The organism is Alteromonas sp. MmMcT2-5 (genome assembly GCF_022348315.1).
In the GTDB taxonomy this organism is placed as follows: domain Bacteria; phylum Pseudomonadota; class Gammaproteobacteria; order Enterobacterales; family Alteromonadaceae; genus Alteromonas; species Alteromonas macleodii.
Genome location: NZ_JAKRFB010000013.1, coordinates 1 through 57,671, shown reverse-complemented (window position 1 = coordinate 57,671; position 57,671 = coordinate 1). Strand labels below are relative to the sequence as shown.

Annotated in this window: 49 protein-coding genes (1 of these 49 running past the window's edge); 28 read left to right on the top strand and 21 right to left on the bottom strand. The window is 42.6% G+C overall.

The window, feature by feature from the left end; genetic code table 11:
• From MHN09_RS07985 to MHN09_RS07975, 3 genes are all read right to left on the bottom strand, one after another.
• Window positions 1-415, bottom strand: partial view of a DUF3080 family protein gene (locus MHN09_RS07985; RefSeq protein WP_239240079.1) — the 5' end (the start) only. It extends 767 nt beyond the left edge of the window; only the first 415 of its 1,182 coding nucleotides appear in the window; its start codon is at window positions 413-415; its stop codon lies off the left edge, out of view.
• Entirely contained in the window at window positions 412-1,161 is a 750-nt protein-coding gene (locus MHN09_RS07980; protein ID WP_239240077.1) for a pteridine reductase, read from the bottom strand. Before MHN09_RS07980 ends, MHN09_RS07985 begins: the two co-directional genes overlap by 4 nt.
• 122 nt (window positions 1,162-1,283) lie before the next feature.
• The gene (locus tag MHN09_RS07975) at window positions 1,284-2,168 is read right to left on the bottom strand and encodes a fructosamine kinase family protein (protein ID WP_049588848.1); all 885 of its coding nucleotides are present in this window, start codon (window positions 2,166-2,168) and stop codon (window positions 1,284-1,286) included.
• A 447-nt stretch (window positions 2,169-2,615) separates the two neighbouring features.
• Between MHN09_RS07975 and thrS the strand changes: the two genes are divergently transcribed.
• From thrS to rplT, 4 genes are all read left to right on the top strand, one after another.
• Complete coding sequence (gene thrS, locus MHN09_RS07970) at window positions 2,616-4,532, top strand: threonine--tRNA ligase (RefSeq protein WP_239240074.1); 1,917 nt, start codon at window positions 2,616-2,618, stop codon at window positions 4,530-4,532.
• Between the two features lie 111 nt (window positions 4,533-4,643).
• The gene (gene infC, locus MHN09_RS07965; protein WP_071814473.1) at window positions 4,644-5,183 is read left to right on the top strand and encodes a translation initiation factor IF-3; all 540 of its coding nucleotides are present in this window, start codon (window positions 4,644-4,646) and stop codon (window positions 5,181-5,183) included.
• 118 nt (window positions 5,184-5,301) lie between these two features.
• Window positions 5,302-5,499: a 50S ribosomal protein L35 gene (gene rpmI / locus MHN09_RS07960; protein WP_012518091.1), complete on the top strand. Its 198-nt coding sequence runs from the start codon at window positions 5,302-5,304 to the stop codon at window positions 5,497-5,499.
• An 18-nt stretch (window positions 5,500-5,517) separates the two neighbouring features.
• Window positions 5,518-5,874 carry a 50S ribosomal protein L20 gene (rplT, locus tag MHN09_RS07955; protein WP_012518092.1) on the top strand — a complete coding sequence of 119 codons (357 nt, stop codon included), beginning with the start codon at window positions 5,518-5,520 and terminating at the stop codon, window positions 5,872-5,874.
• Window positions 5,875-6,166: 292 nt separating this feature from the next.
• Here the strand turns inward: rplT and MHN09_RS07950 are convergent, their stop codons facing one another.
• Both MHN09_RS07950 and MHN09_RS07945 read right to left on the bottom strand, forming a co-directional pair.
• On the bottom strand, window positions 6,167-7,576 hold the full coding sequence (locus MHN09_RS07950; protein ID WP_239240072.1) for a mannose-1-phosphate guanylyltransferase/mannose-6-phosphate isomerase: 1,410 nt from the start codon (window positions 7,574-7,576) through the stop codon (window positions 6,167-6,169).
• A 33-nt stretch (window positions 7,577-7,609) separates the two neighbouring features.
• A complete protein-coding gene (locus tag MHN09_RS07945) occupies window positions 7,610-9,064 on the bottom strand; it encodes an undecaprenyl-phosphate glucose phosphotransferase (RefSeq protein WP_014949101.1) in 1,455 nt (484 codons plus the stop codon).
• Window positions 9,065-9,747: 683 nt separating this feature from the next.
• Between MHN09_RS07945 and MHN09_RS07940 the strand changes: the two genes are divergently transcribed.
• Genes MHN09_RS07940 through MHN09_RS07920 form a run of 5 tightly spaced genes read left to right on the top strand, consistent with a single transcriptional unit; the run spans window position 9,748 to window position 15,244 of the window.
• Window positions 9,748-10,953 (top strand): outer membrane beta-barrel protein, encoded by a 1,206-nt coding sequence (locus tag MHN09_RS07940; RefSeq protein WP_168533432.1) that lies wholly within the window; start codon window positions 9,748-9,750, stop codon window positions 10,951-10,953.
• A gap of 8 nt (window positions 10,954-10,961) precedes the next feature.
• Entirely contained in the window at window positions 10,962-11,498 is a 537-nt protein-coding gene (locus MHN09_RS07935) for a polysaccharide biosynthesis/export family protein (RefSeq protein ID WP_168533460.1), read from the top strand.
• Window positions 11,499-11,522: 24 nt separating this feature from the next.
• On the top strand, window positions 11,523-13,739 hold the full coding sequence (locus tag MHN09_RS07930) for a polysaccharide biosynthesis tyrosine autokinase (RefSeq protein WP_239240069.1): 2,217 nt from the start codon (window positions 11,523-11,525) through the stop codon (window positions 13,737-13,739).
• A 9-nt stretch (window positions 13,740-13,748) separates the two neighbouring features.
• Entirely contained in the window at window positions 13,749-14,480 is a 732-nt protein-coding gene (locus MHN09_RS07925) for a CpsB/CapC family capsule biosynthesis tyrosine phosphatase (RefSeq protein WP_044583741.1), read from the top strand.
• Window positions 14,480-15,244 (top strand): VpsP family polysaccharide biosynthesis protein, encoded by a 765-nt coding sequence (locus tag MHN09_RS07920; RefSeq protein ID WP_239240066.1) that lies wholly within the window; start codon window positions 14,480-14,482, stop codon window positions 15,242-15,244. Before MHN09_RS07925 ends, MHN09_RS07920 begins: the two co-directional genes overlap by 1 nt.
• Window positions 15,245-15,256: 12 nt before the next feature.
• On the opposite strand, the gene MHN09_RS07915 is transcribed toward MHN09_RS07920, so the two are convergent.
• The 5 genes from MHN09_RS07915 to MHN09_RS07895 all read right to left on the bottom strand — a co-directional run bounded on the left by MHN09_RS07915 (window position 15,257) and on the right by MHN09_RS07895 (window position 20,529).
• Window positions 15,257-15,667: a hypothetical protein gene (locus tag MHN09_RS07915; protein WP_014976227.1), complete on the bottom strand. Its 411-nt coding sequence runs from the start codon at window positions 15,665-15,667 to the stop codon at window positions 15,257-15,259.
• 50 nt (window positions 15,668-15,717) lie between these two features.
• Window positions 15,718-17,127, bottom strand: coding sequence for an O-antigen ligase family protein (locus MHN09_RS07910; protein ID WP_239240063.1), 1,410 nt, complete (start codon window positions 17,125-17,127; stop codon window positions 15,718-15,720).
• Between the two features lie 47 nt (window positions 17,128-17,174).
• Window positions 17,175-17,744, bottom strand: coding sequence for a hypothetical protein (locus MHN09_RS07905; RefSeq protein ID WP_239240061.1), 570 nt, complete (start codon window positions 17,742-17,744; stop codon window positions 17,175-17,177).
• Between the two features lie 119 nt (window positions 17,745-17,863).
• Window positions 17,864-19,801, bottom strand: coding sequence for an EAL domain-containing protein (locus MHN09_RS07900; protein WP_239240059.1), 1,938 nt, complete (start codon window positions 19,799-19,801; stop codon window positions 17,864-17,866).
• Window positions 19,801-20,529 carry a transglutaminase-like cysteine peptidase gene (locus MHN09_RS07895; protein ID WP_239240056.1) on the bottom strand — a complete coding sequence of 243 codons (729 nt, stop codon included), beginning with the start codon at window positions 20,527-20,529 and terminating at the stop codon, window positions 19,801-19,803. Before MHN09_RS07895 ends, MHN09_RS07900 begins: the two co-directional genes overlap by 1 nt.
• A gap of 333 nt (window positions 20,530-20,862) precedes the next feature.
• On the opposite strand from MHN09_RS07895, the gene MHN09_RS07890 reads away from it, so the two are divergent.
• From MHN09_RS07890 to MHN09_RS07845, 10 genes are all read left to right on the top strand, one after another.
• Complete coding sequence (locus MHN09_RS07890) at window positions 20,863-22,002, top strand: glycosyltransferase (protein WP_239240053.1); 1,140 nt, start codon at window positions 20,863-20,865, stop codon at window positions 22,000-22,002.
• Window positions 22,003-22,004: 2 nt separating this feature from the next.
• Window positions 22,005-23,324, top strand: coding sequence for an O-antigen ligase family protein (locus MHN09_RS07885; RefSeq protein ID WP_239240050.1), 1,320 nt, complete (start codon window positions 22,005-22,007; stop codon window positions 23,322-23,324).
• Window positions 23,314-23,883 (top strand): serine acetyltransferase, encoded by a 570-nt coding sequence (locus MHN09_RS07880; RefSeq protein WP_039230052.1) that lies wholly within the window; start codon window positions 23,314-23,316, stop codon window positions 23,881-23,883. Before MHN09_RS07885 ends, MHN09_RS07880 begins: the two co-directional genes overlap by 11 nt.
• Complete coding sequence (locus MHN09_RS07875; RefSeq protein ID WP_239240047.1) at window positions 23,880-25,004, top strand: glycosyltransferase family 4 protein; 1,125 nt, start codon at window positions 23,880-23,882, stop codon at window positions 25,002-25,004. The genes MHN09_RS07880 and MHN09_RS07875 overlap by 4 nt, the downstream gene beginning before the upstream one ends.
• Window positions 25,001-25,888: a sulfotransferase gene (locus MHN09_RS07870; RefSeq protein ID WP_239240044.1), complete on the top strand. Its 888-nt coding sequence runs from the start codon at window positions 25,001-25,003 to the stop codon at window positions 25,886-25,888. The genes MHN09_RS07875 and MHN09_RS07870 overlap by 4 nt, the downstream gene beginning before the upstream one ends.
• The gene (locus MHN09_RS07865) at window positions 25,888-26,733 is read left to right on the top strand and encodes a glycosyltransferase family 2 protein (protein ID WP_239240042.1); all 846 of its coding nucleotides are present in this window, start codon (window positions 25,888-25,890) and stop codon (window positions 26,731-26,733) included. The genes MHN09_RS07870 and MHN09_RS07865 overlap by 1 nt, the downstream gene beginning before the upstream one ends.
• A gap of 161 nt (window positions 26,734-26,894) precedes the next feature.
• On the top strand, window positions 26,895-27,878 hold the full coding sequence (locus MHN09_RS07860; RefSeq protein WP_239240040.1) for a hypothetical protein: 984 nt from the start codon (window positions 26,895-26,897) through the stop codon (window positions 27,876-27,878).
• Between the two features lie 20 nt (window positions 27,879-27,898).
• Complete coding sequence (locus MHN09_RS07855) at window positions 27,899-28,828, top strand: glycosyltransferase family A protein (RefSeq protein WP_239240038.1); 930 nt, start codon at window positions 27,899-27,901, stop codon at window positions 28,826-28,828.
• Window positions 28,829-28,875: 47 nt separating this feature from the next.
• Complete coding sequence (locus MHN09_RS07850; RefSeq protein WP_239240036.1) at window positions 28,876-30,339, top strand: oligosaccharide flippase family protein; 1,464 nt, start codon at window positions 28,876-28,878, stop codon at window positions 30,337-30,339.
• Window positions 30,340-30,510: 171 nt separating this feature from the next.
• Window positions 30,511-31,110 carry a hypothetical protein gene (locus MHN09_RS07845; protein ID WP_239240034.1) on the top strand — a complete coding sequence of 200 codons (600 nt, stop codon included), beginning with the start codon at window positions 30,511-30,513 and terminating at the stop codon, window positions 31,108-31,110.
• A 27-nt stretch (window positions 31,111-31,137) separates the two neighbouring features.
• Here MHN09_RS07845 and MHN09_RS07840 read toward each other — a convergent pair whose 3' ends face one another.
• The 3 genes from MHN09_RS07840 to MHN09_RS07830 all read right to left on the bottom strand — a co-directional run bounded on the left by MHN09_RS07840 (window position 31,138) and on the right by MHN09_RS07830 (window position 35,535).
• On the bottom strand, window positions 31,138-31,962 hold the full coding sequence (locus tag MHN09_RS07840) for a Stf0 family sulfotransferase (protein WP_239240032.1): 825 nt from the start codon (window positions 31,960-31,962) through the stop codon (window positions 31,138-31,140).
• A 44-nt stretch (window positions 31,963-32,006) separates the two neighbouring features.
• The gene (locus MHN09_RS07835) at window positions 32,007-32,840 is read right to left on the bottom strand and encodes a polysaccharide pyruvyl transferase family protein (RefSeq protein ID WP_239240030.1); all 834 of its coding nucleotides are present in this window, start codon (window positions 32,838-32,840) and stop codon (window positions 32,007-32,009) included.
• A gap of 214 nt (window positions 32,841-33,054) precedes the next feature.
• Entirely contained in the window at window positions 33,055-35,535 is a 2,481-nt protein-coding gene (locus MHN09_RS07830; protein ID WP_239240026.1) for a right-handed parallel beta-helix repeat-containing protein, read from the bottom strand.
• A gap of 346 nt (window positions 35,536-35,881) precedes the next feature.
• On the opposite strand from MHN09_RS07830, the gene MHN09_RS07825 reads away from it, so the two are divergent.
• On the top strand, window positions 35,882-36,994 hold the full coding sequence (locus MHN09_RS07825) for a glycosyltransferase family 4 protein (protein ID WP_239240023.1): 1,113 nt from the start codon (window positions 35,882-35,884) through the stop codon (window positions 36,992-36,994).
• Here the strand turns inward: MHN09_RS07825 and MHN09_RS07820 are convergent.
• Entirely contained in the window at window positions 36,986-38,125 is a 1,140-nt protein-coding gene (locus MHN09_RS07820) for a glycosyltransferase (RefSeq protein WP_156078228.1), read from the bottom strand. The genes MHN09_RS07825 and MHN09_RS07820 overlap by 9 nt on opposite strands.
• A gap of 430 nt (window positions 38,126-38,555) precedes the next feature.
• Here MHN09_RS07820 and pheS point away from each other — a divergent pair, with 430 nt between their 5' ends.
• The 5 genes from pheS (at window position 38,556) to MHN09_RS07795 (ending at window position 43,980) form a co-directional block, all read left to right on the top strand.
• Window positions 38,556-39,536 (top strand): phenylalanine--tRNA ligase subunit alpha, encoded by a 981-nt coding sequence (pheS, locus tag MHN09_RS07815; RefSeq protein ID WP_012518127.1) that lies wholly within the window; start codon window positions 38,556-38,558, stop codon window positions 39,534-39,536.
• A gap of 14 nt (window positions 39,537-39,550) precedes the next feature.
• On the top strand, window positions 39,551-41,938 hold the full coding sequence (pheT, locus tag MHN09_RS07810; RefSeq protein ID WP_239240020.1) for a phenylalanine--tRNA ligase subunit beta: 2,388 nt from the start codon (window positions 39,551-39,553) through the stop codon (window positions 41,936-41,938).
• A gap of 3 nt (window positions 41,939-41,941) precedes the next feature.
• The gene (ihfA, locus tag MHN09_RS07805) at window positions 41,942-42,241 is read left to right on the top strand and encodes an integration host factor subunit alpha (RefSeq protein WP_014949129.1); all 300 of its coding nucleotides are present in this window, start codon (window positions 41,942-41,944) and stop codon (window positions 42,239-42,241) included.
• 114 nt (window positions 42,242-42,355) lie between these two features.
• The gene (locus MHN09_RS07800) at window positions 42,356-42,901 is read left to right on the top strand and encodes a hypothetical protein (RefSeq protein ID WP_061485612.1); all 546 of its coding nucleotides are present in this window, start codon (window positions 42,356-42,358) and stop codon (window positions 42,899-42,901) included.
• Window positions 42,902-43,386: 485 nt separating this feature from the next.
• Entirely contained in the window at window positions 43,387-43,980 is a 594-nt protein-coding gene (locus tag MHN09_RS07795; protein ID WP_049586483.1) for a hypothetical protein, read from the top strand.
• 60 nt (window positions 43,981-44,040) lie between these two features.
• Here MHN09_RS07795 and ybaK read toward each other — a convergent pair whose 3' ends face one another.
• Window positions 44,041-44,511: a Cys-tRNA(Pro) deacylase gene (gene ybaK / locus MHN09_RS07790; RefSeq protein ID WP_239240017.1), complete on the bottom strand. Its 471-nt coding sequence runs from the start codon at window positions 44,509-44,511 to the stop codon at window positions 44,041-44,043.
• Window positions 44,508-46,910, bottom strand: coding sequence for a penicillin acylase family protein (locus MHN09_RS07785; RefSeq protein ID WP_239240015.1), 2,403 nt, complete (start codon window positions 46,908-46,910; stop codon window positions 44,508-44,510). Before MHN09_RS07785 ends, ybaK begins: the two co-directional genes overlap by 4 nt.
• 98 nt (window positions 46,911-47,008) lie before the next feature.
• On the opposite strand from MHN09_RS07785, the gene nagZ reads away from it, so the two are divergent.
• Window positions 47,009-48,019 (top strand): beta-N-acetylhexosaminidase, encoded by a 1,011-nt coding sequence (gene nagZ, locus MHN09_RS07780; protein WP_275446470.1) that lies wholly within the window; start codon window positions 47,009-47,011, stop codon window positions 48,017-48,019.
• Window positions 48,020-48,065: 46 nt separating this feature from the next.
• Here nagZ and MHN09_RS07775 read toward each other — a convergent pair whose 3' ends face one another.
• The 4 genes from MHN09_RS07775 to MHN09_RS07760 all read right to left on the bottom strand — a co-directional run bounded on the left by MHN09_RS07775 (window position 48,066) and on the right by MHN09_RS07760 (window position 54,572).
• Complete coding sequence (locus MHN09_RS07775) at window positions 48,066-48,581, bottom strand: cob(I)yrinic acid a,c-diamide adenosyltransferase (RefSeq protein WP_239240011.1); 516 nt, start codon at window positions 48,579-48,581, stop codon at window positions 48,066-48,068.
• An 82-nt stretch (window positions 48,582-48,663) separates the two neighbouring features.
• Window positions 48,664-50,412 (bottom strand): CsiV family protein, encoded by a 1,749-nt coding sequence (locus MHN09_RS07770; protein ID WP_239240009.1) that lies wholly within the window; start codon window positions 50,410-50,412, stop codon window positions 48,664-48,666.
• A 1-nt stretch (window position 50,413) separates the two neighbouring features.
• Window positions 50,414-53,911 (bottom strand): transcription-repair coupling factor, encoded by a 3,498-nt coding sequence (mfd, locus tag MHN09_RS07765; protein WP_239240007.1) that lies wholly within the window; start codon window positions 53,909-53,911, stop codon window positions 50,414-50,416.
• A gap of 58 nt (window positions 53,912-53,969) precedes the next feature.
• Window positions 53,970-54,572 (bottom strand): PilZ domain-containing protein, encoded by a 603-nt coding sequence (locus MHN09_RS07760; protein WP_039227099.1) that lies wholly within the window; start codon window positions 54,570-54,572, stop codon window positions 53,970-53,972.
• Between the two features lie 192 nt (window positions 54,573-54,764).
• Here MHN09_RS07760 and MHN09_RS07755 point away from each other — a divergent pair, with 192 nt between their 5' ends.
• Together MHN09_RS07755 and MHN09_RS07750 are read left to right on the top strand one after the other, a co-directional pair.
• Window positions 54,765-56,075, top strand: coding sequence for a lipoprotein-releasing ABC transporter permease subunit (locus MHN09_RS07755; protein WP_239240005.1), 1,311 nt, complete (start codon window positions 54,765-54,767; stop codon window positions 56,073-56,075).
• A gap of 77 nt (window positions 56,076-56,152) precedes the next feature.
• A complete protein-coding gene (locus MHN09_RS07750; RefSeq protein WP_014949139.1) occupies window positions 56,153-56,716 on the top strand; it encodes a phosphoribosyltransferase family protein in 564 nt (187 codons plus the stop codon).
• 24 nt (window positions 56,717-56,740) lie between these two features.
• Here the strand turns inward: MHN09_RS07750 and MHN09_RS07745 are convergent, their stop codons facing one another.
• Window positions 56,741-57,568: an ATP-binding protein gene (locus tag MHN09_RS07745; protein WP_239240003.1), complete on the bottom strand. Its 828-nt coding sequence runs from the start codon at window positions 57,566-57,568 to the stop codon at window positions 56,741-56,743.
• Window positions 57,569-57,671: the final 103 nt, after the last annotated feature.

The following is a 57,671-nucleotide window of genomic DNA, read 5'->3' as shown; positions in this document are numbered from 1 at the left end:
CTTCACAGCTTTTGAGTACATTAAGCAGCTTGCTCTCATAAACAAGCCGCTGTGATGGAAGCTGACTTTTTCCTAGCGACGTATTGCGTTCGGCAACCACTGTGCCTAACTCACAATCTTGCAGCGCATAAAACTCACGCAGGTTTATATTCACGCCCTCAATAGCGTGTTTAAGCGTGGCGGAGTCTGCAAGTTTGGGAAGCGGGGTGGTAATCTTATCGTTAAACGAATCGGGGAGGGGCGTATCGAGTACACGCGAGAGTCGTGCGGCGTAATCGTCAATGCTTTGCTTTACGGTACTTCCGCCAAAACAGCCTAGCAAAGCAAACAAGGCAACGCTGATGACACCAGCGCGGCAAGCGTTTCTTAGTTGTGAAACTTTTGGGGGCCATGATTTCACTTGGGAAATATTCACGCGGAGGCACCAGTATGAAGTCCGCGCCCGCCATCGACATAAATGATTTGTCCAGTGATGTAAGGGGCCGATGCCAAGAACGACAATGTTTTAGCAATGTCATTTGGTGTACCTAGTTCACCCAGTGGAATACTCGATATCAGTTTATCTTTTTCGTCCTCGTCCATGTCCCGTTCTGGCCACAAAATTGCCCCTGGCGCAATACCATTTACGCGAACGTTGGGGGCTAAGTCTATAGCTAACGATTGGGTTAGTGAGGCAAGACCGGATTTAGCAATGAGGTAAACACTGTGTTTGGGGAGTGGACGGTCGATATGCATGTCGACCATATTGATAATGCAGCCTTTACTTACCGCTAATGCGGGTGCCAATGCTTGTGACAAAAACAATGGTCCCTTCACGTTACTGCCTATCAGAGATACCCAGTCGTCTTCTGAAATTTCGCCCACCGGAGTGGGGTAAAAACTAGAAGCATTATTTACTAAAACGTTTATCTGACCCCAAATGCCTAATGCTCGCTGCCCAAGTGCACTTACTTCGTCTGAATTACAAAGGTTGGCTTGGAGACAGGTAGCAGAGTCCTCCCGCTGACTATTTAGCTTTTCAGCCAGTGCAAGTGCCTCGTCTTTAGAATGCCCATAATGGATAATAACGCGATAGCCTTCGCTATGAAGCTGACACGCCATGGCGGCGCCAATTCGCTTTGCTGCCCCGGTTATGAGTGCTACAGGGCCTGAGTTTGTCATAATAAAAGCTACTCTCTATTTTAAATCGACTTATATCTATTTACAGTTTGCGGTGCTTTCTTTCCTAATCCGCAGGTAAAAAGGCTGATGGGCAACAAATGCAAGCGAATTTGTTTGTTACATTAACGCTTGTAAATGTCGTCTAATATTTGTTTTGCTTGCGCTATGTAGTGCGCGCCAAATAATAACCCGTGATTTAAAATATGGTAAAGCTGGTAAATTGGTTTTCTTAAGCGGTAATTTTTTTCGATTGGGGTGTGTTGATGGTAACCCTCAAAGAATGATTGGGGAAAGCCACCAAACAATTCAGCCATGGCAAGGTCGGTTTCGGCGTCCCCAACGTACACCGCTGGGTCGAATAAGACTGGCCCTTTCTTGTTAAATCCCGCGTTACCCGCCCATAAATCGCCATGAAGTAGTGAAGGATGAGGTTGATGTAAGCTCAAGAGGTGTCTTACTCGAGTAACAATATCGTCTATATTGCCATCTTCGCTTTTCCATGTACCAATTGATGCCAAGCGTTCTAGCATGCTACCAATCCGTTTTTCTGCAAAAAAGTCAGCCCAAGAAGCCATTCTTCCATTTGTTTGTACACTGGCACCAATGTAATTGTCATGCGGCCATCCATAGCTGGTGTAGGCGTTAACCGCATGAAATGCAGCGAGTTGCTGCCCTAAAATGAAATAGTCATTTTCAGAAGGTTCAATAAATCGAACGTGAGAAAGTACCAAATATTCCATATTAGGCGTTTCATTGGCTGTAATTCCATGGCAAATGACTCGCGGGGTAGCAATGGTTTGCGTGTTAGCGATGGCCGCTAGTCCTTCGGCTTCATGAGATAATTGCTGAGTATCATCATATTTGCGGGTTTTAACAAAGTAGCGATGGGTCGTATCTTTTATGATGTAACTTTCGTGTGTATCTCCGCCACTTACTCGTTCGGCTTTATGGCAGCTAAAAAACTGCTGGGTTTCATCTGAAATATGCTCGCTGATAAAATGCCACATATTGCACGCTCTGCTTGTTTTAATGCTTTTTTCAAGGCGATTGGAGTGTTGAGTGACTACTTTCCTATGGCACACTAGAACACCAGCGAAGAGCTAGTCCAGCAACCTTTATCGCCTTACACTAAAGTATGGGATAAAAATGGTGAAATGCATAAATTTCTACTCAAAATCTTCCTAAACGAAATCAAACCTTCACAAATTAGCCAATAAAGGCTTTTCGATATTGAAGTTGAACCAACACTGGTTATAATCCACCACTTGCTTTAATACTGAGAAAACTCAGTAAGTTCGAGGCGTATACAGTTTTGCAGTACCAATGCGCTGTATTTTTATGCTGTACTTTAGTCGCTTCAAATAAAGCAAGTTTCGAGTGCTATAAAGCACGATTAAATTTTCAAAAATATGCATGTGGCGCAGAGTAGGCGTCACCACTGTAAAGGAATTAAAATGCCTGTAATTACCCTTCCTGATGGAAGCCAACGCGCTTTCGATAACGCTGTTTCTGTACTAGATGTTGCAAATGATATTGGCCCTGGTTTAGCCAAAGCAACCATTGCAGGAAAAGTAAACGGTGAGTTAGTCGACGCCGTTGATATGATTGACGCGGACGCACAACTTCAAATAATCACTGCAAAAGACGATGAAGGTTTAGAAATTCTTCGTCACAGTTGCGCGCACTTGTTAGGTCACGCTATCAAACAACTTTGGCCTAACACCAAAATGGCTATCGGCCCTGTTATCGACAACGGTTTCTACTACGATGTTGATATGGAAGAAAGCCTAACCCAGGAAGATTTAGCCAAACTAGAAAAGCGTATGCTTGAACTGGCTAAAACCAATTACGACGTGGTTAAGAACAAAGTTAGCTGGCAAGAAGCACGCGATGCATTTGAAGCGCGCGGTGAAAGCTACAAGATGGAAATTCTTGATGAGAACATCAGCAAGGACGACCGCCCCGCGCTGTATCACCACGAAGAATACACAGATATGTGTCGTGGCCCTCACGTGCCAAATATGAAGTTCTGCCATCACTTCAAACTGATGAAAGTGGCAGGTGCTTACTGGCGTGGCGATAGCGACAACAAAATGCTTCAGCGTATTTACGGTACTGCGTGGGCAGATAAGAAGCAGCTTAAATCTTACCTACAGCGCTTAGAAGAAGCTGAAAAGCGCGACCACCGTAAAATTGGTAAAGCACTTAACCTTTTCCATTGGCAAGAAGAAGCGCCGGGTATGGTGTTTTGGCACAACGACGGTTGGTCAATTTACACCGAGCTAGAAAGCTATGTGCGTAAGAAGCTTCGTGAATACGATTATGACGAAGTTAAAGGCCCATTAATGATGGACCGCTCGCTTTGGGAAAAATCAGGTCACTGGGACAAGTACGCTGAAAACATGTTTACGACTGAATCTGAAAAGCGTGAATATGCCGTTAAGCCAATGAACTGCCCAGGCCACGTACAAATTTTCAACCAAGGTTTGAAATCGTACCGCGACCTGCCTCTTCGTATGGCTGAGTTTGGCTGCTGTCACCGTAATGAACCATCGGGCGCACTACACGGCTTAATGCGAGTTCGTGGCTTTACGCAAGACGATGCTCACATTTTCTGTACTGAAGAACAGATCCTAGAAGAGGTGAGTGGCTGTATTAAGATGGTGTACGAGACATACGCTGCGTTTGGTTTCGAAAATATCAAAGTTAAGCTGTCTACTCGCCCAGAAAAGCGCGTAGGTGCTGAGGAGATTTGGGATAAATCAGAAGCTGCGCTTGCAGATGCACTTAAAGCTAATGACATCGAGTTCGATTATCAGCCTGGAGAAGGTGCGTTCTACGGGCCGAAAATTGAGTTTACACTGCACGATTGCTTAGACCGTGCATGGCAGTGCGGAACCGTACAGCTAGATTTCTCAATGCCAGGTCGCTTGGGCTCTACTTATGTAGCAGAAGATGGCGAACGCAAAGTGCCGGTTATGATTCACCGCGCTATTTTGGGTTCACTAGAACGCTTCATTGGAATATTGACCGAAGAATTTGCAGGTTTCTTCCCACTCTGGTTGGCACCTCAGCAGGTTGTGGTAATGAATATTACCGACAAACAAGCTGAATATGCCTCAGATTGTGTAAAAAAACTGCAAGAATTAGGTTTTAGAGCAAAGTCTGACTTGCGAAATGAGAAGATCGGCTTTAAAATCCGCGAGCACACTTTGAAGCGTATTCCGTATATGCTAGTTGTAGGCGATAAAGAAATGGAAGCGGGCGAAGTAGCAGTACGCTCTCGTCGCGGTGACGACCTAGGCAAAATGCGCCTGGAAGACTTTATTGCCATGGCTCAACAAGAAGTTGTTGAAAAGACGATTAAGTAGTTGAGCAAATTGTGTATAATACACAATTAAGGTGTCTGCTTTTGGTTTTACTTTGGGTCAACCGACCTCCCAAAAGCAGACAAAAGAATTAAATGTTTGGAGGAATAGCACATTAAAGGCGCTAACAACAAGGCTCAGGGCGACAAAGCCCGCATTAACGATGAGATTAAAGCCAGAGAAGTAAGATTAATTGGCAAAGACGGTGAACAGGTTGGTGTGGTTTCTCTAGCAGAAGCTACTCGTAACGCAGAAGAAGCGGGCCTAGATCTAGTAGAAATCAGTCCGAATGCCGAGCCGCCAGTCTGTAAAGTTATGGACTATGGCAAATTCCTCTTCGAAAAAAGTAAAGCTCAAAAAGAGCAGAAGAAAAAACAGAAGCAAATTCAGGTCAAGGAGATTAAATTTCGCCCTGGCACTGATGAAGGCGATTACCAGGTCAAACTGCGCAACCTGCGTCGCTTTCTTGAAGGTGGTGATAAAGCCAAAGTTACGATCCGCTTCCGCGGTCGTGAAATGGCGCACCAAGACATCGGTATCGATCTACTAAACCGCGTTAAAACCGATTTAGAAGATATCGCTACATGCGAGTCTTTCCCACGTCGTGTGGAAGGCCGTCAGATGATCATGGTGCTAGCCCCAAATAAGAAGTAGTAACGGTCTAAAGTTTTAAGGAATCTGCACCCTTAAACACCTTGCTGCTAAACATTAACCGGTATGAAGTGACTGCAACACGAAAAATACCGATATTAAACAATGCGGAGTTTTAGCAATGCCTAAAATGAAAACTGTAAGCGGTGCCGCCAAACGTTTTAAGAAAACGGGTTCTGGCCGCTTTAAAAGCAAACAGTCTCACTTACGTCACATTCTGACTAAGAAGAGCTCTAAGCGTAAACGTCACCTTCGTGGCAAAAAACTGGTTCATGACTCTGATACCAAATTGGTTCAGCGCATGTTGCCTTACGTATAAGACTTAGGAGACTGATTAATGGCTAGAGTAAAACGCGGCACTATCGCACGTGCTCGTCACAAAAAAGTCCTCAAGCAGGCAAAAGGTTATTACGGCGCACGTTCACGTGTATATCGCGTAGCGGTACAAGCTGTAACTAAAGCTGGTCAATATGCTTACCGTGACCGTCGTCAGCGCAAGCGTCAATTCCGTCAACTATGGATTGCACGTATCAACGCTGCTGCTCGTCAAAATGGTATGTCATACAGCCGTTTCATTAACGGTTTGAAGAAAGCGTCTGTTGAAATCGATCGTAAGATCCTTGCCGACATCGCAGTACATGACAAAGCAGCTTTCAGCGCACTAGTCGAAGCGGCTAAAGGCGCATTAGCTTAATTATTAACTAATTAAGTTTAAGTTCTTTCGGAAAAAGGCGAGCAGGATGCTCGCCTTTTTTCGTTTTTGGGGTTCAGACTTTGTTTTAAACTTGTTTAGTCCATTGTTTAACAACGTCCTTCTAATATCCACTTGTTGAGTATCTTTAGAAAAGGCGCGCCTTCTCTAGCTTTACTCTAGTTTTTCATGCTCAAAGAACAAAAGAGAAGAGGGGCTTTTACATGTGGAATTTTAAACACAATAAAGCAGAGCCAAAGCTCTGCTTATATTCGCTAACTTAGTACTAGTGCTATTACTTTTTCTCTACACGCCCATAGCGGTCTGAAAACCTTACGATGTCATCTTCGCCGAGGTATGCACCCGATTGCACCTCTATAAGCTCTAGAGGGATTTTTCCGGGATTTTCCAAGGCATGTACTGCTCCAATCGGGATATAAACAGATTCGTTTTCTGTTACTAATTGAGTGTTGTCATCAATAGTCACATTGGCACTGCCCGATACTACAATCCAATGCTCAGCGCGGTGGTGGTGCATTTGCACAGATAGTTTTTCACCAGGTTTTACCGTAATACGTTTAACTTGAAAGCGTGCACCGCTGTCAATTGAATCGTAGCTACCCCACGGACGGAAAACTTCGCGATGGAATTCGAACTCAGGGCGTTTGTCAGCTTTTAGTCTGTTGACCACGGCCTTAATGCTTTGAGCGTCATCTTTATGTGCGACCATAACGGCATCTTTGGTTTCGACAACAATAACGTCTTCTAAGCCAATGACAGATACTAATCGCTGTTCTGCGTTCACGTAACTATTTTTAGTATTTTCTAAAATCGTATCGCCTACACAAACGTTGCCGTTGTCATCTTTATCGGCAGTTTCCCAAAGCGATGTCCAACTGCCTACATCGCTCCACCCTGCATCTAATGGCACCATTGCAGCGCTGTCAGTTTTTTCCATCACTGCATAGTCAATAGAGTCGTCAGGACACGTAGCAAAAATTTCAGAGTCAACACGAATAAAGTCTAAATCAGGTGCTTCAGTTTCAATTGCGCGACGGCAAATCTCTAGCATCTCGGGGTGATACTTACCTAATTCTTCAATATAACGGCTGGCTTTAAACATAAACATGCCGCTATTCCAGAAAAAATCACCTGACTCAACGTACTGTTTTGCTGTTTCAAGTTCTGGCTTTTCGACAAACTCAGCTACCTCAAATCCAACATTCAGTACATTTCCAGCCTTGATGTAGCCATAGCCGGTGTGGGGCTGGTCTGGAACTATACCAAAAGTTACAAGCTTTCCTTCGTTTGCTAATGCTTCTGCTTTAGTAATGGCACTATGAAATGCGTTTTGGTCTTTAATTAAATGATCCGCAGCGAGGACAAGAAGAACAGGGTCATTCTCATTTTTTGTGGCATGTAATGCCGCAAGCGCTATTGCTGGTGCAGTATTTCGCCCAACGGGCTCTAATAAAATACCATCATGTTCTATATTTTTTTTACGAAGCTGCTCAGCAACTAAAAATCGATGCGCATCGTTACATATAAATACAGGAGGCTCCGCATTGGTTCCTTTAAGTCGAGTAATTGTATCTTGAAGCATCGTGCTGTTGGATGTAAGCGACAAAAACTGTTTTGGAAGAGCGGCGCGAGACTTTGGCCAAAGGCGGCTACCAGTGCCGCCAGCCAATACAACAGGTTTCATATGATGATGTCCTTTTCTTGATTTGGTGTACTTCTAATATGCGTTTTTGTTAATGAATCCATTAAATACAGTCATGAATACAATTTTAATATCGAACCAAATAGACCAGCGGTGTATATAGTCTAAATCGTACTCTACACGCTGTACCATCTTGTTCGTGGTTTCCGTTTCACCGCGCAAACCATTTACTTGTGCCCAACCTGTAATACCAGGCTTAACTTTATGCCGCAGCATGTAACCTGTGATGATCTTACGATATTCCTCATTGTGAGCAACCGCGTGCGGGCGAGGGCCTACAATTGACATGCGACCCTGCAGAACATTGATAAACTGAGGTAGTTCATCTAACGATGTGCGCCTTAAGAAACCACCTATTTTGGTTAAACGCGCGTCGTTTTTCGTTGCTTGCTTAACAACTGCTCCGTTGTCTTGCGTAGTCATAGACCGGAATTTGTAAACCGTAATTTGTTTACCATCTAATCCGTAACGCTTTTGTTTGAAAATGACTGGCCCTTTAGATGTGAGCTTAACTGCGGCCGCAATTGCTAACATGGGAACGGATATCAACATTAAAATCAGACTGCTTAATACAACATCTTCAAACCGCTTCAATACGTCACTGGCGCCTTGGAAAGGGGTGTCATATACACTTAGTGCCTGTACATTACCCACGGTTTGCCAGCGAGCGTTAAGCAAGTTGTACATAAAGAAGTTCGGAATTACATAAACGTTAGCGGTGGTATCGCTGCACTGTTCAAGAATTGCACGAATGCGATTTTCTGCACTCATTGGCAATGCTATGTAGATGTAATCAACTTCGTTGCGCTTGGCCATTTCTATGGCTTCTTCAATGTTGCCGAGCACAGCGCCCTGCATCTCATGAGGGAGACGTTCTGCTTCACGATCATCATAAATACCGTTAAAGCGAATACCTAAATGTTCGTTCTGTTGTATCTGAAGAGCAACATTCGCACCTAAATGAGTAGCGCCAATGATAATTGAACGGCGTGTGTTCAAGCCACTTTTGCGAATGCGGAAGAGGAACTTGCGCATAATAAAGCGCCACAGAATCAAAACGACAAACGAAGATGCAAACCAAAGCAATATTGCAGGTGGGGGCGTTTTTATTTCTTGAACGAAAAAGTACCCCATTGACATGGTACCGAGAACGCTCAATGTCCATGTGATTGCAGCCGCTCTTAGCATTTCAGGCGTTCTGTGCCCACGCCACGACCGATATAACTCAACGCCTTCGGCAGAAATTTGAAAGCAAATAACGTTTACAAAAAGAAGAATTAAGCTGGTGGTATCTATCTGGGTACCGTAATACGCTGCTGCTGAATAATACAAAATCGTTACCAGCGAAAGATCGATGAGTCTGTAAATGGTTGAAAAACCGCTTTGGTTCCTGACTACCAAACCACCATTAGTATTAGACTCAACCGGGTGAGCTTTAAGTGCTTTGTTAGATTCTACTCTATTGTCCATTTAAGTAATCTCTAAGTGAAAAAGTGAAGCCTGTAGCCAAAGCTAACGACAACAAAAACAAGCTAAGCCATGATTTAAGAAGAATAGCGAAGACAACTTATGGAAGTTAGGCAAATACTGTGCCCACTTTTAAGCGCGTAAGATGAATAATCACAACGTGCTGATTATATTCGCGTTGAATTTTTTCACGTCTAACGCTTAAGTGCTCTAGCAACAGCGTATTATATGGATATTGTAATTTTATTACAAAAACAAAGTTCATTCCGTACTAATTTGGTGCAAAATGAGTAGAATACGGCGCTAGCGCTTTTCATGAACAATATAAATAAGATAGCATATACCGCATTTGCAGCCTTGGACATATAGATGCAACAATACCTAGGTATAAGTTGCAGTACTTTGTTAACTGACTGTTGAGTCAAACAATATAGAGCAAATTGACTTTTGCTCTAATGTGTTCGCTAGTAATGTTCACAGCCTAGTAAAGCAAAAGCGGCACGCCTATTGCTCGACATTGATTATCCATGAACTATTAAGGCATTCACCTTGTTTAGTTTGTAAGAATTACACATATTCCGGCTGTTTCGCGGTTTATAGCGTTTACGTAAGGATGTATTTGAAAGCGCTATATCGAAATAATGCACCGTTTTAATACACCCAAGCCATCGTAGGAAGGAAATAACATGTTAAAAAGGACCAAAAGCATAATAGCTCTGTCGGTAATTAGCGCCACACCGACTCTATTTGCCCAAGAGGCTGGTCGAATTCAAGCTGGGCAATTTGATTTGATCCCTTCATTTACGTCTTCGATGGCGTATGTTGACAACGTGGCTTATGCGCGAGATGACGATCCTGAAATTTATAGTTGGCGAGCGACTATTTCTCCAGAGTTAATTGCTGCTACACAGATTGACGGCAATCCGTTCCAAGTAGGCTATCGTTTAGAAAGAGGTGTATTTTTTTCAAGCAGCGCTGATGACTATACAGACCATTTTATTGAAGCATCAGGAGAATATGAGCTAAATAGTAGGCATAGAGTTAATGCTATTGCCCAATACGAAGATGGACATGAAGAGCGTGGTACCGGCTTTTCTTTAGGTCTAGGTACAGCTATCACAACACCTGACCGTTACAAAAGCACTTCTCTTGGCGGTGAGTATTCCTACGGTGCTGTTACATCAGATGGAGTAATAACGCTAAAAGCAAACCGTGAGACGTTAGATTATGAGCGAAGTGAACAAGCCTATTTGATTAGAGATCGGGTAAAAAACAAAGTCGGCGCTGAATTGGGTTATCGTATTGGCTCTGCGACAACAGCACTACTCGATGTAACGCAAACGTTTGTGAGGTATGACAACCAGACGGGTATTACAACTAGAGATAGTGATGAAACTCGGGTTTTACTTGGTGTTAGATGGGAGTCTACAGCAGCGACTACTGGCTTTGCAAAAGTGGGTTATAAAGAAAAAGATTTCGAGGCTGCTTCGCGAAGTACTTTCTATGGTACTGATTGGGAAGTCGGTATAGAGTGGCGGCCTATTTCATATTCTACATTCCGATTTTCTACGAACGCAGACACTAGGGAAACCAACGGAGAAGGTAATTTCATAAGAGGTAGAGATTATACTGCGGCGTGGAATCACGAGTGGCTAAGCCGGTTAAGCTCTTCAATTAGTCTAACGCGTGAAACAAACGAGTACATTCTTGATGAAGATGACATTGAAAATAGGGATGATGAGTTGATGCGTTATATGGCGTCATTAAACTACCAGGCTCGTAGGTACCTCTCATTTTCTCTATTCTATCAACTGGTAGATCGTGATAGTAATCGTGATTCCATTGGTTATGATCGCAATGTTGTAGGAATTTCCGCAGAGGTTACGTTGTGAAGCAACATTTGATGATTAAAACAGTATTTTTATTTTTAATTTTCGTTACTAACTCTGCCTTCGCTCAGGAAGGAAACTTGAGCATGAGTCAGTATCAACTTGGATCTGGTGACAGAATAAAAATCAGTGTTTTTGGCCAAGATGATCTTTCGATGGAAGTACGTCTACCTGACGTCGGTACAATTAATTATCCATTCTTAGGGGAAATTAAATTGGTTGGCTTAACTGCCGATGAAGTCGAAAAGAAAATTTATGATGGCTTGCTAGGGGATTATTTGGTTAACCCTTCTGTCTCAGTAGCTATCGTTGAATACAGGCCCTTCTTTATTGATGGTGAAGTGAAAAGGCCGGGCGGCTATCCATATCAACCAGGCCTTTCTGTTAATAAAGCGGCTGCATTAGCCGGCGGTTACACAGAGCGAGCGGCCCGCGACAAAATTACCATAATTCGTGAAAAGGACGGCAGAACAAACGAATTCACCGTAACCGTGAGCGATATGATTCAGCCTGGTGATATTATCACCATCAATCAGCGTTTCTTCTAAATTACGTAGCGTGCAGGAAATAAAATGGCAGTAAATGGCAGGGAAGAGTTCAATGCTGGTGTGTTTGAAAATGAGACCATCGACGTTGCTCATTATTTGGGAATTATTAAGCGTTACGCATTTCGAATTGTATCATTAGCAATTGCATTTACGATCTTAGTTGCATTGTTAGTCATGCGTATGACGCCCATGTTCACTTCTACTACAACTATTTTGGTAGAGGCAGAAAAGGCGAATGTTGTTTCAATAGAAGAAGTATATGGTCTTGATACAAAGCGAAAGGACTATATGCAAACGCAATTTGAAATACTGCAATCCCGTCAAATTGCAGAACGCACGGTTGAAAGCTTATCGCTTTATAACAACGAAGAGTTTATGCCAGTTGATGAGGGCCCTAGTCTATTCGATGAACTCAAAGCTAGGGTAGTCGAAGCTTTACCGTTTCTTCCACAGGAAGAGCCTAAAGATTTAACTGAAGAGCAAATTTTAGCGGCTAAAAAGCGCAAAGCTACTTCACTCTTAATGAGCGCACTTACCGTTGAAATGGTCGATAATACGCAAGTAATGAGAATAACCATTACTACTGAATCACCCACACTTTCAGCGGAACTGGCTAACGCAGTCGCAGACGTCTACATTGAAAACTATCTGCAGGCTAAGCTTGATATGACTGCGAAAGCAACGTCTTTTCTTACAGATAGCTTGGAAGGCTTAAAGCAAAAGCTTACCGTGGCTGAACGCAATCTTGCTAAGTTTTACGAACAAAATCAAGTTGTTAATATAGATGGTGTAGTAGGCTTAGCGGCCGATGAACTAGAGCAGCTGAGCAAGCAATTACTCGATGCGCAAACTGCACTTAAGCTGAATGCTGTTATCTATAGACAAACGCGTAACGATGTATCGTTAGAAGACATAGCGCGTCTTCCTGAAGTGCTGAATCACCCAACCATCAGAGATGTTCGACGTGACGAAGCAAAGGCGATGACGCGCGTGAGCGAACTGAGTAAAGTTTATGGCCCGAAGCACCCTAGAATGATTGCTGCGAATGCAGAGCTTTCTTCTATCCGGGAAACACTGAGTAGTCAGATTAGAGATTTGATAACGAGTATTACAACGCAATACGAAGTGTCGGAAGACCGCGTTGCACAGCTAGAGCAAGAAGTCGCGCAAGCGAAAGCTGAGTTCCGTTCACTGTCAGCGTTAGATAACCAGCGGCGAGCTCTGCAACGTGAAGTTGATATTAATCAGCAGCTTTACAACTCTTTCTTTACTCGTTTGAAGGAAACCGATGAGCTGGGCGGCTTTGAGTCAGCAAATGCGCGAGTGCTCGACGCGGCGTTACCCAAATATACGCCTTCAGAACCTAACAAAAAGCTGTTAATAGGTGCCGCTTTTGTTTTTAGTATGGGCTTTGGCGTTTTCTTGGCTATTGCCATGGAAACCCTAAACAGTGGAATTCGCTCGGTAGAAGATGTTGAGCGTAAGCTTGGACAGCGTATGTTGGGTCTTATCCCATGGCTTCCACACAAGAAGAAGACTGACTTACCAATTCGTTCTTTCTTTGATGGTAAAAAGCATCAATTTGCAGAGTCGGTTCGTACCCTGCGAACTAGCCTATCTTTATTAAATTTAGATAAAGAGCAGCAGGCCATAATGATCACATCGAGCGTGCCAAAAGAAGGTAAAACTACTGTTTCGATTAATTTAGCGTTTGCCTTGGGGCAGCTGGATAAAACCATACTGATTGATGCCGACTTACGTCGCCCTAGCGTTGGCAAGCAATTTGGCATTCCAAATTACCAGCCCGGTGTTGCGAACTTAATCTTAAAATCACATACTTTTGATGAATGCTTAGTGCAGGATGAAGAATCTAAGATAGATATATTATCCGCAGGAACTATCCCATCAAATCCACAAGAATTGCTAGCTGACAAAGGCTTCGGCGAACTTATCGCCCAGCTCAAGACCCAGTACAAATACGTTGTTGTTGATACTGCACCAACTCAAGCTGTTAGTGACTCTATGGTTATTGCAAACTCATGTGATTCTGTAATATACGTAGTTCGTGCAGACAGTACCAGTGAGAAGTTAATAAATAATGGTTTGTCTCGATTCCTTCAAGTTGGTCATCGTCTTGATGGGGTAGTGCTAAATCAAGTAGACTTACGTAAATCTGGTGCAGCACAAAGGTATGCTGGATTCTACGACCAATACGGTTATACGAGTCATAAAGACAGCTAACAGTAATTATTGATAGATATACATAGCCATATATTGCCTGGCATCGACGACGGTGCCAGGTCTTTAGATATCGCCTTAGAAATGGCACAGCAAGCTGTTGACTGTGGCGTAAGTCACATGGTTTGCACGCCACATATCCATAAAGGCTACTTCGACAATTCTCATAGTACAATAAAGCCTGTATTTGACGAGTTTGTGAAAGCTGTCAAAACAGCGGCGATTCCCCTAACACTTTCTTATGCAGCTGAAGTGAGAGTGAATGAGCTTATTCCCGTTTGGTTCAAACAAGGGGAGCTACCATTCATCGGTGAATTAAGCGATAAAAAAATACTTCTGCTTGAAATGCCTCATAGCCATGTTCCCCAGGGGCTTGAGACCCTAGTTAAATGGTTATTAAGAAATAACGTTCAACCTCTTATAGCGCATCCAGAACGAAATCGGGAGTTGTTAGCAGAGCCAACTAAATTTAGCTGGCTTCAGCGACAAGGGTGTTTGTTTCAAGTTACCGCTGGCGCTTTGACGGGGCGATTTGGAGACAACGTAGCACAATTTGCAATAAGTTTAATGCAGCGAAAAGCATTTCATGTCGTTGCCTCTGATACCCATGATTTAGTACGGCGGCCTAATGACATGAGAGATGCGTTTGACGTTGTCGCCGCCTTCGATAGGGTCTTCGCTCAAGACGTTTTCATTAACAAGCCTGGTGAAATAATAGGTAAAGCACTTAGGCACGGTGTTTAATGAAGGCGTTTAATCTCGCTAGCCACTACAACCAACAAACTTTTAGTACTTCGCTCAAATGGATCGTAGCGCTTATGGCGTTATGGAGTTTAGTGTGGAGTGTGCAGCTTTTTATTGCGGGTAATGCGTACTATAGCGTAAAGAATAACATTGATATGTGGCAGCAAAGGCCTGAGCGTGCAACTACAGAGAAGATAGAGCGAGCTCTAAATAAAATAGAAACAGCGCTTAGTTATTTCCCGAAAAACGCACTCTACTATCAAGTACAAGGGCAATTATATGAATGGAAAGCATATAGTGTGGGTGACGCCGGCGTGTCGAGCGACACTCAAACAGCAGCTTTTGATTCGAAGAGAAATTTATACCAAGCCTTTACCGCCTACGAAAAGAGTCTAGAGCTAAGACCGAATTGGAGCGGCAGTTGGATAGGGCTAGCGTCAGTTAAGTGGAAACAGAGAGAATTAGATAGTGCATTCTATGATTATGTAACGCGTGCCGTTGATGTGGGAGCACAAGATGCCATAGTGCACAAATTTATCGTAGAATATGGGTTAGACATGTTTGCCGCACGCTCAGTGCATTACGTAAAAGTGAAAGATCTATTAAAGCGCCATTTAGATTTGGGAATTCAAAATCCACTTAGCAGAAACTTTGTTTTAGAAGCTATCCAAAAGCATAGCGCAGAGGAAGTAGTGTGTCGTTGGTTGAATACTTCGAGTTACCCTGTCAAAAAGCGTATACCTAATTGCGTGACATACGACTAAAAACGACCGAAATTAACTTTTTCCTTTCAACCAGTCCCAAAGCCCCAGTGAAAATCCTTCGAAAAGGTTTATTCCTAACCAACTTTTGAGGATATAAAGAAGTACCAAACCAAGTATTAACGATACGCAGAAAAAAAGCGCAACAGTTGCTGCCATAGCAATTCTGCCAATTCTACTTTCAGTTCTGGATAAATCTCGTTTATCTGTTCCAGCTAACAGTACGAAATAATAGCGGCTGCGTAGGAGGCTAATGGTGCCCCGAACATCCACTTTATGATTACCCCAACGTCTTCCCGCAAGCGCGGTATTTAAATGAGATAATTGTTCATCAGAGAATGAGTCAGCTACTTTTTTCGGCATACGCTCAAGCATGTGTTGAACGTTGGGCTCTTCTCTAACGGGGCGTTTAATTTTTAAAACCACACTGCGTCCTTTTACGATAAAACGATCGAGAAAAAATTGAGTTAAGCAGTTTATCTATGTGATTGCCTTCCCATAGAAATATCTCTGCTTAGCGCTCCTAATGCTAAAAGAACAATAAATATAGCCGTATTTGCTGGTGCTTGTAGAGGGAAATCCACACTGCTGTGCAAAGCCATGCCGATAGTTGCCATAATACTTGCAAAAGCGGTGCCTCTGGGTAAAGGGTGGCGTCTATTTCGAACGGCGCTAAGAGCATTTTTAGTACACAACAGCACTAGCAGAGCAAGAACAAAGGCACCTACGACACCAAACTCAATGCTAAATTGAAGATATTCGTTGTGTGCGTGATCGTAAAAGTGCTGAATACTTTCACTCTGAAATTGAGGGTAAACGGTGTAAAAAGTTCCACCTCCGGTACCTATTAGTCCGTATTCACCTAATAGGGGGAGTGCGTCTGTTATTACTTCATCTCTGCTTTCTTGTGCGAAGTTCGTTTGCTCTAAGCGCTGTTGCACTTGCTTGAGGCCAAAAAGACTACTGACTAACAAAATATCGATAATCAGCATGCTGATAAACAAAGTGATATAGCTTTTTTGACGGGGCTTAAAGTAAATCAAGCCGAGCGTGGCTGTAATTGTCATGGCTATAAAAAAAGCGCTATTACCCATTCGAGAACGGGACATGACTAACGCAATCACCATTATAATTATGCCTATTCTAAATAGTACTTTGTTACTTAGCCAAAACTTCACCAGCCTTCGCAGCCTTTCTCGTTTAGTGGTGGTGTTGTCTTGATGCAAACTCGCTATCAAATACCCGATTGCGGCACTCAAACAGAGCATTAGAAAATTTGCGTAATGATTCTTGTAAATATAGCTGCCAGTCGCGATGTGCGAAACCGGCTGTTTGAACACCAGGCTGTACTTAATACCTGAAAGTACTTCTAGTGCGCCGTAGATAGCTTGAAATATGCCAGCTGCGCTAATGACTATAAGGGTGTATCGTAAACGCTTAGCTGAATTGATAAGGGTTAATGCGATGAAAAATAGAAAACAATAGGCAAGAGATTTGAAGAACGTTACGTCGCTCTGGCCTACATCAAAACTCAAAGATAGCCACTTTGAAGTGACGTTCTCTTGGTTACCCCATTGCTCACTTAAGAGGTAGCTTACACGTTCAGGTCTTATTGCCTCGACCAGCGCAAAGGGTAGAGGAACAATATTGATAAGCTGCCAAGCAAGAAAAATAACCCAAAGAATAATGAATGTTCGATATTTTGTGTAGAGTTGATGAAGTAGAGAAGTGTTTAGCAGAACCAAGGTGCCGCCAATTGAAAACAGCGACATTTGCATCAGCGCCCACGCCCACGGGCGGTTCGCGCCCAACGACAGAGGAAGCCAGAACAAAGTGAATAAAAGAAAACCGAAAAGAAACTTTTCGGTTTTCAGAACATTAACCATAAACAACTACAACAAAAATAGTTAAAGTTTAAGCAGTTACGTTTTGGTTAGTTGGCAGAAATTGTTGTATCACCACCACCTGCACCCGCTGCCCCAGTACCGACACCAAGCGGAGAAAACGTATTGCCCGTTCCACCTGCTGCAGTAGCTGTTAATGTGCTTGGATCTACACCAGCATTAATAACTGCTAGCAGTGCATCGTCTTCACTAATTACCTGCATTTGAAGAGCGATATTGTAGATCTCGCTGGCACTCTCAGGAAACATTAAAACAGTAATCGTTATGATTTGAGATACTTGATCTGGAAACTGTGTAAATCCAGCGATGGCTAATTCGAACCCTGTGGCATTTTCGTTAAGTAAACCTACTAAAGATTCAAATGAATCTTGGTTGTCAGATAAATACGCAGTGCCTGCAGCATCGAAGTAAAGACCTTCATTGATTACAGTCTGACTAACTTGATTTGCGGCGTCTTGTATATTCGCTCCGTTATCAAGTTCATTAACAAGTAACGTTCTTACTTGAGTGCCCGGTGCGCTATTTTCTTGCGCTGAAGAAACAGGCGTTAGCACAACCAGTGCAATCAAAAGTAGAGATAAAATAACGTTGCTACGCATTGCTTATCCTTTTAAATAAAACGTCGGGTCAGCGTCTTGTCAACACCATTAGTAATCATTGTATAACAAATAAGCGTGCTAGGTCTTCACTTTGTTATACGACTTTTCGGCTAAGTAACTTAATTTTGCCAAAGCGTAGGCTTTGCGAAATAAAAACCTTGCTGATAAGCAACGTCGAGTTGAGTTAATGCCACTGACTCTGCTTCATTCTCAACAAGCTCAGCAATTACGTTGATATTTAATCCTCGAGCTATGCTCAATAAGCTACTTACAAACAACTGATTGTCTTTATCTGTGTGAATATCTTTCGTAAGCTTGCCGGAAATTTTTACAAAATGAGGCTGAATAGCCCTCAACCCTGCAAGAGATGCAAGATTTTCTCCAAAGTGCTCAATTGTTACGCGGCAGCCTAATGTCATTAGAGTCTTGCAAAAAGATATGGTGTCATCTTTATGGTGAATGAGTGCTGAGTCTTCGAATTCGAACACCAACTTAGTGCAAAGTGCCGTGTTTTGGTTCAATTGTGCAACTAGCCAGGTTCTGAAATGGGAATTAGCTAGAGATGCATTTGCAATATTAATGGCCACATCACATTTTGCTTGAGAAAGCTTTTTAAAAACGAGGGTTGCTACCAACTTATCGACCTCTGGAATAAGGTTCAATCGCTCTGAAGCGGGGATTAACTGCGACATTGGTATAACACTGCCGCTTTCTTTGTCTTTGAAGCGTGCGAAAGCCTCAAAATATGAGGGAGTGTTTTCTTCAATACTCATGACAGGTTGTATAAGCATGTCAGCGTACTGTTGCTCCAATATCACATTAAGCCTCTCTCTCCATGCAGTGTTACTGTGTATATGAGAGAGTTCTGAAGCAAATTGCCATCCATTAGCTTGTTTAGTTGCAGCCATAAGCGCGCTGTCAGCATTTTCCATAATTTCGGAAAAAGACTGCTTATCACTAAATTGCGCCACGCCCATCCACACCGAACGATTTCCGTCTTTGAGAGGATTGCAATGTACGAGAGTTTCACTTAAATCTTCGATTTTATTCGAACATTCTCTCTTTGATATTGCTTCAGTGACTAGTGCAAAGTCGGCGCCTGATAGCCTGAATAAGTGTGTAGTCTCAGCCGACTCTCTGGAGAACTGCTTAAGAATGTTGGCAACTGAAGTAACGTAATTGTCGCCCTCTTGGGCTCCGAGAGAAGTATTAATAGCGTTGAGGTGCGCTAATCGTATTATAACTAAATAACCTTCATCTGAATGGGCTGTCGAACTTAATAAAGCGTTCATGTGACGAGTAAAGGCACTTCTGTTTTGAACGCCCGTAAGGCTGTCTTCGTACGCTTGCGCCTTGAAGTGTTCTGCTTTTTGGGAAAGTTCTTTAAACATCCCTTCTACAGATGAAGACAGCTTATTCACCGCTTGAGTGATAAATGTAAGCTCTTGGGTAAATGGCTTATAGTTTATTTGAGAGAACTTTTGGTTTTGAATGTCATTAATCTTGTTAACCACGATTCTAAGCGGTTTTGTAATAGCAGTAATTATGAAAAGCAACGCGATGTAGGCTACAACGAACGCGGCAAAAAACATAAAGGCACTTTGTTTGACACTTTCATAAAGCGTTTCATTTGCAAGCCCTGGGTGGCTTTGAACGGTTAGCTCCCCGGCCAGGGTCCAGCCGTCGTTTAATTCAGTTCGTTGAACGGGTGGTGTGACTTCTACTAAATTAGTGAACCACGCAGGCACTGAATCTTGAGTATTTGGGTTTTTACGCTCAATCAGTAAATTACCTTCCATGTCAGAGACCGTAATATACTGATAGAAACCCCTGTCAAAAATGGCATTTACCATAGTCTCCGCAACAATTATTCCGTTGGGTTCGCCAATGTAAGGCGTGATGGAAAGGCCTAAAGACGTTGCTGTATCTTGAGCGTGAGTCGCTAGTTGTTCGTTTACATATTCTCGAGTTAGCTTTACATTTATAATGAAAGAGCCAGCAAATACTAAAACCAAAAAAATGGCTAAGCTCGTACTTAATTGGGTAGATAGTCTCATTATTTTTCTTTATCTCCGTACATTACGCGGTCTAGTCGCTCTACCATGTCGTCCCACATTTTCATTGGGCCACTACCTCTCAACTTGCGGCCTGTTCCCATCGCTTTCGCAGCCCACAATCCATTACCATTAAAACTGTAAATAGGGGATAAGTCTCTGCGCTTATTCGCCGGTAAAATTCGCCGATTAATATTGTCTAAAACTAAAGGTACTGAGCTAGGCGTTTCATAATAAGCTAGCACCATGTGAGGTTGACGTAATTCTAATGCTGTTACATACATAAGCCTTAATTGACTTTCTGGTACACCTAGCTCAATGAGTGAGAAATATTTCGCAATGGTGTAGTCTTCGCAGTCGCCTGCGCCAGTGGCAATAAACTCTATAGGAGTGGCCCAGTAGTCCTTTTCGTTCCAGTGAACAAGATCGTCAACAAAATCGAAACGGTTAAAGAAGCGGTTGATAGAATAGAGTTTTTCATCAATCGCCTCTTGTTGTAATTCATCGATCAGTTGTCGCCAATCAGCAACATCTTCGGCAGCGTTACTGCCATATACGTCATTAATCCGCTTATAAACCTGCTCTGTAAAGATCGTTTTTTGTTGAGCAATACCGGACGAGACGACAAATACGCAAGACATCATAATAACGCCAGCGCGAAAAGCAGTAATTAAACTGCGGAGTTTGACTGGGTTCTGTGTTCGCGTGACGTAGCGTTCTTTTTGGTGCAAGCCGTGGATACTTTATGCAATAGATTAAGGCGAATGTAAAAAATGTTTCACTACAACGTTGTACGCTGTCTCACCTGTGATTGCGTTATGATGGCAAACTTGGTGATAACTTGAAAGGTTTTTGCTTAACTGAATTATCTTTTACTCAAAAGTGATCATAATTGGCATAATTCGTGTTTCTTATAAGCTAGGTAAATCATGTACCGCCCTCGAAAGCTTCGATAAGCACTTGCCATCATTTAGCATTGAAGGGCGGAAACCATGTACGAATATCAATAACACCTGATATCATTAGAACTGCTTGTAGTTTTATTACAACGAAAAGGAACTTTCATGAAGTACTCAGCGCGTCCAGCGGTGTTTATCATAAATTCACTTGAAGGCGGCGGCGCTGAACGAGTTATGGTTAAACTATTAACCATAATGGAATCTTATTTCGAAGAAAAAACGATTCCCGTCCATCTTATTCTTTTGGATGACCTCCCTGAATCTCATCAATGCCCGGCGTTCGTTGATAAAACTGTACTGGACTCTCAGGGGAGCCTAGCCGAGGGTTATCGACAGCTAAAGCCTGTTTTGGAAAAGATCGCTCCTGAGTATGTATTCAGTTTCTTAACGCGAAGCAATTTTCTAAACGTCGCGCTTTCTAAGCGTTTAGGGTTCAAATCAATTATTAGTGAAAGGGTTAATACTACCAGCCATCTGTCTGGTGGCTTAAAGGATAAGGTAAGCCGGTTACTTGTTAGATTGCTATATAATAAAGCCGATAGCGTAGTGGCTGTTTCTGAAGGTGTAAAAGCCGATTTAATCCAAAATTATGCAGTGCCGAAAGACAAAGTAGCTGTGTTATATAACCCCTACGATATTGAACAATTGAAGGAACAGGCCGCGGAGAGTGTATTAGACCTCCCTGCTAAACCTTACATCATTGGTGTAGGGCGATTAGTAAAGAACAAGAATTTTTCACTTTTAATCAACGCTTACGCTCAAGCAAATATCTCAGAAAACCTTGTTATTCTGGGAGTAGGTGATGAAGAGCTTAAACTGAAAAACCTCGCAATAGAGCAGGGGGTAGATGACAAAGTTCATTTCTTGGGGTTTAAATCTAATCCATACCCTTATGTAAGCAGCGCCGAATTTTTTGTTAGCACATCAAATGCAGAGGGTTTTCCCAATGCCATCGTTGAAGCAATGTGCTTAGGGAAAGCCGTAGTCGCTACTAACTGTGAATCAGGTCCCGCTGAAATTCTTGCTGAGAAATATCCTTATCACGTGTCTGGTGCTAGCGAAGAGAAAAACGGTATTCTATGTGAACTCAATAACGTTCAGGGTGTTTGCGGCGCTTTAAAACTGCTCGAAAACGACAGCGTTCGCACTTCCTATGCAGCCAAGAGTAGAAGCTGTGCACAGCAATTCTCTTACCAAGCCTTCCAGGAGAAGGTGGTTGCAATAATAGATAAGGTTTGTAAATAAGCATGTTCGAAGGGTTAAAAGTTGTCGTTGGCCTGATCAGTTTCATTCTGGTGTATCGTACTGTCACTGGCAATTGTAATAAATACCTAGCGTTTGCGATTTGCGCAATATGGCTAAGGTTTTTCTTGGCAGCATTTCATACGATTACGTATCCACCTTTGATCGCGGGCTTTTCCATCAATGCGCTTGGGAGTATTAGTGTCGCTTGCCTAGGCTTATTAGTGATTCCGACTCCAGTTTTTACACTTAAGAAATTCTTTCCTTTCTTTCTGTTTTTCGTGTGTATCGCTATAAGTGGATTCGTGAATATGAAAATCCCAGGCACTATTAATGTACTTGTGAAATGGTGTTATTTTTTAGTGCTCGCAAGTGCTTTAATTCTATCCGTAAGGGTGCAGGGGCAAAATGCAACCTTCAAGAAGCTTCTCGTCGCCTTTACTATGCCTGTGGCCTTACAGATTCTCTCTGTTGTGTTAGGTCAAGCGAAAGCTACGGAAGCAGATGGTTCGGCGAGTTACATCGGTGGATACAACCATGAGGCCGCTTTCTCAATGATTATCGTCAGCTTCATATTTGTGGTGGGTCTGATAGAAAGAGGTACACTGTCGTTTAGAACGTCTTTGTTTACCCTTTCTGTTTTCTTGCTTGTATTAGTTAACTACAGAACTTCGATTCTCACTATTCTCCCGATTGCAGCTGTGTTTTACTTTACGCTAGTAGAGCAACGGTTAAAGCCTTCGCAGAAAGCTCCTGTGATGATGATAGTTGCGATGGTATTACTTTCTTCCTTTCTTGCTTTGTCTTTTACTATGAAAGAAAGGTTTGCTGACATCGGCCTCTTACTCAGCAATTTAGACCTCATGCTGAAAGCTCCCATTTATTTCTCAGACGCTGAGCGCGATATCATGTCTGCAAGGGTTTACATTTGGAGCCAATATATAGACGCCTTTAGGAATGCTGATTTACTTAACCAGTTGTTAGGTTTTGGTCCAGATTCTTGGAAAGGTCGATTTAATTTATATGCTCACAATACATTTGTTTCATACATTTATGAATATGGTGTCTTAGGAGTAGGGAGTTTTGTATTTGTATGTATAAGCGTATTACTCAACGCTTTAACACTCAAAGACAGAAAGTTGTCTAAAATTCTTGCGCTATCTTTTGTCGGTTTCTTAGCAATGAACATGGCTACAATGCCATTGTGGAATATCGAGGGACTGATTTTCTTTGCCATATTAAATGCCGTACTAATTGGCCATAAAAAGAGTAGTAAGAGCAGGCAAGTTTCTACGGACAATCGGGAATTACTCAATGCGAATTGAAAGCAAATCTGATTACAAAATGTATCTCAGTGCAGACTTAGATGCATTGAATATCAAGCCTTCACTTAAAAACAAGTTGACTCACGATATATGGTCTTTTCAAAAGTCCTTGAGAAAGCTGGAATACTATTTGAACTGTAAACATGGTCTGTTAAGTCGAGTGTATACAGTTCTGCTGAGGCTTCGTGTTCGGAAAAAAGGAAGAAAGTTGGGTTTCTCTATACCTCCGAATGCATTTGGTCCTGGTCTCTCAATTGCACATGCGGGAACAATAGTTGTCAATGCAAATGCGCGAATCGGGCGAAACTGTCGTATCCATGTTTGTGTGAATATTGGTGCAGACATTAGAGATGGAAATAAGGCTCCGAATATAGGTGATGATTGCTACATTGGCCCAGGTGCAAAAATTTATGGCGATATTGTTTTGGGCGACAATATAGGTATTGGCGCTAATGCCGTTGTAAACAAAAGCTTCTCGGGTAATGTAACTATTGCAGGTATGCCTGCAAAGGTTATTAGTGAAAATGGACCCAAAAGCTATAGGGATCACAAGAAATGAAAATTGCAGTAGTTGGATTGAGGGGCATCCCTAACATCATGGGCGGGATAGAGTCTCATTGTCAGCAAATCTATCCTAGGATCGCGAAAGAGGATGTTCAAATAACCGTGATTGGCAGAAGCCCATATTTGGAAAGCCGACGCAGTGAATATGAAGGTATATCTGTCATCGGATTGTGGGCTATTCAAAATAAGTTTTTAGAAACGTTTCTGCATACAGTTGTTGCCATTATTTATGCAGCGATTTTTATACGTCCAAATGTTCTTCATATTCATGCTGTTGGACCCGCACTATTTACACCCCTTGCGCGTCTTTTAGGCTTGAAGGTAGTGGTAACTCACCACGGTGCAGACTACGACCGTCAGAAATGGAACGCGATTGCCAAATTCATCCTCAAGTCGGGTGAGAAAATGGCTTGCTTGTTTGCAAATAAGGTCATTGTTGTGGGGCGCTCATTAACCAGTACGCTTAAAATGAAATACCCCAAACAAAAAGACCGTATTACGTTTATTCCCAATGGAACACTTGCGGCTTTTGGGCAAGGATGTACTGAAAGAGACTTGCCTAAAGACTTAGCGATTACTTCTGGAAACTATATTTTAGCCGTCGCAAGGCTAGTACCTGAAAAAGGGCTACACGATTTAGTTGATGCCTACAATAAGTCTGAAACTACCCACAAACTCGTTATTGTAGGTGATGCAGATCACAATGACGACTATTCGAGAAAGATAAAGTCCAAAGCCAGTGAGAAAGTGGTTATAGCGGGTAGACGCGGTGGCAGTGAGCTACAGAGTTTGTACAAATTTGCAAGAGTATTTGTTCTTCCCAGCTATCATGAAGGGCATCCGATTGTCGCATTGGAAGCGATAAGCGCGGGTACACAGGTGCTTTTATCAGATATTCAACCCAATTTGGACATTGCACTCCAGGTTGATTGCTATTTTAGAGTAGGTGATGTTAATTCGCTAACCAACAAGTTGGATGAGTTAGACAATTTAAATCTCGAAATCGATCAATCAGCGTTTTTGGCGAGGTACGATTGGGATGCGATTGCAGTCAATACGTTACGACAATATATGAAAGCGACAGGCCGTCTGCAGGCAGCAGGTGGCACCCAATGAGGGCAAAGGAAAAACTGAATATTGTTTATATATTGTCTGAAAAATCTTCTGGCTCTAGCTTTCTGTTTCGAAGTTTAGCTGATGCTTTAAATATAAAGGACTACCCTGAGACTCAGCATTTTGAATCGGAGACACTTTACTGGACGAAAGCTGCGTCAATTTTAGAAATGCCACAGCTAAAAATGTTGGCTAGTTCGGTACCTTACAGCAAGGAAAGAGCAAATTCTGATCTAATTAAGTTTCTAGAAAGAAACTTGGGGTCTCTACCACCCTACACTAATGACAAAGAGCTAATTTTTAGAGGATGGTATGAAATCATTCAAAAATTTGGTCCAGTATTTATAGAAAAGTCACCGCATCACCTAATGCAGCAAAGTGCGCTGCAATTGATGAAAGAATTTGAGCACGAGTATGCTGATTTACTCAACTGTCACTATGTTTGTATTGTTCGAAATCCAAAAGATGTTTTCCTATCTCAATTCAGACGCTGGAACGTGGCACTAGACACACTTGAGAATCAGTGGTTGGTTAACTACATGAATTGGTTTAACTTTTCTAAAGATCAGGTTGAACGTTGTAGACTAATAAAATATGAAGACCTTGTTTCTGATCAAGCTGAGATCGTTAAAGCAATTTGTGAAGATTTGGGAGTCGAATCCAAATTTGTGCAAAAAGAAAAATCGAGAAAAAGTAAAGCATCAAAACAATCTTCATTTTTCGGACACACATTCTCTGATTCCATTTTTCAATTAGCGAGCATGCTGGGCTATTCAAAACATGAGATAGAAGGGCAAGCAAATCTCAAATGGACGGCATACCATCTTTATACTCGCTACATTTATTCGCCAGCGAAGCGAATATACAACAATATAAGAGGGATCTAATGATGGACTTCAGTGTTGTTATAACCACATACAACAGACCTGATTACTTAGAGCAGTCGCTAAAAAGCGTATTAGCCCAACATGTACAACCCAAAGAAATCATCGTGATAGACGACAATTCAACGGCGAGTTATACCGATGTATTGTCAAAATTTGATGACGTTAGAATTAAGTATTTAAAACAGCTGGTTTCAGGTGGGGCAAATGTAGCGAGAAATAGAGGTGTAAAAGAATCAAGTGGGGATGTTGTTGCTTTTCTTGATGATGATGACGTTTGGTTACCGGTTTACTTGGATCACCATCAAGAGAAGTATCTTGATGGTGCAGATGCTGTGGTGTCAGGTTTTAGACACCTAGGTCACGAATCTAAAATTAGAGTAAATTCAGACACAGTAGTGTCTAAAACCTCACTCATTCGAGGTAATCACTATTGTGGTATGAGCGGCTTTAGCGCAAAACGTGATTTGCTGGTCGATATGCCATTTGATGAGTCGCTCAATAATGGACAAGACTGGGACATGTATGTTCGTTTATTTGAGCGTGGTGTGTCTTTCATCAATATCAACATTCCGATATTCCTATATCGCTTTCAAAACGAGGATGGCATTGGGGCGAAAGTTCGCAAAATGAAACCAAGTGATATCGAGAAGCGTCTAGGATCAGCGAGGAAGCATAGACAATTTCTAGGTGAATATTGGTTCAAAAAACGAATTTGTGAGCAGGTACTATTTTCTCTTAAACACAAAAAGGCAAAATTGGCGTGGATCAGAAAGGCCATTGCGATTGCAGGGTTTAGAGCGACGGTAATGTTCTTTTTAAGCGCCGTGAGAAGAAAGTTTTCATAAACTCTGTTTCAAACAATACTTTGCGTAACAAATAAGCCGAGCTTCTCAATTTTCCTTTTTTGAGTCATCAACAAAGTTAAATTCGTCAATTTGAAACGAAGCGCTGTCTCTAGATAAAGCCTTTAAATGAAAGGAAAGTTCCAGATTTGGAAAGTTTTTAAATGAGCGATAAGAATGTAAAACAGGTATTCATGTACCCACATAGAAGCCAAAATGATTTCTTAGACTTGAACAAGAAAGCGTTAAATAAACTTGGCTACAACGTGCAGCCGACGGACGTTAACTTTGTCAGGTACTTAGCTACTAAGCCCAAACAGGGAATTGTCATTTTGAATTGGGTTGAAGATAGAGTTTATGGCAGGTCCTACAAGAGAGTAGTTCAGTATTTTATCAAAATGATCGCTCTGGTCATATTTTCAAAGCTTTTTGCTAAACACGTTGTGTGGATTAAGCACAATTACAGACCTCATAATAGTTCAGGTAGTATTAAACGCTTTAAGTTTATTTGTGGTTTGTATTCTCTATTAAAAATAAAGCCTGTTTCTTTGGAGAAATACTTTAGCTCTCCCTCCCTTGTTCACCCGTTGTATAAACCTGATACTGAACTTCAGAAAGACTTGGAAATTGGTGACCAAAAGTATACCAACGATATTTTGTTCTTTGGGGGGATTAAACCTTATAAGAATCTAGACTTGGTTTTGCTAAATTGGCCAGTTTCACTTTCCTTAACAATAGCAGGAAAGTGTTCAGATCCAGTTTACACGCAAAAACTGAACTCAATTATCAGAGAACGTGAACTCAGTATAACATGGGATAACCGCTTCCTGTCTGATAGCGAGTTAAATGAGCTTTTACAATCATCTAGGTTTGTTCTTCTTCCCCATTCTGATGGCACGATGATTAGTTCAGGTTCGTTTTATCACGCAATAGGAGAAGGATGTAATATTCTGATTAACGAAAGTGAATTTGGCAGAGTTAAAAGTGAGCAACATGCTTTTGTCCATCTAACTGATGTGAAAAGTTTATCCACGGAGAAGCTTGAAAGCATATTTATGCCGAAGAGAAAAGTACTTAAAGAAGTAATAGCTTGTTATGGCGAAGACAAAGTAATTGATGCTTGGAAAATTATTCTTGCAAATGCGTAGAGTTTATAAAGAGAAATGGAATGAATTCAGACAATAGTTTTTCGTCACCCGCACCTAAAATCAGTATCTTGGTTCCTGTATACAACGATATCGACAGAGTAGGGCTGTGTATTGACAAGCTTCTACAAATTAAATATCCAAAAAACCAATATGAAGTAATTATCATTGATAATGGTTCTACAGATGGTACTTATGAATACCTTCTTGAGCGTGTAAGCGAAACGCAAGGTAATTTTCTTCGCTTGATTCAATGTTTAACTCCCGGGTCATACGCAGCGCGAAACGAAGGAATTAAGATTGCTTCTGGAGAGTTTACGGCCTTTACAGATTCAGATTGCTTGGTATCCGATTACTGGTTAAGTAATTTATTAGCGTGCTGGAATCAATATGAGGGTGATATTGTTGTTGCAGGAAATGTTTCATTTTTCTCAGATACATCCAAGCAGACCGAGCAAAGTGCGCTGGATTTTGAGAATATGTTTTCAATGAAACAAGAGCAAAATGCAAAGAATGGGAAATGCATAACTGCGAACCTTTTTTGCCCAACTGACTTACTCAAAAAGCACAATGGATTTAACGAGAAGCTTAAATCGGGGGGAGATGTAGAGTTTAGTCAACGAGTCGTTAATACTGGTGGAAGAATTGTTTACTCAGAAGAAGCGGAAGTACTGCATCCATCTCGTAACAAAGAGGAACTTATAATTAAGCGCAAGCGTGTAGTGGGAGGAACTTGGGATGCTGAACTTTCTTCTGCGGGTATTGGAAGGAAACTAAGGTTTTTTGCAAGCCTATTAAAAATGTTCATAGCTCGCTCAAAATGCACATTAATGAATTCTTCACTTTCGTATAGACGAAAAGCAAATTTGATTTGGCTGCTTTTGCTTATTTATTTCACAAGTATGTCTGAATTCATCCAGCTTCAGTTGGGAAAAGAAGCTAATCGGGTGTAATGGACCCTGAATACGTCACCTCTTCATCAGTTTTATTGAGAATTTAAATGTCGATTAAGAAAAAGGCTACTAAAGGTGGTATATGGACATCTTTAACTAGGACAGGGATCAATGTTGTTGATTTCTTCGTTTATGCGTATTTGGCTCGCATTTTAACATTGGAGGAGTTCGGTTTAGCTGGCTTCTGTTTTCTATTTATTGAGTTTGCAAATACACTGGTAAATGCGGGAGTTAATCAAAATTTAGTGCAGCGAGAAAAATGGGAAGACCGTTACGCTGCAAGTACGATGACATTTGTTTCAGGCATAGGGTTGATCGTAGTGTTTGGAATGCTCGGCATCGGCGCTCCCATAGCCTATTATTCCTATTCAGAACTGGCCGCGTGGGTGGTTGCCAGTCTTGCTCCCATAACGCTTGTCACTAGCTTACAAGTAGTTGTAAGTGGAAAGCTAATGCGTGAATTTAAGAACAAGCAAATGGGCTTGGCTAAATTCTGTGCAACGATTTTTTCAGCACTGGTGATTGTCATTCTTGCGGAGTCTGGGTTTGGACTATGGGCGCTTATAATAGGTAAACTAGTCAACTCCGTTGCCCAATATCTTCTTCTTGTTTACGTAGCAAAATTCAAACCTTACTTTCACTTTAATAAAGATGATAATAAAGAACTCATAAGTTTCTGTCTGCCTTTGTTCGGCATGACAATCATGAGCTTTATTCATAGAAAAGCGAGTAATCTACTTACAGGTATTGTTCTGGGTCCTGCTAGTTTTGCCCTTTTGGGAGCAGCTCAAAAAGGGGCGACGGTTATCAATCAAGTCACCATGAGTTCAATTAATACAATGGTCGTCCCTAGTTTTTCTAGGGTAAAAGAGCGAGATAAGTTAGGTGATCTTTACATAAAAATGGTGTCGGTAACGGGATTTCTGGTAATGCCAATTTTTATGGGGTTGGCGGCAGTGGCTGATCCTTTTGTTGTGGTGGCATTTGGCGATAAGTTCGCACCAAGTGCTACATTTATGACTATTTCTGCATTTTCAATTTTTCCGAGTGTAATAGCGTGGTTTTTACCAAATCTATTAATTTCGAATGCTAAAACTAAAGACGCGTTCAAATTGACACTTCTAAACTTAATTACAAACATTGGTGTTGCAGGTTCAACTATTTGGTTTGGAATAGAAGTTATGTTGACTTGTTTGGTTGTAGGTGCGTTCTTAGGTTTGCCATTTCGTTTATGGCTAGTAAACAAGCACATTAGCCTAAATTTTTCATTGTTGTTCAAATCACTCATACCGCCCGTAGTAGCATCGTTACTAATGTTTTTTTCACTGATAGAACTTAAGGACTACCTTAAACTGGCTAGCGAAAACAACGTGGTTGTATTAGTTGCTTTGGTTGTTTCCGGCGGATTTCTTTACCCACTATTTATATATGGAATATTCTTTAAAGCAGGCAAAACGTACTTTAGAGAGTTAAAGTCTATGCTTTTAAAAGGAAAACCTAAGAAGGTCTAAAGGAATTGACATGATGTTTACAGAGCGAACAGCGTCAATAAATTTTACAAAAATAAAAGCTTGTCTATTTTAGAAATATATTTGAGTTTTATGTTTTTGATTTTTAATGTCTTTTTTAAATGGCATAATGTTTGCTTAAAGGAGGGTATAGTACATGAGGAGTAGTAGGCTATGAAGTTTTTGGTTGGATTTGCTTTGTTAATTGCATCACTAGGTGCCAATGCCACTTTTATCACTTTCGATGAGAGTGACTTGACAGGTCACGGTATGCAAGCATCGAATGGTTGGGGCGGTTACAGTGTCACAAATGGTGGACTCGGTCTTGCAATTAGTGGTAATTACTGGGTAAGTCTGTCATCAATTGATATTGCTACATTGAATAACAGTGTATTGTCGTTTGAGTTTATGACAACAAACGTTGGTGAGGTAAACGGCATAGGCTTTGATAACGACAGCGAAATTAAAACAGGAGGTCTAGTTTTTGATTTCGGAGGAACGCAAGGCTACGGCAATCAAGATTTCGCACAAACTTTAGTTTCGGGGGTTTGGTATACAATCACAATTGATTTCACGAACTACGATATAAGCTCTTACGACAGAATGCTTTTTGTTGCGGACCAAGACGTTCAAGGTAGGAACACCGACTCTAATTTCAGAAACTTGTTTGTTTCAACACCGAGCTCACTTGTTGAAGTATCTGCACCATCCTCACTAGCGATGTTTGTACTTGCGCTAACTGGATTAGGCTTCAGAGCAAGAAGAAACAAATAACTCCAAAGAATGTTTAAAAAAGCCACGCTAGGCGTGGTTTTTTTTATTGAAAAGAAGTTCTTTTAGTTGTGTCTTCTTGCTTTTTTGTCCTAATGCTAAGTTTATGTCCAATAATATTTCTTGATGCTTGCTTTCTAAAAAACGTTCACGCCATTCATTGTTAATGGCGGTTGACTGCTTTTTAGTTGCTGGTTCAATATTGAATTGTTCAACAGGAACATCTAAGCCCATAAACTCAGCTATTCTATCAACTGCTTGTGGTAGATTATCTCTAGCTTTTTCAAATGTCAGTTCCATGTATTTCACATTGTGAGTACTTAATAGATATTTCCACGATGCATTGTGCAATATTGTTCGTTTCAAACAAAAAGCTATGTCCTTCTCATCGTATTTTACATCGCTAGATTTTGCCTCTTGACCTGAAATCCAAACGCCAGTTTGTCGTGCGATTGAAAGTGAAATGGCTTGCTTTAGCAAATCTTCCCGAGTAAGAAGAATAAAATAAGGGTTTTCCACATGTGATAGAAATCCTTTGAATCCACCGAACTGCGGTAAGTGAGAATAATGTGCTTTAATTGAAAAAACACCGTTTGGTGACGTGCGTTTCTTTTTCAAACAACTCAAAATGTTTTCTATTCCCCTAACATCGAAAATCTCTTCCCATTTGCTTTTATTTCGAGGATTAGAATATTCTAGAGGAAACCCAAAATGTTGTGTTCGATGAAGGGTGTGTCCTAGAAAATGACTTCCAGAACGGGGGGTTGAAGCAATAACCAATGTTTTCTCAACATGAGTTTCGAGAGGAAAGTCGTGTGTACGGCTAAACTGATCTTGGTAAAGCTGCTGTTCCATGTTTTCACCCTTTGAAATGAAGTCTTTGAGGCGGTCGATTGCAATTAATACTTATCGAATGGGAAGTTTTCTACGAGAGCTCGCTGACGTTCAGCGATGTTGGGTATAGGAAGTGTTTCTAACTTCATACACTCTTCTATCGTTTTTCCCACGGCAAACTCCATCCGACCTGTCCCTTGGTAATAGTCTTGATATTTAAAAATGTTTTCGCCACTTCCAGAGTCAAAAAATACAGCTGGAATTCCGTATGCTTCGGCGAGAATAATACCGTGTAAACTGCTAGCGATAACCTTTTTTGCTTTTGTTAAACGTCCGAGAAAATTTCCGGGTAATTGACGAGGTGAAACTAGCTGATTTTCATAACCTGCATAAATCTCGTTATTATCATTCAATTGCGGTACTATTAATAAATCTTCTGAAGGTCCAGAATAAATGATATTTAGCTGTTCAATAGGATAGAAAAGGGGGGCCAAAATACCAGGATCGCCAAACACTTCTGGCACACTGATACCTTTTGACTCTAAATATTCTTTTGTTTTAGGGCCTCGCACAGCTCGTACATCTAAAGCAGAAAAAATATGTTTGTCTTCGGCGATTTTTCCATTTCTGCCTGTTCCCCATACAGTATCTCCATTTTCAGCAAAATGAAGAACAGAGCCTATGGAAAGAATCTTACCCGTCTTTATGTCTAGTGGATGTTTATCTTTCAAATTTAGTAGGAAATTGACTGTCTCAAAGGCGAGGTAGTCACCTATATTAGGTTGACCGTCCTTTGGATTCCAGAAATAACTCTTGTGTTGAAGTTGCAATGCTGCTGCAACTTTCGGTTCCAATAGTTTGAGGGATTCTTCTTTGCTTTTGAATAATTTATTGAACACGTATTGTTCTCTTCTTAAAGGAAATGGAACTAGTTTACTAAACAAGTATGACACTCACTTGTTACTGTCATTACAAACCAACAAGCGACTAGACTTTTGGTTGTAGCAATAATTGTGCTCACATGGCGGATTGACTCAAGTTGTCGACGGATTTTTGTAATGAAGTAACTCTCGAGTTTTTCACGCAGGTTAATCAATAGAATTGATACCTCTATTAATTAAGAGGTATCAATTGGATATTTGAAAATGTCACTTTGGCATCATTTCGAGACTTTCTTACATCATAGTCCAATACAAAAACAATATAGTTAACATGGCCTTGAATGTATTTTCCGATGGGAAATGTTATGTCTGCTGTTGGCTCGTTGAAAGAGTCTTTCGCGTCCACTCCCCATTTCTGAGTGCCGAAAAATTGAATAACTCGATTGCTTGAAACCTCGTTATCTGTTTCAAAACCAATACCGACTATTTCAGGGTTGCCTTCAACTTCCAATGTTAGGCTAAGCTCTGTGTCAGGCGTAATGTCGACATCAATTTCGGATTTCATCCAATTATTTCCCGTTAACGTTAAAGCTTGACCGCTTTCTATTTGTGTTTCGCCATACTTGAATTGACGAGAAAACGGAGTGAGTTCTATTTCTTCTGTGTTCAACTGCCAAACTGGACTTACTAAGTCTCTGGAAGACATCGAAAATTCTAAAGAGACTATCTGATTCTGTTTCGAAAAGTTTGGAATAATTGAAGTTGGAGTTAATGCCAATAGAGTGGGGCTATTATTCTTGAGCATTTCTATATAGTTCATGTCATCAGAATTTGGATTTTCTTGAACATCGTCCAAGTTGAACTCGTATCTGGCATCCATGGTACTTTCGTTGTAGCAAAGATCGTTTATGCTTTTGCTTTTAAAATATTTTTGTCTATCCAAAATACAGTAACCAACCGTATTTCCACTCTTTCGCGTGATGATCACATTATTTTGCATATACACCCAAAACGTATTATCGCCATTGAAGTTTGAAGCGGCAAGGCCATTTCGGTTTGTATAAATGTAATTTTCAAGAATTAAGTTCTGGCCAGCAGGTTGAGACATTAGCCCTCCTGCTTTTATCGCGGTCCATTCAGAGCCTCGCTCGTCACCTAAATCATGAATATAGTTATGAAAAACATAGTTTGGGCCCAACCGATTGGGCACTATGCTTACTCCGGTGTAGCCTTGTGTTAGCTCATTATTGTAAAAGAGCACATTTCGCTGACCACCGTCTAATTCTATTAGGTCATCATTAGCGTAAGCTAAATAGTTACCATAAATAGCTGAATCTCTTACAAAGCCGCCGTTGCGCCATGAGTTTTGTCTACCTTCTATTACATCGTTAAATCGATTTGTGTCAGAGCCATATAATCGATTATTTCTAATAATCATTTGCCCCCGCAATGCTTCGTTGGGATGATACGCCCACACCAAAATGGCATTTGGACCATTAGGGTGCCCGTTTCCCCAATGATTAGCGCTAAGGTTTTGATCATGTATTTCGCAATCTTCAATTACAGAAACGCCTGTTTTTTCTAGGTAGATACCTGAGTCATAGTTAATGGGGGAGTTGCTGTTGATGCCTTCGTACGCTTTTCCGTTTTTGTATAAGCCTGCTTTTCGGCCATATTCAGAAATGTCACATCCCTGTATCCAAATATGGTGCGTTCTATCTGAATATATGCCGTACCGCTTGCCGCCTTTTATTGTAAGATTTTCAAGCATTACGTAAGACTGGCGACCAATATGTACAGCAGAAAGAAACTCATCACCTGCGTCAATGATGGTCCCGTCGCCAATTATTTTGGCATAACCGTCTTCACTACCATAAATATCTAGCTCTTCTAAGTTAAGTTGACCGCCATTGTAGATTTCTGAGAGGTAGTACACCTTATTTGGATCGATTGGAGGGCTGTTTGCACGAGTCTTAAATGTAAATGAATAACGCTGTTCATCGGATTCACTCTTGACCATTATTTCAACTTCATATTCAGTATCCTCATCCAAATATACTAAGCTGCCCGAAAGCGCACCGTAAACAGGCTCCCAAACTAAGCTCAATCCATCGCGCCATTGAAGTTCATTTAACTTTTTAAATCTGACGGTGTTGGTGCTGTCTTCGTTTTGATTGTATAAAACGATCCCGGCTGAGTTGATCAGAGGTGTGACAGAATTTTCTAGACCACTAGCGCTTTCATCAAAAACGAGGGTAGGGTCAAGATTCATTGACACGATGGCAGTCAGTATTAAATCCTGATCTAGGTTTTCCACGCTTTGCACCTTGCGCAGCAATGCATAACTGTCGATTGGGAAAAGTTGAATCAATAATTCCAACAAATCAGGTTTTGATTTAAATACTTTATCAGCATTGACATAGTCGTTGGTTTTGTAATTTTCTAAAAGCCCTGCTTCGTAAAGCTCAACAATGGAATTTGCATGCTTCGCTACCAAATTACTTGTTTTCACTCTGCCAAACGAGTGATTTTTTAATGCAGCAACTTTAGCCTCAGTGGCTTGATTGTCTAATGGAACTAATATTCGATGGAATAACGTACCTGGTTGATTGTAGAGTTGTTTAGAAGGTGAGGTTTTATTCGATATGCTACATGATACAAGCGCAGACGAAATGAATATAATAAGAAGAGGAACGACACAGTAGTTTTTCATGAGATAACCCTGGCAGCTAAAAAAGAAAGTGCGCTAAGATTTGTTCGCAAACTCTATAATTGCAAAGTTCCACGCGCAAGTTAATACTGCAACGATTTTTGTACGGTTAAGTCGCAAAAATCGTTTAGCTGATTTTTCATAAAAACAATAACTTCTATCTTTTTGATTTGTAGAAATTTAAATCGATTCGATCAACATGTAGCATGGCAGTTATGCCGACTAGGCTTACCAGCAATATTCATTCTTTATGAGCTTCTATGTTTAGCGAGACAGATAAGAAGAAACAAGAGCTTTAAGTGTTGCCTTAAATACTAAGGCGTAATTTGGTTTGTGAAAAGGAATCAACATGGCTCATGTATGCGTGATTGGGACAAGAGGCGTGCCTTCTTTCGTTGGTGGAATTGAGACTATCTGTGAAAACCTCTACCCAACAATTGTAGGTCAACATCAAGATCATAGAGTGACAATTCTCGGCAGGCTTCCCTTTGAAGGACAAACAACCTACTCATTTAAAGGCGTCGAGGTGCGCGTTTTAAAAGCGCCAAGCATTAAAGGGTTAGAAACCTTTATTCACACATTTATCGCGTTGATTTACGCTAGACTAAAACTCCATCCCAAAATAGTGCATTTACACGGTATTGGGCCGGGCTTTTTCAGCTTCTTATCTCGATTATTTGGATTCAAGACCGTAGTTACTCATCACTCTCCAGACTACAAGAGACCTAAATGGCGCTGGTACGGAAAGTGGATTTTAATGGCAGGGGAGCTAAACACGGTTATTTTTGCCAACAAAGTGATCTGTGTAAGTAATTCTTTAAAAAACGATCTTGATAAGCGGTTTAGCTTCTTAAAAGGAAAAAGAACCACCATCAGAAACGCAGGTTCATTGATTGCTCACGAAAACTGGCCTGATGACAAGCAATTGTTAGCATCGCTTAATTTGAAACCAAATCAATACATTCTTGCTGTAGGGAGGTTAGATAAAACCAAGGGGTTTGATGATCTAATTCACGCATATGAGGCTAGCGATTTGACTAACACGAAATTGGTAATTGTTGGGTCCAATTATGAGCAGGATGACTATGTACTGGCGCTTATGCAGAATGAAAGTGAGCGAATAATTTTTGCCGGTACCAGAACCGGAGGTGAATTAGTCACCCTTTATAAAAATGCTTCAATTTTAGTAAACCCATCGTATATGGAAGGTTTTTGCTTAGTTGTTGCAGAAGCCCTGTCTGTATGTCTTCCTATTATTGCCAGCGACATAGGTGCGCACAGAGAGTTTGAACTTGAAGACGCATGTTACTTTACTAAGGGTGATGTAGATGCCTTAACGAAAAAGCTTAATACAAAGGATTACAGTTTATTTCGTTGTCGCAATGCAGAGGAACTGCAATCGAGCAATACATGGCAACTGAATGTCGACAGACATGTGTCACTTTACAACAGCTTACTCTAGTTGGGTGCGAATGAAAGACCAGTATTGTTCGGCCACCTTGTCTATATGAAAGTCTTTCGCGCGCTTTAGGCTCATCGCTTTGTATTCTTTTCGTAATGCCTCATTCTGGAACAAATTAATTGCATGAGTCAGTTCAACCCTGTTGTCGAGTGGGGCAAGAATGCCGTATTTTGCTATATGTACCTTGTCTGAATGGAAATTAACATCTGCTGCAAGAATTTCCGCAGGTCCAGAAGGGCAATTAGTCATAATAGCAGGTAGGCCGATAGCCATGGCTTCCACCAACGCATTGGGAAAGCCCTCATTGTTTGACGCGGAAATATAGTATTTTGCCCTGACTAAAATGGAAAACGGATTTTCTGCGTAGCCCAGTAACGTTACTTTGTTAGATGCGTTTTGCTGGTATATGTAATCCAGTAACTCTTGTTTTTGTTCGCCATCGCCTAAAATACAAAGATGAGCAGACTCATCGGATTTCAAATAAGCATCAATAAGAAGCTTAAAATTTTTTGCTGGAGTAAGCCTACCAGTACTGATGATAAACGAATCGGGTAGTTCAAATTCAGGTTCAATTGCACATTTTTTCGAAATGAACTCAAGATCATAAGGATTAAAAATGGTGTATGCTTTATCGGTTGTCACAGAATAGTTTTCGACTAGATCAATGGTAACGCCATTTGAAACACCCACAATAGCATCAGCAAAGCGATAGAAAGCTTTCGGTAAAAGGCCCGCAACATGTCTTTTTAGCCCTTTAAATTGGTTGTCTAAGTGACTTGTTAAATGCATTCGCTCAAACAGCAATGCTTTATGTTTCTTTAAAAACATTCTGACAATGGCATTTGAAAGATTGGCTCTCACGAGAAAACTCGCCACAACACTAGGATTCGTTTTCTTAATATATTCGTTTATACCCTTGATGCTTTTTAAGGTAGAGCCTTTGCAATCCAATATGGTAAGTCGGACATGAGAAGGTAGTTCTCTCGCCATTGGTTCATTATCTAACAGCAAAACATGTACATCTAATCCTTCTTGTAAATGTGTTTGCCCTAATATATTGACGAGTGCTCTTTCCGCTCCACCTAAACGAATGGAATTGATAACAAAGACTACGCAACTTTTATTCGTCAATTCGATTTACCTCGAAATATGAACTCCCTGTGCTTTTCTTACTCCTAAAACTAACCACTCGCTTCATCTACTTTCTCCATTTTTGCACATCTAAATTTTATTTCATCTTGCAAAATTCTGCCATTTATCATTTGTTTATTTGTATCGGTTAAACATAAAAAGTGCTTCATTTTAGGAGTGAAGATATTGAGAAAGTTCTAGCTCACTATTCAAATCCAAATCATTTCTTTAAATGTTTACCTACCCACTTAGTTTATTTACGACATATTGCCTAGTTAACAACCAAAATTTCGCCATTATCAGCTATATAGGGTAGCGGTAATGTCAGTCACTCGTGTAAACTACCGCTTTTATTTCAGGCAAGCCTTAGCGCACAGAATAATTCTTCCTATGCTTTGGCCATGCAGTCATCATGTAAATTGAGGAAAACATGGAGCTTGACGCTATTATCAATCAGGCACAAAGCCAGATTGACGCTGCACAAGATGCAGCCACATTAGACCAAGTTAGGGTCGAATTCATGGGTAAGAAAGGTAAACTTACCGACTTACTTAAAGGGCTTGGAAAGTTATCTAACGAAGAACGTCCTGCCGCAGGCCAAAAGATTAACCAAGCTAAACAGGTTATTCAGCAAGCTATTTCTGCTAAAGGTGAGTTTTTACGCACTGAAGAGCTTAACAAGAAGCTAGCAGAAGAGGCAGTAGATGTAACTTTGCCTGGCCGCACAGAAAAGCCAGGAAATTTACACCCGGTTAGCCGCACGATTGCACGTATCGAATCTTTCTTTGGCGAGCTTGGCTTTTCGGTTAAAACTGGCCCTGAAATTGAAGATGGTTTTCACAACTTCGACGCGCTGAACATTCCTGCGAATCACCCAGCGCGTGCCGACCACGATACGTTTTACTTCAACCCAGACATGATGCTTCGTACGCAAACCTCTGGTGTTCAAATTCGTACTATGGAAGCAGAAAAGCCACCATTGCGTATTATCTCGCCAGGCCGTGTGTATCGTAATGACTACGATCAAACCCACACCCCGATGTTCCACCAAGTGGAAGGTTTGATGGTTGATAAGAATGTCAGCTTTACCGATCTTAAAGGTATTTTGCACGACTTCTTACATCACTTCTTTGAAGAGTCACTAGAAATTCGCTTCCGTCCGTCTTACTTCCCGTTTACTGAGCCTTCAGCTGAAGTAGACGTTATGGGTAAAAACGGTCAGTGGCTTGAAGTATTGGGTTGCGGCATGGTGCACCCAAATGTACTTAAAGCTGTGGGTATTGACCCAGAAGAGTACACAGGTTTTGCCTTTGGTATGGGCGTAGAGCGCTTAACTATGCTTCGTTACGGTGTTAACGACTTGCGCGCGTTCTTTGAAAACGATCTTCGTTTCCTTAAGCAGTTCAACTAAGGCAGAGAGTACACATGAAATTCAGTGAAAAATGGTTAAGAGAGTGGGTTAACCCGTCGCTGTCGGCACATGAGCTGTCTGAACAGTTGAGCATGGCTGGCCTTGAAGTAGACGGTGTTGAGCCAGTAGCAGGCGATTTTAAAGGCGTGCTAGTGGGTGAAGTGGTTGAGTGCGGTCAGCACCCGAACGCAGACAAACTGCGCGTAACTAAAATAAACGTAGGTGGCGATGAGCTACTTGATATCGTTTGCGGTGCGCCTAACTGCCGTCAGGGCATTAAAGTAGCAGTTGCTGTTGTTGGTGCTGTATTGCCAGGCGACTTTAAAATTAAGAAAGCAAAGCTTCGCGGCGAGCCGTCATTCGGTATGCTATGTAGCTTCTCTGAGCTAGGTATTAGCGACGACCACGATGGTATTATCGAGCTTCCAGCCGATGCACCTATTGGCACAGACATTCGCGATTATCTTGGTCTTGATGACAACGCAATCGAAGTAGACCTGACACCAAACCGTGCAGACTGCTTGGGTATTCGCGGCATTGCCCGTGAAGTTGGCGTACTTAATAACCTTGACGTGTGCGAGCCTGAAGTAGCTGCGGTAAACGCAACTATTGAAGATAAATTATCAATTACGCTAAGCGCTGACGACGCATGCCCACGTTATTTGGGCCGTGTGGTTAAGGGCGTTAACGTTAAAGCTGCATCGCCACTATGGTTAGTTGAAAAGCTACGTCGCTGCGGTATTCGCAGCATCGACCCCATTGTAGATGTGACTAACTTTGTATTGTTAGAGCTTGGCCAGCCAATGCACGCGTTTAATCTTGCCAGCATTGAAGGCAACATTAACGTGCGTATGGCTAATGAAGGCGAAACGCTTACACTACTTGATGAAACCGAAGCTAAGTTACAAAGCAATACTTTAGTTATCGCTGATGACAACAAAGCGTTAGCTATGGCAGGTATTTTCGGCGGCTTACATTCTGGTGTTACCACCGAAACCCAAGATATTTTACTTGAAAGTGCGTTCTTTAGCCGTGATGCGATTATGGGCCGTGCCCGTCAGTACGGTTTGCATACCGATGCGTCGCACCGTTACGAGCGTGGTGTAGACCCACAGCTTCAGCGTAAAGCCATGGAGCGCGCTACTGCACTGGTACTAGAAATTTGCGGTGGTGAAGCTGGCCCTGTTGTTGAAGCAGTGGCTGAAGACAAGCTACCCAAGCAGGCTACGGTTACGCTTCGTCGCGAACGTTTGTCTCGCGTACTAGGTATTAGCATTGACGATGCAAAAGTAACCGAAATGCTAAACCGCCTTGGTTTAGACGTAACGCAAACCGAAGCTGGCTGGGAAGCGGTTGCGCCAAGCTATCGTTTCGATATTTCAATTGAAGAAGATTTGATTGAAGAAATTGCGCGTGTATACGGCTACAACAACATTCCAAACGTGGCACCAAAAGCGACGTTGGCAATGCTGCCTTCGCAAGAAGCCAAGCTGCCGTTAAACACAATGAAGTCATTGCTTCTAAGCCGTGGCTACAACGAAGCAATCACGTATTCGTTTGTAGACCCTAAAATTCAAAACGCATTATTCCCAGACGTAAAGGGTATGGTGTTACCACACCCAATTTCATCTGATATGTCGGTAATGCGTGTAAGTTTATGGCCGGGATTAGTTGGTGCTACTGCTTATAACCAGAAGCGTCAGCAACAACGTGTTCGCATGTTTGAAACCGGATTACGCTTTATTCCTCAACAAGATGCGCCAAATGGTGTATTGCAACAGCAAGTAATTGGTGGTGTAGTAGCAGGGCGTCGTAATGAAGAACATTGGGACTTGGGCGACAACCCGGTTGATTTCTTCGATGCAAAAGCCGACGTTGAGGCGTTATTGGCACTTACAGGCAGAACCGGTGAGTTCCAGTTCGTTACAGGGCAACACAGTGCGTTACACCCTGGCATGACGGCAAAAATTTTGCTTAATGATGAAGAAGTTGGCTATATTGGTGCTATACACCCGCAGTTCACTAAATTGCTTGGTGTTAACGGCCGTGTATTTGTGTTCGAACTAGTGGTAGATGCCATTACTGATCGCAAGTTACCGTCAGCCGTACCAGTATCGCGCTTCCCATCGAATCGCCGTGATATTGCTATTACGGTTAAAGATGAAGTGCGTGTAGGGAATGTTCTTTCTTACATAGAAAATATTGGCGTAAATCAACTAGTTGCTCTAAACTTGTTCGATGAGTACAAAGGCAAGGGAATTGAGCCTGGCTATAAGAGCCTTGCTTTGTCACTTCATTTACAAGATCCGGATAAAACCTTGGAAGAAGCTGAGATTCAGCAAGCTGTAGATACTGTGGTTAAAGGTCTGGAATCTGAGTTTGGGGCCGCGTTAAGAGAGTAAACTATGGCATTGACCAAAGCCGAGATGGCTGAACACCTATTCGAGAAACTAGGCATTAACAAGCGTGATGCGAAGGATCTGGTAGAGCTTTTTTTCGAAGAGATTAAAGGCGCTCTGGAATCTGGTGAGCAAGTAAAACTGTCAGGTTTTGGCAACTTTGACCTGCGTGATAAAAATGAACGTCCTGGCCGCAATCCAAAAACCGGTGAAGACATTCCAATTAAAGCACGTCGTGTGGTTACATTCCGCCCGGGTCAAAAATTGAAAAGCCGAGTTGAAAACTCTGCACCTGTCGACCAATAATCTTTAGGTCGTTACAATACTGAAAAAGAGCGGGGTCTCTCGCTCTTTTTGTATTGCTTCTTTTATACAGTGCCGTCGCACTGGTTTTCATATGCAATTTCTTTGGAGGAAAGTGTGAAGAAAGCACTTGTCGTTCTTGCTATTATTGTTGCTGCTACGTTTTCATGGTTTGCTTATCTGTCGCTAGATGCAGACAAACGAGACCAAGACGCAGCGCAAGTTCCGCTAATCACAGTCATGGAAATTCTTCACGCTAGCGATTTGCAGGAAGGCGTTAAGCAGGCTGTGAAAGATGGGAATATCGAAATAGTAGATTCTTGGATGGTACAAGCCCGTGAAGTAGGGCAGGCTGCCAACCTGTCATCTGAAGATATGGATTATCTTAATTCAGAAACTGCGAAAGACTACGTCGTATTCAATGCTAAGCGCCAGCTGTACAACGAAGCGTTTGAAGCACGCTATTACGCGCTAAAAGATGTCGGTGTACTTAAAGAGCAATTTCCTGAAGCCAAAGACTTGTTTGCTCGCACTGACGCGTTGATTGAAAAACGCGACGCAATTATTCAACAAATAGCGGTAGCTATCTCGGGCAACGAACAGCCTGACGAAGCAGCGCTGGAGGAAGCGCGCAAACAGTGGTTAGCGCAGGCGGCCAATTAGATTATGATTTAAGTTATAACTTAGGCTATTGCTCGCGCTGCACTCAAACACTCACCAGAAACCTATACCACAGACCAGCTTCATACCCCTTCCTACTTTTCGTACTATAAATTCGTTGAAATCTTGATTTGAAAATGTACGCAATTTGGCGTACATTTGTCGTTCGTGTGGAGTGCTGGGTGCGTTACAAGGAAATAAAGCGACAGGTCATTGACTGTCTAAATAAAGGATACGTTTCCCATGAGCAGAGAAACGATATTGACGTTAAAAATTTATTGGCAATTGGGCAAGTGTCGCTTGAGGAAGTTGCCGAAATTATAGGTCGAAGTCGAGGAAACGATTATTCTTCCAGCCTTCATCATTTTGATAGCAGCATTACAGTACACGTAATTAAGACAAGGCTAGCCGGTCACAATTGGTATGTTAAATGGTATTACGTAGAACCGAATAGCGTTTTTATTAGCGTCCATCATTAGGGAAAAGATATGAAAATTTTCAAAGTCGGCGAGTCGCAGAAAGCGGCATGCAGCACGTGCCAGTCATTTGAAAATGTGACATTTCAACTTAGAGATGTTCCTTTCAGTGATGGTACGGGAGTGGTTAAAAAGGTTTTGGTGGGGGTATGCGATAAGTGTGAAAGCGTAACCGTGTTACCTCATCAATCCACACCTGCGGTTAAACGTCAATATGAAGCAAAGCGAAAGCCAGTGGAGGGGCGTTTACCTGCGCATTTAATCGATATTCTGAATTTAGCGACAATGGAAATCGGTGCAACTACAGACTTTGTTCCAAGCATGATGAAGTACTACATTCACTCATTGTCTGAAGATGAAAAGTCAGCAAAAAAGATAGCGAGTTACCTTCAAAGTGACTTGGCAAAAGGTAGATCAGAAAAGCGCCTATCGCTAAAAGGGCGTAAGATTTTTGAAGACATAGAGCACCTTAAATCACTCTCGCACATAGAAAACACCACTGATTTACTGAAAGGTATAATCCTTAAGATAAACGAAGATGTGCTTATTAAAAAAAGGCTCAAACCAATCGAAAACCTTAAGAATATAATGGCGGCAGTCGCATAACAAAAAGCTGCATTGTGAGTTTTCGCTAACGCAGCTAACGATATATTGGGTTGTGCTAAGTTAACTTACCGAAATATCTGCAAACTTGGCACCAGTGAGCGTAGCTAGATCAGAAGGGGCGAGTGCCACTTCCAATCCTCGTTTTCCAGCGCTTACGTGAATAGTTTGCAGATTTTCAGCGCTTTTATGAATGACGCTCGCTAACCGCTTTTTCTGTCCTAATGGGCTTACACCACCAAGTACGTAGCCTGTTGCAACCATTACTGCATTTGCTTGCGCCATTTCTACCTTTTTAACACCTAACGCTTTGGCCATTTTCTTTTCGCTAAGTTTGGTGTTTACAGGGACCACGGCCACGGCAAGCTTGTTGTTATCTGTACTCACTACCAAAGTTTTAAAAACGGTATCCGCGTCAAGGTTTAGCTTCTCAACCGCTTCTAGCCCGTAAGATGCCGCATTTGCGTCGTGGTCATACTTTAATACCGTGTGCGCGATACGTTTTTTGGTAAGTAGTGTGATTGCAGGTGTCATTCAACCTCTTTTCTATAAAATGTTCGGCTGTATATGGGCTCATTGGGGAGTAACGGTGTAGCAGCGTGCGTTGCGTAGTCGTTAAATCCAGACGCGTAAAATTCTGAAAGCGGGTGTCCAGATTGTCCGCCAGGTAGCGTTAAAATGGCATCTTCTAAATGGCCAGGGCTGATAAAAAATCGCTCAGAGGCACCAAAACTAGGTGCTTGTACAGCAGGCATGTATGTATCACCAAAGCCTTCTACTTGTTGCATGTTTAACATATCTCCAACTAGAGGAATTTGATCAGCAAATGGATGTTTAACAGAAAGTGCGTTCACCTTGCCCCAGGCTAATGTTTCCATATTAGCTTCTACTGGTGAATACTTGTCTAACAGCTTGTGTTTGGCGCGCCTGTAAGCGTCTACAAGTAGCTCGTCGAAGCTTTCAGTATCGTTAGGTAGCCAAGAGTCAGGCTGACTATGAATAAGTTGCCACACAGCAGGTTCAATGCCACGTAAGAGTGTACGGCTGTTTACACCTTGTTGGTCTAACGTTGAAAGTACGCCTCCAAAAAGGGTTTGTACCACTTCCTGCCTAAAGTGCTTAACTAACGTGTAGCCAACCGAATCTTCACATGCGCATTCGTCCCATGTGTTTAGGTAAGCGAGGTCGGGTTTAAATTCAATGTCTTGCATGTTGAGCAGCCCATACAAAAGGTGCTGCCAAGGAATAATAAAGCGGGCATGATTATCTAACTGAATGGCGTAAAAGTCAGTCTCAGTAAAGGTGTCTTTTTCAAATAAACGGTCTCTTATTTGTTGTCCGCGAGCACCTAGCGCGTAACCACCGTCGCCCCAGACTTTGAAGTCATCAGCCGAAATTACTCTAGCATTTGCAGTCCATATTCTTCCCATATCGGGGTTTAAAACCATGGGAAGCTTTAGTGCACGCTTTGGTGGTGTGTTTACTGCTTCTTGTTCTTTTATAGCAGTGAATGAAGCCTGCTGCCTTTCCATAACTGCGCCGCCAGGAAGCCAAGCCGCATTGCCGCTTTCATCAACAATCACGAGGTTTTGCGTGGGAATAGCAATGCGTTGGCCCATCTTTATCGCTGCTTGGACATTTTTTGCATTGCCGAAGTTTATTATTCCCAAGTTCGCAGCAAACGGATGATGCGCTACCCAATTAAGTGCATAGCGCTTGCCATTGAGTTCTTTCACTGGCCCATACGAACTTACTTCAAACTCAAATGTGTGCTCACCATCAGGTAGAGGAATACGCTCTGTTACCGTACTTGTGGCCGTCGATTCGCCTAGCTCAATCCAATCTACATTGTCTAAATTTGCATTCGTAAAACCCCAAGCGATATGCCCGTTGGTGCCTACAACAATGCCAGGAATACCCGGCAGGGAAACCCCGGTTACTTGCACATCGCCGCCCGATTCTTGATAGTTAAGCTGGGCGCGATACCAGATGATGGGAACCCGCAAGCCCAAATGCATGTCGTTTGCTAAAAGGCCTGCGCTTGTCGTGGTGTGACTCCCGGTCACTGCCCAGTTATTGCTACCAATATCAGGAAGCTCAGTACCGTTATATTGTGCACGGGCAATAGCAGTATTGTCGTTATCGTTTGAGTACTGGGTAGTCGCGTCTTCAGGCTCTTGCTTAATGCTCTCGCCATTACTATCTTCTGGTGAGTGAGTAATTGGGCGTAGCGATGCAGGGTACTCTGGAATAGGTGCTTCAAGCAATGGTATCTCGCTGGCATCAAGCGCTGCCTGATAATTACTCGGCTGAGTGATGAAGCTGTATACATCATCCCCAAATGTTGAAAGCAGTGCCTCTCTCGCTAAATCAAGTTCTACTTGGCTACCTTGTAAATCCAAATACATACTGTAAATCACAAGAATACTGTCGGTGGGGCGCCATTGTTTTATATCAACGCCTGCAGCTAGGTATTCAAAAGGTGGCAACGTATACTCAGACAATGCGTCATTTACGCCGTGGGCGTAACGTACAAGTAGTTCTTGTTGTTTTGAGGGAAGGTTATCGAATACGGCTTTTGCTCGTTTCTCAAATTGATGAAAGCGGGCTTTTTTATCGATATCTAGGGCAATGTCGCCCACCCATTGTGACAAACTGCCCGATGCGGCGCGGCGCTGTAAATCCATTTGAAAAAAGCGATCTTGAGCATGCGCAAAACCCAGTGCATAGGCTGCGTCGTAAATATCGTTAGCTTTAATAACAGCTTGGCCTAGTTCGTCACGGCTTAGCTCAGTAGGTGCGTTTACGTGATAGGTGGCGCTATTTCCGTCAAGTGCGGGCAAACTCATACGAAGCGAGATGTACAATCCCAGTACCGTTAAAAAAAGCAGTGCTAAAACACTTAAAACCAACCACTTGAACCAATTTATCACGTGTAAAACTCCCTATTTTTCTCTATCCTAACCACAGAACTTGCAAAATTGAAGTGATGTTTTATGACACATACTAAGGCGGTGCCGTGGGGCCATTAATGTTGGATTGTCAGGCCGAAGAACTTCTGCCTGAAGAAAAGGAAAAGTTAACACATCCAGTAGTGGGTGGAGTTATTTTATTTAGCCGCAACTATCATGATAAACGTCAGCTCTCTGCGCTGGTTCAAGATATAAGACGCTTTGCAAAGCGTCCAGTACTGATCGCCGTCGATCATGAAGGAGGCCGCGTTCAGCGTTTTCGTGAAGGCTTTACTGCCATACCTGCAATGGGCGATATTTTAAGGCAGTCAGAGCATCAAGATGAAAGTGCTGCATACGCAAAAGCGTGTGGATTAGTATTGGCTTATGAACTTAAAACCTTAGACATCGATTTTAGCTTTGCACCGGTGCTTGATATAAATGGTGTATCGCAAGTTATTGGTGACAGGGCATTTTCAGACAATGCAGACGACGTTATTCGCCTTGCCGCTCATTTAATCCAAGGTTTAAAAGCTGTAAATATGCCAGCTATTGGAAAGCACTTTCCTGGGCATGGCAGTGTAGCGCCAGATTCTCATGTAGCGTTACCCGTCGATGAACGCGAATTTGATGAGATACGCAGTACCGATATGGTGGTCTTTGAACGCTTAATTGAGCGTGCGTTGCTTGATGGCGTTATGCCTGCCCATGTTATTTATAATCAGGTGTGCGATAAGCCTGCGGGTTTCTCAACTAAATGGCTGCAGGATATCCTTAAACAGGATCTAGGCTATGGCGGCGCAGTATTCTCTGATGACTTGTCTATGCACGGCGCAAGTGTCGCAGGAAGTTACGTTGAGCGTGCTGAGGCAGCGCTAGAAGCAGGTTGCGACATGGTACTTGCCTGCAACAATCCGCAAGGGGCTGAGACTATCCTTGATGGATTGGAAACGCGCTTTGCTAACCTGTCTAACAACGATTTACAAAAGCAAGAACGCATTATGGCGCTTTATGACCGTGTTATGCCTGCAGGGCTAAAAGATAAATACGACAGTGGGGTTGAGCTGGTGAAGCGCTTAAGCGAACGGTAGTTTTTATAACTACCGTTTTTCGTTTTCTGATTTTAATGCCGGCCGCTTAAACTGGTACTTCGTCTACGCCAGCTTCTATATTTATAAATCGTGCAAAAGTGAAGAGAAAATCGCTTAAGCGATTTAAATAAGCATGTACCACTTCTGGCACGTCATAATGTTTAGATAGGCTAATGACAGCACGTTCAGCTCGGCGGCATACAGCACGACAAACATGAGCTTGCGCAGAAGCCTTACTTCCGCCAGGCAGTACAAACGAAGTATTAGGCGGCATTTGACGGGTAATATTATCTATAAGACTTTCTAGGTTCTCAATATCAGTTTGCATCAGCGTTGAGCTTGCTGAAATAGCAAAGCCAGCTTGAAACAGGTTGCGCTGAATGTCTTGGAGCATTGGCTTATGTTTGTCAGTAACATGCGCTGCTAGTAGTCCGATATGGCTATTGAGTTCGTCCATATCACCGTAGCTTTGTACTACTAAATCATCCTTATCTACACGTACGGCTTTGTCAGCGTAAATTTGTGTGCTGCCCTTATCACCAGTGCGAGTGTAAATCTTCATAAAAACCTAAATCTCTCTATCAATCGCAAATATTATTTTTTGTTTTTAAAACCAAAGTGCTTACAGTAAGCGTTTACTCAAATCACTCGCTAACGTCAGGGCGGTTGTAGCGACGAATTTGTACTACAAAACCAAACAGCGGGTGGTCGAAATAATGCAGTTGCGTACTGATTACACGTCTTTGCTCAGCTAACGGAACCGAAACCAGCTTGTATTCTGTTGATGGTGCCAAACGGGGCTTAGCGGCATTGCTAGAGCTATCATCTTCACCGCTGAAGTAGCTTAGTGGCACCGGCTGGCGATAAAACATCTCACTATCAACATGAAGGTAGGGTACGCGGTTGATATATTTAAGAAATACTTTGATAGTGCCGTCAATTTCCCAAATGGGGGTTCTTAACGAAGCATCTATAGCGTCATCTTCACCTTGCTCTACAATCATCGGCGTATCAAGCGCTTTAAATGCGCCATACTCTATAGCCTGTGGGTTTGACAAACGGCGGTTCAAATCGGCAAAAATATCTGAAACAGCAAGAAATTGATCAGTGTCTTGCGCTATAGGCTTATTAGCTTCAAAAGCAGTACTTACATCACTTAGGCTGTTTTTATCTGCGCCCGACGTATAATTGCTATCGTAATCTGAAAGAGCGGCGGTGGAGTCATAACCAAATTCTGTAGCAGAATTGTTCGGCTCATTGTCTGAGCTATTAGCTAGTTTTTGCTCTCGCATATCACCGTTCATGTCAAACTGCTGCGCGTAGTTTTGCCCACCATAAAGGCGCACATTGAAAGCTTTGTTCTTACCAAACATAACTGGCTGACGCCAGGTAGCGTGGAACAAACGCTCTAGCTCGCGATTAGAACGTATTTGGCGAGAAATTGAAGAGAGTGCTTGCTGATTACTGGTTAGCAGATGCGCTTTTGAAGCAAGCGGCCAGTCGTGCCCTTCAATAATAATAGGTAAACTTGCTGGAGCGGGTAGCCTATTATCCGGCTGATTCACCTTCCATACGATTACAGGTTGAAGCGCGCTGCTTCTAGACTTGCTCTCGCTTGTCGAAACGCCTGAGATTAGTTCGTTGTCGCTTGGAACAACAACGTTCAGTGCAGTGGTTACCTCAGCGCTAAGCCATGGCTTCGCTTCTTCACAGTACTTAAATACAGGCACCGTGACAGGTGAGGAATCTTTTACGCCGAAGAATGACGTCCAATAGCTGGCGATGGTTGCAGCATCAGGAGCGGGTGTGACGTCGTCAGTGATGAACCCCTCATTTGAGTAGTCAAGGCTATCGCTATACTCGGAGTCTGTTGAAGAATAAGTAGCGCCATACTCATCGCCATTAATGGTTTCGCTTTGTGCCTGACTCGCTTCGTCTGATGTAAGAGATGGCTCATTGGCTGTTAAGCCGGATGTTTCATTATATCCATAGCCCGCTTCTTCAGAGTAAGAGCTAGGAGACATGTCACCGTACTGCGCACTGTTATCTTTAGGCAGCGACAAAAAATCTACATCCTTTGCGGGCACGCTCAAAAGTCCGTTGCTAGGCCACTTAACCGATGTATCAGCGCCGCAAACGGCTAACCCTTGTTTTAGATAGCTTATATCAGGCGAAATGATATCGCTGATGATGTCTGCCTGAGCGCGAGGGGCTGACAAGTTGTCAGCCAAAGAAAACTGCTCTTCTAACTCAGTTAGTGCCACGTTGCGCTTAAACGCAATAACTTCCACATCGAACCACCAGTTGTCATTGGCGTTAGCTGTAGTTGAAATTGTCGTTAAGAAAACGGCGCTTATTGATGCAACTAACGGGCACCAGCGAGATAACTTCATGTTACCGCGACTCCTTTGCAAAATCGGCAATAATATCGCTAATAAACGCGATGCGCTCTTTAGCTGTTTCGGTCTTTTTCACCAAACGCAGTTTTTGGCTTCCTTCAAACTTAAAGGTGTTTGGTTTGGTTTGCACCAAACTAATAATATAGCCTGGGTTAACCTTAGTGGTTTCTTTAAACTCTATGGTACCGCCTTGGGCCGACAAGTCTACTTTTAGAATGCCTAACGCCTGGGCTTTTAGTTTAATTTCAGCCACTTCTATCAAGTTTTTGGCTGGCTCTGGCAATAGACCAAAGCGGTCAATACATTCTACCTGGAATTCATCAATGTCGTCTTGCGACGTACAGCTTGCCAGACGCTTATATAGCGATAGGCGAGTGTTAACGTCGGCAATGTAGTCTTCAGGCAATAGGGCTGGAATACGTAATTCAACCTCGGTGTGGCCTGATGTTGCATCGTCTAATGACGGCTCTCTACCTTCTTTAAGCGCGTTAACGGCTTTATCGAGCATATCCATATACAAACTGAAACCAATACTCGCTATTTGCCCCGATTGATCGTCGCCTAACAGCTCACCGGCACCACGAATTTCTAAATCGTGGGTAGCAAGCGCAAAACCTGCACCTAAATCCTCAAGCTGCGATATTGCTTCTAAACGTTTTACTGCATCTTTGGTCATGCGCTTTGGATGCGGCGTTAATAAGTAGGCGTACGCTTGATGATGCGAACGACCCACACGACCACGAAGCTGGTGCAGCTGCGCTAAACCTAAATGGTCGGCTCTATCCATAATAATCGTATTCGCACTTGGTACGTCGATACCTGTTTCAATGATGGTAGTACACACAAGTACGTTGTAGCGCTGGTGATAGAAGTCGCTCATTACGCCTTCAAGTTCACGCTCGCGCATTTGGCCGTGACCCACTGCAATACGGGCTTCAGGGACGATTTCAGCGATTTCTTCGGCCGTTCGCGCAATGCTATCCACTTCGTTGTGAAGGAAGTAAACCTGACCACCGCGCAGTATCTCACGCATAATGGCTTCGCGAATAACGGCTTTATTACGCTGCTGCACAAAGGTCTTAATTGATAAACGACGGGCCGGGGCTGTGGCAATAATCGATAAGTCGCGCATGCCTGATAACGCCATGTTAAGCGTACGAGGAATAGGCGTAGCGGTTAACGTTAAGATATCTACATCGGCACGTAAGGACTTAAGTTTCTCTTTTTGACGCACGCCAAAGCGATGTTCTTCGTCGATGATCACAAGGCCTAAGTCTTTATATTTAATATCGCTAGACAGCAGTTTATGTGTGCCTACTACGATATCTACCTTTCCTTCGCCGATGCGCTCAACCACAGATTTTTGCGCTTTACCGCTTACAAAACGGCTCATGACTTCAATTTCAAACGGCCATGCCGCGAAACGGTCTTTGAAGTTCTCGTAATGTTGCTGCGCAAGTAGGGTAGTGGGCACCAAAATAGCCACCTGTTTACCAGCATTAGCAGCAAGGAAGGCCGCGCGCATGGCAACTTCGGTTTTACCGAAACCTACGTCACCGCAAACGAGGCGATCCATAGCCGATGGACTGCCCATGTCGTGCATAACCGCTGCAATGGCTTGGGCTTGGTCAGGCGTTTCTTCAAAGGGGAAGCTGTCTGAGAACGCTTGGTAGTCGTCCCAGTTAATTTTATACGCAAAACCTGGCTTGGCTGCGCGGCGGGCATATACATCTAAAAGCTCGGCGGCCACGTCACGAACTTTTTCGGCGGCTTTTTGCTTGGCCTTTGTCCATGCGTCAGAACCTAGGGCGCTAACTGGCGCGCTGTCAGCATCGCCACCAGTGTAGCGTGAAATCAAGTGAAGCGACGCCACAGGCACGTAAAGCTTAGATTGCTTGGCATACTCGATGCACAAATATTCGGTTGCTACGCCGCCCGCGTCCAACGTTTGAAGGCCCAAATAACGGCCAACACCGTGATCGAGGTGCACCACAGGCTGACCAATAGAAAGTTCGGCCAGGTTACGGATAATGGCGCTTTCGTCGGTGGCAGTGCGTTTATCGCGAAGGCGGCGCTGGCTTACCTTTTGCCCTAATAGTTCGGTTTCGGTAATGAATAACAGCTCGCCTTCCTGAGTTTGCCAGCGGAAACTGTTATCAACCATACCCACGGTAATGCCAATGCTGTCGTGACTTGCGATGAAATCGCTAAAGCTATCAACAATCTTTGGCTTGATGCCCGCTTTGGCAAGTACCGTAAGCAAGCCCTCTCGGCGACCTTGGGTTTCAGCACAAAACAGTACTTTAGCCCCGTTGTCAGTGGCTTGATTTACCGTTTTAATGAGTCTTTCAGCAGGTACTTTTTTCTGCGAGTTAATCGCAATATCATCAAGCTTTTCGCACTGAAGGTTGCTAGTACCTGATTTTTCTTCAAGCACCTTGCTAGAAAGGGATGCACGTGGCCACTGTTTTATGGCACCAAATAGCTCATTTATAGGTAAAAACAGCTCGTCTGGTGCAAGCAGTGGACGGGCTAAGTTATAACGATACTGCTCGTAACGTTCTTGTACGTCGGCCCAGAAAAACTCGCTGGCGTCTTGCACATCACCGTGAAGTAATAACAGGCTTTTAGGGTGAAGATAGTCAAAAAGCGTAGCGGTTTTTTCAAAGAAGAGGGGAAGATAATATTCCACACCGCTCGGCATGGTGCCCTTGCTTACCTGAGAAAATACGCTTTCAGATGCATTGTTTGCGTCGAACTTTTCTAAAAACTGCTGGCGGAAAAGCGTGATTGCCTCTTTGTCTGTAGGAAATTCTCGTGCTGGTAGCAAGCGAATTTCGTTAACAGCCTCGCCAGAGCGTTGGGTTTCAGTATCGAAATAGCGAATGGAGTCGATTTCGTCATCAAACAAGTCTATTCGAAATGGCTGGTCGCTTCCCATCGGAAAAAGGTCGATGATGCTGCCGCGCACCGAGAATTCGCTGTGGCTCATTACCTGACTAACATGCAGGTAGCCGGCTTGCTCGAGATTGCGTCTGAACTGATCTCTATCTAAGGTGTCGCCCTTGTTTAGCATAAGCAAATACTTTGCTAAATAATCGGTAGGGGCTAAACGCTGCATTAACGTGTTAACAGGCACTATGAATATGCCTTCGCCTTGCTGTGTAAAGCGGAACAGGGTTTCTAATCGCTGAGAAACAATGTCTTGATGGGGCGAAAACGAATCGTAGGGCAGTGTTTCCCAATCTGGGAACAACGTAATAGGTGTCTGCTTTGTATTATCGCTTAGGAAGAAGGCTATTTCTTTTTCGAGCTTCATTGCCGACGGTGTATCGGCGGTAATCAGTACAATAGGGCCTTTGTATTGGCTGAGTGCTTGGCTGATACATAGTGCGGCACTGCTGCCTTGAAGTTGGCCCCAGTGTTTGTGATCTTGTGATGAGGCTTCTTTTTTCGGCGCAGGTAATGGAAGCGATAATAAAGTGGCTGTCATGACGTCCTGTTTTTTAAGTGCAAGATGAGTTTTACGGCTTATATACTGATGTTAGGGTCTATTCAGATCCCGCTTTTTTTTCTTTCGCCCGCTTTCTTAACTGTTGTGTTTGAATATGCAAGCTAGCGCGAACCAAAAGCTCCTGATCTTGCTCTCGAATGGTGTTAAAAATAAAGGCGATATGGTAACGGTCTTCTACTTGCTCGCAAGTAATTACTTCGCCAAAACAAAATATTGCTGCTGCTTCGGCATCCAAGAAAAGTTTAAGTTCCGCTTTGGCGCCCACATCCAATGCTTCTTTTGACTCAATAATGACACCGCCACCACCCAGTTTGACTGTTTTGAAGCGGAACTCTGGCTCGTCTTGCTGGTGCAAAACGAACGACATCATCAAATCGATTTTTCGAGACTGATGGTTTAAGTAGTCAGCCAGCGACTCAGCGTGGTCACTTAAGTTGCGAAGCGGACGAATTGCTTGCGCTTCGATAGCGGCCATTTCGCTGGCAATGCGAAATGCATACGGCATCGACTCCTCTAAGTTCTCTTCATCAGGCACTACTTCGTCTTCACCTAACGGGCGCATATTGGCGTTTATGCGATGTGCGATAGAAAAATATTCATCGAATTGGGCTTTTTTTTGTTCTAGGCTAAGTTCGCTCACATCATTCCTCTGCCACTAATTCTTGTGCAGTTAGTAACTTATAAGTAGTATACCGTTCACACGTAGTATACTCACTTTACTATTTTGGGGTTAACCCGTCATCTCGTCTTTGGGCTACTTATCTGAATTTCTCATTCATTAAGCATAGCTAAACATAAGGCAGATTACCGTATTACTGAAAAGCAAGGCGCTATGTTTTATCCTCTTTCTGCATTCATTGCTTATCGTTATGCCAAGTCTAACAAAGCAAGCCAAACCAGTTTTGTTTCATTTATTAATCGATTTTCAGTGGCGGGTATTGCACTGGGATTGATGGCGCTGATTATCGTTGTGTCTGTTATGAACGGCCTAGAAGGTCAACTAAAACAGCGCATATTAGGCATTGTCCCCCATATTGAAATTACAAAGACACCCATCATAAGCGAGAACCCTAGCAGGACATCCAACGAAAACGCAATTACAGAGACACCCACGCAAACTGCAGAAAAAACGCAGACAGTGACTTTAAAAGAAATTAGCGAGACACCCATCGAAGGCGTTGTTGCCACTATGGCTTACAGGGAAGCTGAAGCAGTAGTGCAGTCTCGCTCGGACTTGCGTGGTGTTCAGGTTCACGGTGTTCAACCTGAAGTAATGATTGAACACACTTTGGTAGCAAGTCACATGGAGCAGGGGCGATTTAGCGATTTAACTGAGGGGAGTTTTGCTGCCATTATTGGGCGCTCACTTGCCATTAAACTTGAAGCGCGTGTTGGAGACCGATTGCGGGTTATGGTGGCAGGCGCAAGTGTGTATACACCGTTTGGAAGAATGCCAAGTCAACGGCTTGTAACCGTGGTGGGTGTCTTCGATATGGGCTCGCAGATGGATGACAAAGTGATGTATATGAACCTTAAGGATGTGAACCGCTTAATGCGAGATCCTAAAGGTAGCGAACAATCGCTTCGACTCTTTTTAAATGACGCTTTTAACTATCAAGCAGTTGTTAGCGCGCTCACCGATAGGGTGGGTGTCTCTGTAAATAATATGAAGACTTGGCGTGAGCGTCAGGGGCCGCTATTTGATGCCGTCAAGATGGAGAAGAACATGATGACGCTCATGTTGCTGCTTATTATCGCGGTAGCGGCATTTAATATCGTCTCGGCACTGGTAATGGTGGTAACGGAAAAACAAGGCGATATCGCAGTACTCCAAACTCAAGGTATGTTACCCAGTTCAGTAATGTGGATTTTTGTGTTAAACGGTTTGTTTAACGGCATTAAAGGCGCTGGCATTGGTCTAGTATTAGGCGTAGTGATTACGCTCCAATTAAATAACATTTTGGACCTTATCGGGTCGCCGTTAGCCTTAGCGGCAGACGGTAGAGGGCTGCCAATTGAAATGGACGTTGTACAAATTGTAGGTATTGCTTTGCTGTCTTTGCTACTGTGTGTTTTAGCCAGCGTTTATCCGGCGCGCAAAGCGATGAAAATTGCACCATCGCAAGCGCTCCAAAACGAATAAATCGCTGAATTTACCGTGCAAGTTAGTGCAAAATTCACTATACTCGCGGTCTTTTAAATTTTGCCCAGTGAGACGTCATGAACAAGAATTTTATCACCTCGCAATCGCTTCTACAGGATTCCTTTCGCCTAGCGGCAAAGGTGTATGAAGACGGCTTTCGCCCTGACTTTATTATTGGTATCTGGCGTGGTGGTGCTCCCATTGGTATCGCGGTTCAAGAATTCTTTGAATTTAAGAATACGTCAACCGACCATATCGCAGTACGTACATCGTCTTACTACGGAATAAACAAACAATCGAAAGAGATCCGTGTGCACGGATTACACTACTTGGTAGAAAACGCGAATGCTGATGACAAGTTATTGATTGTTGATGATGTTTTCGATTCAGGCCGCAGTGTAGATGCACTTATTAAGCAAATTAACAAACTAATGCGCTTGAACATGCCTAAAGATATTCGCATTGCATGTCCGTGGTACAAGCCGCAAAACAACACAACAGACATCGTGCCAGATTATTACGTTAACGAAAGTGATGAATGGCTAGTTTTCCCTCACGAAATTGCGGGTTTGTCGGAAGAAGAAATTCGTGAAGGCAAAGGCGAGCTGGCTGACGTTATGGACATTTTGTTCAAAAAGTAGTGAGTAATTGCTTGATATAAGCGACTAGGAGTTGCTGTCAAACGTATCTAAACCGCACGCTTGTGCGGTTTTTTTATCTTCCAACTTTGTTGGAAAAGATAGGGTAAATGTGGTGCCCACGTTTACTTCACTTTCTACGCTAATGGTTCCCCCCATCGCTTCAACGATGGAGAACGAGATATAAAGTCCTAATCCAGTGCCTTTGCCGGTTGGTTTGGTGGTGTAAAACGGTTCAAAGAGCTTTTGAAGGGCATGCTTTTCTATACCGCAGCCCGTATCTTTTACCGTAATGACGGTGTGATCTTTTTCTTCAAACGAAGAAATAGTTAATTTATCGCCATCTTCCATCGCTTGCGCAGCATTTACGAATAAATTGACTAATACTTGGTTTAATTTTCCTGTTTTTCCCTTAATTAAAGGCACATCGCTTAGGTGCTGTTGAATCTTTATTCGGTGCTTCAATTCACTGTTTACTAATCGCAAGGCGTGAGCAATGCAGTCGTTCACGTTTACGGTTTCATCATCGGGAATATCTGCATCGTGGGAAAAAGAGCGAAGACTGGTGATAATGTCTGTAACTCTATTTAGGCCTTCCTCTGATTCGCTGCAAATATCTGCAATTTCGTCGCTTAATGAATCAATCTTATTTTCAACCTTCCACTGTTTCGCAGCTTCAGCTACCTTCAGCCTCTCATCGTCGGTTGCGCTAGCCGCCAATTGTAAGACGATGTCTTGCATTTGCGATAGCGCAGGCAGCACGTTCCGTAAAAAGTGAATGTTGCTATTAATGAAAGCAACAGGGTTATTAATTTCATGGGCAACACCAGCGGCAAGCAAACCTAGCGATGCCATTTTTTCTGTGTCGTCCTAATATAGGTTGACAGTTATTAGGCCAGCTCTCGAAGCTGGCCTTTTCTATTATGCACTGCGTTAGGCGTTTCCATATCTAATGCTA

Bases quoted from the DNA above. Each gene is read 5' to 3' on its own strand.
- MHN09_RS07980 (WP_239240077.1), bottom strand. From the start codon at position 1,161: ATGACAAACTCAGGCCCTGTAGCACTCATAACCGGGGCAGCAAAGCGA.
- MHN09_RS07975 (WP_049588848.1), bottom strand. From the start codon at position 2,168: ATGTGGCATTTTATCAGCGAGCATATTTCAGATGAAACCCAGCAGTTT.
- thrS (WP_239240074.1), top strand. From the start codon at position 2,616: ATGCCTGTAATTACCCTTCCTGATGGAAGCCAACGCGCTTTCGATAAC.
- rpmI (WP_012518091.1), top strand. From the start codon at position 5,302: ATGCCTAAAATGAAAACTGTAAGCGGTGCCGCCAAACGTTTTAAGAAA.
- rplT (WP_012518092.1), top strand. From the start codon at position 5,518: ATGGCTAGAGTAAAACGCGGCACTATCGCACGTGCTCGTCACAAAAAA.
- MHN09_RS07950 (WP_239240072.1), bottom strand. From the start codon at position 7,576: ATGAAACCTGTTGTATTGGCTGGCGGCACTGGTAGCCGCCTTTGGCCA.
- MHN09_RS07945 (WP_014949101.1), bottom strand. From the start codon at position 9,064: ATGGACAATAGAGTAGAATCTAACAAAGCACTTAAAGCTCACCCGGTT.
- MHN09_RS07940 (WP_168533432.1), top strand. From the start codon at position 9,748: ATGTTAAAAAGGACCAAAAGCATAATAGCTCTGTCGGTAATTAGCGCC.
- MHN09_RS07930 (WP_239240069.1), top strand. From the start codon at position 11,523: ATGGCAGTAAATGGCAGGGAAGAGTTCAATGCTGGTGTGTTTGAAAAT.
- MHN09_RS07920 (WP_239240066.1), top strand. From the start codon at position 14,480: ATGAAGGCGTTTAATCTCGCTAGCCACTACAACCAACAAACTTTTAGT.
- MHN09_RS07910 (WP_239240063.1), bottom strand. From the start codon at position 17,127: ATGGTTAATGTTCTGAAAACCGAAAAGTTTCTTTTCGGTTTTCTTTTA.
- MHN09_RS07905 (WP_239240061.1), bottom strand. From the start codon at position 17,744: ATGCGTAGCAACGTTATTTTATCTCTACTTTTGATTGCACTGGTTGTG.
- MHN09_RS07900 (WP_239240059.1), bottom strand. From the start codon at position 19,801: ATGAGACTATCTACCCAATTAAGTACGAGCTTAGCCATTTTTTTGGTT.
- MHN09_RS07890 (WP_239240053.1), top strand. From the start codon at position 20,863: ATGAAGTACTCAGCGCGTCCAGCGGTGTTTATCATAAATTCACTTGAA.
- MHN09_RS07885 (WP_239240050.1), top strand. From the start codon at position 22,005: ATGTTCGAAGGGTTAAAAGTTGTCGTTGGCCTGATCAGTTTCATTCTG.
- MHN09_RS07880 (WP_039230052.1), top strand. From the start codon at position 23,314: ATGCGAATTGAAAGCAAATCTGATTACAAAATGTATCTCAGTGCAGAC.
- MHN09_RS07875 (WP_239240047.1), top strand. From the start codon at position 23,880: ATGAAAATTGCAGTAGTTGGATTGAGGGGCATCCCTAACATCATGGGC.
- MHN09_RS07870 (WP_239240044.1), top strand. From the start codon at position 25,001: ATGAGGGCAAAGGAAAAACTGAATATTGTTTATATATTGTCTGAAAAA.
- MHN09_RS07865 (WP_239240042.1), top strand. From the start codon at position 25,888: ATGATGGACTTCAGTGTTGTTATAACCACATACAACAGACCTGATTAC.
- MHN09_RS07860 (WP_239240040.1), top strand. From the start codon at position 26,895: ATGAGCGATAAGAATGTAAAACAGGTATTCATGTACCCACATAGAAGC.
- MHN09_RS07855 (WP_239240038.1), top strand. From the start codon at position 27,899: ATGAATTCAGACAATAGTTTTTCGTCACCCGCACCTAAAATCAGTATC.
- MHN09_RS07850 (WP_239240036.1), top strand. From the start codon at position 28,876: ATGTCGATTAAGAAAAAGGCTACTAAAGGTGGTATATGGACATCTTTA.
- MHN09_RS07845 (WP_239240034.1), top strand. From the start codon at position 30,511: ATGAAGTTTTTGGTTGGATTTGCTTTGTTAATTGCATCACTAGGTGCC.
- MHN09_RS07840 (WP_239240032.1), bottom strand. From the start codon at position 31,962: ATGGAACAGCAGCTTTACCAAGATCAGTTTAGCCGTACACACGACTTT.
- MHN09_RS07830 (WP_239240026.1), bottom strand. From the start codon at position 35,535: ATGAAAAACTACTGTGTCGTTCCTCTTCTTATTATATTCATTTCGTCT.
- MHN09_RS07825 (WP_239240023.1), top strand. From the start codon at position 35,882: ATGGCTCATGTATGCGTGATTGGGACAAGAGGCGTGCCTTCTTTCGTT.
- pheS (WP_012518127.1), top strand. From the start codon at position 38,556: ATGGAGCTTGACGCTATTATCAATCAGGCACAAAGCCAGATTGACGCT.
- pheT (WP_239240020.1), top strand. From the start codon at position 39,551: ATGAAATTCAGTGAAAAATGGTTAAGAGAGTGGGTTAACCCGTCGCTG.
- ihfA (WP_014949129.1), top strand. From the start codon at position 41,942: ATGGCATTGACCAAAGCCGAGATGGCTGAACACCTATTCGAGAAACTA.
- MHN09_RS07795 (WP_049586483.1), top strand. From the start codon at position 43,387: ATGAAAATTTTCAAAGTCGGCGAGTCGCAGAAAGCGGCATGCAGCACG.
- ybaK (WP_239240017.1), bottom strand. From the start codon at position 44,511: ATGACACCTGCAATCACACTACTTACCAAAAAACGTATCGCGCACACG.
- nagZ (WP_275446470.1), top strand. From the start codon at position 47,009: ATGTTGGATTGTCAGGCCGAAGAACTTCTGCCTGAAGAAAAGGAAAAG.
- MHN09_RS07775 (WP_239240011.1), bottom strand. From the start codon at position 48,581: ATGAAGATTTACACTCGCACTGGTGATAAGGGCAGCACACAAATTTAC.
- MHN09_RS07770 (WP_239240009.1), bottom strand. From the start codon at position 50,412: ATGAAGTTATCTCGCTGGTGCCCGTTAGTTGCATCAATAAGCGCCGTT.
- mfd (WP_239240007.1), bottom strand. From the start codon at position 53,911: ATGACAGCCACTTTATTATCGCTTCCATTACCTGCGCCGAAAAAAGAA.
- MHN09_RS07755 (WP_239240005.1), top strand. From the start codon at position 54,765: ATGTTTTATCCTCTTTCTGCATTCATTGCTTATCGTTATGCCAAGTCT.
- MHN09_RS07750 (WP_014949139.1), top strand. From the start codon at position 56,153: ATGAACAAGAATTTTATCACCTCGCAATCGCTTCTACAGGATTCCTTT.
- MHN09_RS07745 (WP_239240003.1), bottom strand. From the start codon at position 57,568: ATGGCATCGCTAGGTTTGCTTGCCGCTGGTGTTGCCCATGAAATTAAT.